This window comes from Pseudonocardia adelaidensis, from assembly GCF_039543345.1.
Classification (GTDB): domain Bacteria; phylum Actinomycetota; class Actinomycetes; order Mycobacteriales; family Pseudonocardiaceae; genus Pseudonocardia; species Pseudonocardia adelaidensis.
Map to the genome: position 1 here is coordinate 171,581 of NZ_BAABJO010000010.1, position 55,343 is coordinate 226,923.

Genomic DNA, 55,343 nt, shown 5'->3' on the forward strand with positions numbered 1-55,343 from the left:
CCGACGAGGTCGGCCGGTTCCTGTCGATCGCGCAGGGCGACCGCAACGCGGTGCTGGAACGGCTGCCCGAGGTCGTCCGGTCGCTGCGGGAGACCGGCGGCGACTCCCTCGCGATCGTCGAGCTGCTGCAGGGGCCGGAGCAGCGGGCCGTGCTCGACCGGCTGCTCGCCCTCACCACACTGCTGGAGGGCCACGCCGACCACGTGATGGACGCCGTCGGCCCGTCCGTCGTGCCCACGGTCGCCACCATCCGCAACCGGTTCACGATGCGCCGTCGCGGCGGCGGTCTCGTCGACCGCCTGCTGCGCGCCCTGCTCGGCGTGGAGGCCAAGGTCCGCCAGTACGCCGTGGGCTCGGCGTTCACCCGGCACGTCGTGCTCGCGGCCGGCATGGAGGGCTTCAACCGGGTGTGGGAGAGCCCCGAGACCCTGCCGACCCGGGAGGAACTGGCCAACCCCGGCGACTGGCTGGCGCGCGTCCACGGCCTCTGACGCCCCGAACGCCGGCATGGTGGCCTTACCGGCGCACTGCGGCAGTATGGCCACCATGCTGCAACGGGGAGCAGCCGCGTGAGGCAGCAGACAGGGCACGACACCGCGGTCCTCGCCGTTCGGCGGGCCGTTCGGGGAGCGGTCGTCGCGCTGCCCCCGCCCCACCGGGACGCCCCGTTGCTCGTCGCCTGCTCCGGCGGTGCCGACTCGCTCGCGCTGGCTGCCGGGGCGCTCGCGGTGCGCGGGGCGGGTGCGGTGCAGGCCGCGGTGGTCGACCACGGTCTGCAGGACGGGTCCGCCGAGCGTGCCGCCGCGACCGCAGCGTTGCTCGACGGCATGGGGGTCGCCGCCACCGTGCACCGGGTCGACGTCACGGGGAAGGGTGGGCTCGAGGCCGCGGCCCGCCGCGCCCGCTACGCCGCCCTGCGGTCCGCCCGCCCGCACCCGGACTCGCCGGTGCTGCTCGGGCACACCCTCGACGACCAGGCCGAGACCGTCCTGCTCGGGCTGGGGCGCGGGTCCGGTGCCCGGTCCCTGTCCGGGATGCGCGAGTGGGACGCCCCGTGGTGCCGTCCGCTGCTCGGGCTGCGCCGCGCGGTGACGCGGGCGGCGTGCGAGGCGGCGGGCCTTCCGGTGTGGGACGACCCGCACAACAGCGACCCCCGGTTCACCCGGGTCCGCCTCCGGCACGAGGTGCTGCCGCTGCTGGAGGAGGTGCTCGCGGGCGGGGTGGCGGAGGCGCTCGCCCGCACGGCGCGCCAGCTGCGCGAGGACGGCGACGCGCTCGACGCCGTCGCGGCCGACCTGCTCGGGCGGGCGAGCGACCCGGATCCGCGGTCCGGCCTGCGTCTCGGCCCGCTCGACGGCGTCCCCGCCGCGCTGCGCCGCCGGGTGCTGCGGGCATGGCTCGCCACCGTCCACGTGACGGCTCTCACCGACGAGCACCTGAGGGCCGCCGACGTCCTCGCAGGTCAGGGCCCTGACCGCGGCGGTGTCGCCCTTCCGGGTGGGTTGGAGCTGGTGCGCGCGCGTGGGAGGCTTTCCGTGCGTCCGATCCGCTGGCCATCCGGCGGCTGATCCCCACCCCACGCAGGAGGCCGCCAGCCGTGTACGACGGTGAGATCGCATCGACGCTGATCACCGAGCAGGCGATCCGGGAGCGGACGGCCGAGCTGGCGGCCCAGATCGCGGCCGACCGCGCGGGGTCGGACTCGGACCTGCTGCTGGTCGGCGTGCTCAAGGGCGCCGTGATGTTCATGACCGACCTGGCGCGGGCGTTGCCGGTACCGGTGCAGCTCGAGTTCATGGCGGTGAGCTCCTACGGCTCCGCCACCTCGTCCTCGGGGGTCGTGCGCATCCTCAAGGACCTCGACCGCGACATCGCCGGCCGCGAGGTGCTCATCGTCGAGGACATCATCGACTCGGGTCTCACGCTGTCCTGGCTGCTGAAGAACCTGGAGTCCCGGCAGCCCGCGTCGCTGTCGGTCTGCACGCTGCTGCGCAAGCCGGACGCGGTGAAGGTCGACGTGCCGGTCAAGTACGTCGGCTTCGACATCCCCAACGAGTTCGTCGTCGGCTACGGCCTCGACTACGCCGAGCGCTACCGCGACCTGCCGTTCATCGGCACGCTCGCCCCCTCCGTCTACGCCTGACGGCGCGAGCTCCTGCATCGCCGCGGTGACCCGTACGCCCAGGGCTCTGATCAGCGTTTCGGCACGTCCTGGGGCTCGGGCGGCGCGTGTGATCAGCGGGAACGGGACGTCGACTGGACCGCCGGCCGGCAAAGTTGCTCAGCGGCGCGGCGTAGACGTCATCGGGGTTCGATCGTGAACCGGGACGCGTCACGTCGATCTCGAGGCTGTGGGCAAGCCCGCAGCGTTCAGCGGAACGCACCCAGCCGGTGAACTCGGCCCCGTGGCGGTTGTCAGCCGCCGAGCGCGGGCAGCGCGGGCAGCGCCGGGAGGGGCGGCACCGGGAGTCCGGCGGCGGGTCCCGCGTTGAACGGCTCGGTGCCCAGCGCGAGCTCGACGTCGCCCACGTCGCCGTTCGCGGCGGCGTAGTCCAGCGCGTGGGCCAGGTCGATCACCCCGTTGCTGGCGGGCAGCGGCGCGAGGTTCAGCGTGGACAGCACGCCGAACGCGGCGCCCGAGTCGTCGACGAAGGCGCTGCCCGAGTCGCCGGGGATGCCCGGGGTGAGCGTGTAGACGTCGTGGTTGCGCCCGCCACCCGTCTCGGAGACGTCGATGCCGACCTTCGGGCCGAGCGCCTCGATCCCCAGCCGCAGCGGCGAGTTGCCGAGGCTGTAGACCAGGTCGCCGGTGCCGAGGCCGTCGGTGTCGAGGCCGGTGGGGCCGCCGAAGACCGGGAGGCTCGGGTTCACGTCGGCCGCGTCCTCGGAGGCGATCTCGACGAGGGCGAAGTCGTTGAACGCGCAGACGTCGGGGTCGCTCTCACCGTTGGCCTGCATCGTGACCCACGAGCTGTAGGCCAGGTGGCCCGTGCGCTCGGTGCCGTCGGCGGCCTTGATGGTCACCGGGGTGCCGATGCCGACGGTGCCGGAGTCGCAGCCGTCGGTCTCGGTGGCGTCACCGGTGCCACCGCAGTGCGCGGCCTGGCCGAGGAAGGTGCGGTCACCGCTGGTGAAGACGAAGTTGCTCGTGCAGGACCCGCCGCCCTCGGTGTCCGTCACGACGCCCGGGCGGATCGCCGCGGAGTCGGCGGGCGCCCACTGGTCGCGGCCGGACTGGGTGGGCGCTGCCGTGGCCGCAGGGGCGAGCACCGTCCCGAGCGCGATCCCACCGAGCACGACCGCCAACGCGACCCCACGGGCCCTCACCGTCATCCCAGATACCCCTCACCGCCGGCCTCGTCGCCGACCTCCGTGATCCGCTTCCGCCACTGGCCCAACGACGCCGGGGCCGTGGGGATATGGCGGGGATACGGCAGGGACATGGCCGGCCGCGGGCCTGCGGGAACTCGGGTGAGCGCCCGTTCGTTGAAAGCGCATGTACCCGTAAGGGGTACCCGGTCGGACATCGACGACGCAGCTGTGCTCGCGGCCCGCTATCCTGGCGGACTCAGGGCCGGTCAGTCCGCTGCGCCGGGTCTCTCCGCCGGAGAATCTCGCCAGGAAGGGTGAAGGCCGCCACGGCCGAAGCTGCATGGACCGCAAGCGCCTGCTCCGAAACCCGCTGATCTGGATCCTCGCCGCGATCCTGGTCTACTTCACGTTCAGCGTGCTGTTCGACGACACGCGCGGATACACGCGGGTCGACACCTCGGTGGCGCTCGTCCAGATCTCCGACGGCAACGTCACGAACGCGCTCATCGAGGACCGGGAGCAGCGGATCCGGCTCACCCTCGCCAAGCCGGTCGAGGGCAGCACGCAGATCATCACGCAGTACCCGGCGCAGACCGCGGGCACCATCGTCGAGACGCTCGAGAACGCGAGCAACAAGCCGGCCTTCAACACCACCGTGCGGCAGGACTCCTTCCTGACCACGATGCTGATCTACCTGATCCCGCTCGGCCTCGTGCTGCTCATCCTGTTCTGGATGATGAACAACGCCCAGGGCGGCGGGAACCGGGTGATGTCCTTCGGCAAGTCGAAGGCGAAGCAGCTCAACAAGGACATGCCGAAGACCACCTTCGGTGACGTCGCGGGCGCCGACGAGGCGGTCGAGGAGCTGCACGAGATCAAGGACTTCCTGCAGAACCCGGCGCGGTACCAGGCACTCGGCGCGAAGATCCCGAAGGGCGTGCTGCTCTACGGCCCGCCCGGCACCGGCAAGACCCTCCTCGCCCGGGCGGTCGCAGGCGAGGCGGGCGTGCCGTTCTACACGATCTCCGGGTCCGACTTCGTCGAGATGTTCGTGGGTGTCGGCGCGTCCCGCGTGCGCGACCTGTTCGAGCAGGCCAAGCAGAACTCGCCGTGCATCATCTTCGTCGACGAGATCGATGCCGTCGGCCGCCAGCGCGGGGCGGGCCTCGGCGGTGGACACGACGAGCGCGAGCAGACGCTCAACCAGCTGCTCGTCGAGATGGACGGCTTCGACGCCCGCGGCGGCATCATCCTGATCGCGGCCACCAACCGGCCCGACATCCTCGACCCCGCCCTGCTGCGCCCCGGCCGGTTCGACCGCCAGATCCCGGTGAGCGCCCCCGACCTGGCGGGCCGCCGCGCGATCCTGCACGTCCACGCGAAGGGCAAGCCGTTCGGGCCGGACGTCGACTTCGAGGGCCTGGCCAAGCGCACGGTCGGCATGTCCGGCGCCGACCTCGCCAACGTCATCAACGAGGCCGCACTGCTCACCGCCCGCGAGAACGGCACGTTGATCACGGCCGCGGCGCTGGAGGAGTCGGTCGACCGGGTCGTCGGTGGGCCGCGGCGCAAGACGAAGATCATCTCCGAGCAGGAGAAGAAGATCACCGCCTACCACGAGGGCGGCCACGCGCTCGCCGCGTGGGCCATGCCCGACCTGGAGCCGGTCTACAAGCTCACGATCCTGCCGCGGGGGCGCACCGGCGGACACGCGCTCGTCGTTCCCGAGGACGACAAGGGCCTCATGACCCGCTCCGAGATGATCGGCCGGCTGGTGTTCGCGATGGGCGGCCGCAGCGCGGAGGAGCTCGTGTTCCACGAGCCCACCACCGGCGCGTCCAGCGACATCGACCAGGCCACCAAGATCGCCAAGGCGATGGTCACCGAGTACGGCATGAGCGCCCGCCTCGGCGCCGTCCGCTACGGCCGCGACCAGGGCGACCCTTTCCTGGGCCGCTCGATGGGCGCGCAGGCCGACTACTCGCTCGAGGTCGCCCACGAGATCGACGAGGAGGTGCGCGCGCTCATCGAGGCCGCGCACACCGAGGCGTGGGAGATCCTCAACACCTACCGGGACGTGCTCGACGACCTGGTGTTCGAGCTGCTCGAGAAGGAGACGCTCACGCGCGCCGACCTGCAGCGCATCTTCAGCCGGGTGGAGAAGCGGCCCCGGATCACGGCGTTCAACGACTTCGGCGACCGCACGCCGTCCGACAAGCCGCCGATCAAGACGCCCGCCGAGCGGGCGCGGGAGCGCGGCGAGCCGTGGCCGCCCCACACCGAGCCGGTGCGCGAGCCTGCGCCCGTCGGCTCCTACCCCGGTGGCGCCAACGGCGTGCCGGCGCCGGGCCCCAACGGTGGCCCGGTTCCCACGCCGCCCGGCGGCTACCCGGGTGGCCCGGGTCAGCCGGGCTTCCCCGGGTCGTACCCGCAGGGACAGCAGGTTCCGCCGCAGCAGGGCTGGGGCGGGCAGCCGCAGCCCAACTCGGTGCCGCACAACTACGGGGCGCCGCCGGACTGGCGCCCCGCCACCACCCCGCACGGCCAGAGCTGGCCGCCACCCGGCCACTGGCAGCCGCAGCCGCCCGGCCCGCAGTGGGGGCCGCCGCAGCACCAGGTTCCGCCGAACCAGGTGCCGCCACAGGCAGGCTCCAACGGTGCCGCCGAACCGGCGGAGCAGCCACCGTCCGAGAAGCCGTCGCCCGAGACGAGGGGCGAGAAGGACGGCTCCGGGTCCGACGAGGGTGGCTCGCGCTGAGTGCAGTTGCGCCCGGTGGTGCGGCGTCCGAGCGGGCGTCGAAGAACGGCCGACCGATGATGGACCAGGCGCGTGCCGAGGCGGCGGTGCGCGAGTTGCTCATCGCGATCGGGGAGGACCCCGACCGCGAGGGCCTGCGGGAGACGCCCGCGCGCGTCGCGCGGTCGTACGCGGAGATCTTTCAGGGTCTCTACGCCGACCCGGACGAGGTGCTGGACCGCACGTTCGACGAGCACCACCAGGAGCTGATCCTGGTCAAGGACATCCCGATGTTCTCGATGTGCGAGCACCACCTGGTGCCCTTCCACGGTGTGGCGCACGTCGGCTACATCCCGAACCCCGACGGCCGGGTCACCGGGCTGTCGAAGCTGGCCCGCCTCGTCGACCTGTACGCGCGGCGGCCGCAGGTGCAGGAGCGGCTCACGGCGCAGGTGGCCGACGCGATGGTTCGCAAGCTCGAACCGAAGGGCGTGATCGTGGTGATCGAGGCCGAGCACCTCTGCATGGGCATGCGGGGGATCCGCAAGCCCGGCTCGCGCACCACCACCTCCGCGGTGCGCGGGATGCTCCGCTCGTCGCCGACGTCCCGCGCCGAGGTCCTCGCGCTGATCCGGAACGGGTGACGCACCTGTGAGCGCGGGGCTGCCGGATCCCGGCCGGTGCGTGGTGATGGGCGTCCTCAACGTCACGCCGGACTCGTTCTCCGACGGTGGCCGGTGGCTCGACCGCGACCAGGCCGTCGCGCACGGGGTGGCGATGCGCGACGCCGGAGCCGACCTGGTGGACGTCGGCGGGGAGTCCACGCGGCCGGGCGCGCCCCGCGTCGAGCCGGATGCCGAGCTCGCGAGGGTGCTCCCGGTGGTGCGCGAGCTCGTCGCAGCAGGCGTGTGCGTCAGCATCGACACCACGCGCGCCACGGTCGCCGAGGCGGCCGTGGAGGCGGGCGCCACCGTGGTCAACGACGTGTCCGGCGGGTTGGCCGATCCCACGATGGGCAAGGCGGTGGCGTCGGCGCAGGTGCCGTGGATCCTCATGCACTGGCGCGGGCACAGCGACCGGATGAACGAGCTCGCGGTGTACGACGACGTGGTCACCGATGTCCGCGCCGAGCTGTCCGCACGCGTGGACGCCGCGGTGGCCGCGGGTGTGGACCCGGCGCGGCTCGTGCTCGACCCCGGGCTGGGGTTCGCGAAGACCGGTGAGCACAACTGGGCGTTGCTGCGCCGGTTGGACGTGCTCGTCGAGCTGGGGTTCCCGGTGCTGGTGGGGGCCTCGCGCAAGCGGTTCCTCGGATCCCTGCTCGCCGACGCTCAGGGCGTGCCGCGCCCGACGTCGGGCCGGGATGTCGCCACGGCCGCGGTGAGCGCGCTCGCGGCCCGCCACGGTGCGTGGGGCGTGCGGGTCCACGATGTGATCGGCACGCTCGACGCCGTGCGGGTGGCGGATGCCTGGTACGGCCGGGTGGAGCAGTAGGAGGTCCGATGTCGGATCGCATCGAGCTGCGGGGTCTGCGGGTGCGCGGCCACCACGGCGTGTTCGAACACGAACGGCGCGACGGCCAGGACTTCGTCCTCGACATCGTCGTGTGGATGGACCTCACGCACGCGGCCCGTTCCGACCGCCTCGAGGACACCCTCGACTACGGCGCCATGGCCGAGCGGGCGGCGGCGATCGTCGGCGGGCCGCCGTGCAACCTCATCGAGGCGGTGGCCGGACGGGTGGCCGACGACGTGTTCTCCGACGTGCGGGTGCAGACCGTCGAGGTCGTTCTCCACAAGCCGCAGGCGCCGATCCCGCTGGAGTTCGCCGACGTCGCGGTCGTCGCGCGGCGCTCGCGGACGGGCGGCCGGGGGCGGGTGGTTCCCGCGTGACGCGGGCGGTGCTCTCCCTCGGCTCGAACCTCGGCGACCGGTTCGTGCACCTGCGGGCGGCCGTTGCGGGCTTCGGCGACGCGGTGCGGGCGGCGTCGCCGGTGTACGAGACCGCGGCGTGGGGCGGCGTCGAGCAGCCCGACTTCCTCAACGCCGTGCTCGTCGTCGAGGACGCCGGGACGGACGAATGGGGCTGGCTGCGCCGCGGCCAGGAGCTCGAGCGGGCCGCGAAGCGGGTGCGGGAGGTGCACTGGGGCCCCCGCACGCTGGACGTCGACGTGGTCACCGTCGACGGGCTGGACGGCCCGGTGCGCAGTGACCACCCGGACCTGCTGCTCCCGCACCCGGGCACGCCGGAGCGCGCCACCGTGCTGCGCCCGTGGCTCGACGTCGACCCCGGGGCGGTGCTGCCGGGCCACGGCCCCGTGGCGGCCCTGCTCGCGGCGCTCGGGCCGAGCGCCGAGGACGGGATGCGCCGCCGCGACGACCTGTCCCTCCTGGCCGACCGGTGACCCCGACCCGGCCGCGGGACCTGTTCGGCGTCGCCCTCGTCACGGCGGTGGTCGTGGCCATCCTCGTCCGACTGAGCTACGGCTCACTCCCCCCGATACCCCTGCTCGCGGGTGCCACGCTCGGCGTGCTCGGCATCGCGGAGGCGATCGGGGGCAACATGCTGCGCGCCCGCATCCGCCGCCGCCCGGGCACGGAGCCGGTGCAACCTCTCGTCGCCGCCCGTGCCGTGCTACTGGCGAAGGCGTCCGCGCTGGCCGGCGCCATCATGACCGGTGTGTGGGGCGGGCTGCTCGTGCACGTCCTCCCGCTGGCGGGGGAGGTCACGGCCGCGGGGAGCGACTCCCTCGCGGGCGCGGTGGGCCTCGTGTGCGCGTTGGGCCTGGTGGGCGGGGCGCTGTGGCTCGAACACTGCTGCCGCACCCCCGACGACCCGGGGGACGAGCAGAACGGGCACGCCCCCGGCGCTGACCGCCCGTAGGCTCCCCGCCCATGACCCAGGCGACGCGCGTCATCCCGATGCCCACCTCGGGCCGGCAGCGCCGTGGGGTGCTCGCCCCGGTCCTGGGGCTGGTCGCGCTGGGGTTCTGCGGGCTCGTGGTGCTCGGGCTGGTGGGCAACAGCGTCGGCGGCACCGGAGTGGTGGTCGGGGCCCTGTGCGCGCTCGTGCCGGTCGGGCCCGTCGTGGCCACCTTCCTCTGGGTCGACCGCTGGGAGCCGGAGCCGCCGCGCACGCTGCTCGCCGCGTTCCTGTGGGGCGCGTGCTTCGCGGCGCTCACCGCACTGCTGATCAACAGCAGCGCGAGCGTGGTCGTCGACCAGGTGCTGGGCCGGGAACGGGCCGACTTCTTCGGGGCCGTGGCGGTCGCACCGGTCGTCGAGGAGGCGGCGAAGGGCGCGTTCCTGGTCGGGATGCTGGTTTTCCGGCGTCGGGAGTTCGACGGCGTGGTCGACGGGATCGTGTACGCCGGCCTGGTGGCCGCCGGGTTCGCGTTCACCGAGAACATCCTCTACCTGGGCCGGGCGTTCACCGAGGACGCGGCCGCCGGCCAGGTCGGCAGCGTGCTCGGCGTCCTCGTGCTCCGTGGCGTGCTCTCGCCGTTCGCCCACCCCCTGTTCACGGCCATGACCGGCATCGGGGCCGGGATCGCGTCGCGCAGGGCGACCGTCGGGGCCCGGGTCGGGGCGGTGGCGATCGGTTACGTGGTGGCGGTGGCGCTGCACTCGCTGTGGAACACCTCGGCCTCCGTGCTGGGCGGTGGCATCTTCCTCGTGGTCTACGGCTTCGTCATGGTGCCGCTGTTCGTCGCGCTGGTGCTCGTCGTGGTCTGGCAGCGCAGGCGCGAGCAGCGGATCGTGGCGGCACAGCTGCCCGGCTTCGCGGCCGCGGGGTGGATCGTGCCGAGCGAGGTGCCGCTGCTGTCCAGCCTGGCCGGCAGGCAGGGCTGGCGCGCGGCCGTGCGCAGGCGGTCCGGGCGGCGGGTGGCCAAGGCCGTGGCGGAGTACCAGTCCGCGGTCACCGACCTCGCGTTCCTGCGCGATCGCATGGCCCGCGGCACCGCGGGCCCCTACGGGCCGCTGTGGCACGCCGAGGCCGTCGAGGCGGTGCGCCAGGCCCGCGCCCGCGCCGTCGGGCACCCCGAGGCCCTCACCGTCGCCCTGCGCCACCACCGCCCGCCCGGCTGGGTGCCGCCGCCTCCCGGCCCGCCCCCACCCCCGCCGGGCGGCCATCACGCGGCGGCGCCGCCGTTCCACCCCGGCTACCGCCCGCCCCCGCCGCCGGGCTACTGGCGCCGCTGAGCCCCTGCGCGATCCAGAGCCGCCGACACGACGCGGTGAAGCCCGTCACCGGGCGCCTTCCCGGGGCCTCGCGGCCGTTAGCCTGTGCGCGCCGTCTGGTACCCGCGTGACGGGACTGGAACGAGGAGTGAGTGCGATGAGCGCTGGCAGGCCCGCACGGCTGGCGATCGGTGTCGTGTCGGCCGGACGCGTCGGTGCCGTCGTCGGGGCGGCCTGGGCGGCCGCCGGGCACCGGATCGTGGCCACGTCGGGCGTCTCGCGGGCGTCGGTCCAGCGGGCCGAGACGCTCCTCCCGGACGTCCCCCTGCGCCCCCCGGACGAGGTCGTGGCCGGCGTCGACCTGGCCCTGCTCGCCGTCCCCGACGACGTCCTGCCCGGCCTCGTGCGCGGGTTGGCCGCGGCCGGCAGCTTCCGGGCAGGCCAGATCGTGGTGCACACGTCGGGGGCGCACGGGGTGTCGGTGCTCGCCCCCGCCGCCGAGCACGGCGTACTGCCGCTCGCGCTGCACCCGGTGATGACGTTCACCGGCCGCACGGAGGACGTGGCCCGGCTGGCCGCGTGCAGCGTCGGGGTGACGGCCACGGCGGGCGACGAGGCGGCGTGGAGCGTGGGGGAGGCGCTCGTGGTCGAGATGGGCGCCGAGCCGGTGCGCGTCGCCGAGGAGGTGCGCCCGCTCTACCACACCGCGCTCGCACACGGCGCCAACCACCTCGTCACGCTCGTGCGCGACTGCGTCGAGACGCTGGAGCGCGCCGGTGTCCGCCCGGCCGAACGGCTCGTCGCGCCGTTGCTCTCCGCGGCGCTCGACAACGCGCTCCGGCACGGTGACCGCGCCCTGACCGGCCCGGTGGCCCGTGGCGACGTCGGAACGGTCCGCGTGCACCTGCGCGAGCTCGACGCTGCCGATCCCGACCTCGCCGAGACCTACCGCGTGCTCGCGGGGCGCACCGCGCACCGCGCCGTCGACGCCGGCATGCTCCCCGACCACGCCGCCCACGAGGTGCTCGAGATCCTCCAGGAGAAGCCGTGATCAGGCCGATGGCCGCCTCCTCGTCCGTCGGCGGCGGGGCCAGGACCCGGGGGGGTTACGCCGCGGGCGCCCTGACCGTGCACCGCTCGCCGCGCGAGATCACCCCGGTCACGCGGGCGCTGCGCGCCGCGGGCCGCAAGATCGCGCTCGTGCCGACGATGGGCGCCCTCCACGAGGGCCACCGGGAGCTGATCCGGCACGCCCGGCGTGCCCCCGGCGCGGTCGTGCCGGTGGTGTCGATCTTCGTGAACCCGCTGCAGTTCGGTGCCGGGGAGGACCTGGAGCGCTACCCGCGGCCCCTCGAGGCCGACCTGGAGGCGTGCCGAGAGGAGGGCGTGGAGCTCGTGTTCCTGCCCGGCGTGCCGGACATGTACCCCGAGGGCGCCGACACCACCGTCGTGCCTGGCCCGCTGGGCGAACGGCTCGAGGGCGCGGTCCGGCAGGGGCACTTCGCCGGGGTGCTCACGGTGGTGGCCAAGCTCTTCCACATCGTCGGGCCCGATCTCGCCTTCTTCGGCGAGAAGGACTACCAGCAGCTCGTCCTCGTCGAGAAGATGGTGCGGGACCTGGACTTCCCGTTGTCGGTGGTCGGCGTGCCGACGGTGCGCGAGCCGGACGGGCTCGCGCTCTCCTCCCGCAACGCCTACCTGTCCCCCGACGACCGGCGCCGCGCGCCCGTGCTGCAGCGGGCGCTGACCGCCGGGGCCGCCGTGTCGGCCCGCGGGCCGCAGGCCGTGCTGGAGACGGCCAGGGCCGTGCTCGCCGAGGAGCCCGCCGTGGCGGTGGACTACCTGGAGCTCACCGACCCCGACCTCGGCCCCGCCCCGCAGGCGGGTAGCGCGCGGCTGCTCGTCGCCGCGCGGGTCGGCGGCACCCGGTTGATCGACAACGTTCCGGTCCAGCTGTAGGAGCCGCCGTGCAGCGCACCATGCTCAAGTCGAAGATCCACCGGGCGACGGTGACGCAGGCCGACCTGCACCACGTCGGCTCGGTCACCGTGGACCGCGACCTGGTGGACGCGGCCGACCTGCTCGAGGGCGAGCAGCTGGCGATCGTCGACATCACGAACGGCGCGCGGCTCGAGACCTGCGTCATCCCCGGCGAGCGGGGCAGCGGGGTGATCGGGCTCAACGGGGCTGCCGCCCACCCCGTGCACCCCGGGGACCTGGTCATCCTGATGTCCTACGCCCACCTCCACGAGGCCGAGCCCGCCGCGTACGCACCGCGCGTGGTGTTCGTGGACGGGGCCAACCGGGTCGTCGAGCTGGGCGCGGACCCGGCGCACGTGCCGGAGGGCTCCGGGCTGCTCTGCGGCGCCGGGTAGGTCCCGTGCTGCTCTGCGTCGACGTCGGGAACACCCAGATCGCGCTCGGCCTCTACCCGGACGAGCCCGGCTCGGCCGAGGAGATCGACCCGCCGCTCGTGCGCGACTGGCGGATGCGCACCGACCCGCGGATGACCTCCGACGAGCTGGACGTCGCGTTCGCGGGCCTGCTCGGCCCGTACGCGGGGCGCGTCACCGGGATCGCGGCGCTCTCGACCGTGCCCACCCTGCTGCGCGAGCTGCGGTTGCTCATCGACCGCAGGGACGTGCCGGCCGTCGTCGTGGGGCCCGGCGTGCGCACCGGCGTGCCGCTGCTCGTGGACAACCCGCGGGAGGTGGGCGCCGACCGCGTGATGAACACCCTCGCCGCGCACCGGCTCTACGGCACGGCGTGCGTGGTGGTCGACTTCGGCACGTCCACCAACATCGACGTCGTCTCCGCGAAGGGCGAGTTCCTCGGCGGTGCGCTCGCGCCGGGCATCGAGATCTCGATGGAGGCACTGGCCACCCGCGCGGCGGCGCTCCGCACGGTGGAGCTGGTGCGGCCGCGCTCCGTGATCGGCAAGAACACCGTCGAGTGCCTGCAGTCCGGCGTGCTCTTCGGCTTCGCCGGGCAGGTGGACGGGCTGGTGCGGCGCATACTCGCCGAGCTCGGCCCGAAGGCGGGGCCCGTCACCGTGCTCGGCACGGGAGGTCTGGCCCCGCTCATGAGCGGCGAGTCGGAGACGATCACGGAGTACGTGCCCGACCTGACGCTGCTGGGCCTGCGCCTGACGTACCAGCGCAACGCCGCCGCCACCCGGGCCGCCACGGGTGCGGCGGGCTAGCCCCGTACGGCATTCGGGCGGGAGGGGCGCGCCCCGAGGCTGCAGCAAGGTGGCCTTACTCCGGGTCGGCCGGAGCAAGGCCACCTTGCTGCGGTTCGCGGAGCAGTGATGCGGCAATCGCCGTCAGGCGCTCGGACCCGCCCGCCGCGAACGGGCCGGGCAAGCCGTAGTAGCGGTGGGCCTCCGCCACCTCGTAGCCGCCGTGGGCGTACTCCTCGGCGGGAGGCAGGTAGCCGGGGTAGCCGTCGCAGTAGCCCGCCACCAGCACCGTGTCCCGGGGGTCGGCGTGCGCGCGGACCTCGTGCGCGGCGGCCGCGAACGGCTCCCCGGGCAGCGCGACGAGCACGGCAGGGCCCCACCGCAGGACGGTCACCGAGCCGGTCCACGACCCCGGTCGGGCGGATCCGGTGAGCTGCCGCCGCCCCCAGCCCGCCCAGCACCGCAGCAGCGCGGCCCGGGCCGGGTCGGCCGGTGCGGCCTCGGTCTCCCACGCCGCGATCTCGCCCGGGTCCTGGTCGCGGACGTCGAGGCCGAGCGGGACCTCCAGGCGCGCGGCCGTCACGTGGGTGGGCCCGGGGGCAGGGGAGGCGGCCAGCGCGGCCGAGGCGACGCGGCGGCCCACCCGCTCGCACTCGGCGAACGTCCGGGAGGCCGTCGCGGCGGTCGAGATCGACGCCGACGCCGCGTGCCCGGTGTTCGCATCCCCCGCGCACCCCGTCACGAACAGGACCGGTGCGCCGAGCCGCTCGGCGAGGACCTGCCGGACGACGCCGGGGTAGTCGGCGGTGAGCAGCGTGTTGTCCGCGCCGAGCACCACGGGGTGGCACGCGTAGGAGACGACGCAGGCCAGCAGCGACCCGCCCGGGCGGCGCAGGTGGACCACCGGGAGCGCGTCGTCGACCGGCCCGTCCGGCCGCCGCCGGTTGCGGGCCACGCCGGGACCCGCGCCGTACCCCGCGTGCACCTCGACCCGCTCCGCGCGGGCGAACGCGGCGTCGACCGCATCGACGCAGGTCGTGATCACGTGCTCGAGCCAGGCCTCGTCGACCGGGCCGCCCAGCCGGCCGCGCATGCTCGCCGGGCCGCCGTGGGTGTGCGTGGCGTGCACGACGACGCGGTCCGCGGGCACGGCGCACCGCTGCCGGATCCGCGTGCAGTCGTCCTCGTGCAGGCCGACGACGTCGACGGTGACCAGCGCGGTGTCCTCCACCACCAGCGCGTGCACCAGCAGCGGGTCGTGCACGCCGGTCGCGGGCGAGGTCCGGGCGACGAAGCCGGACATCGCCGTCCCGAGCGGGGGCGTCACGTCCCGAACCGCGACGCCCGCCCTCATCGCGCGATCTCCGACCCCGCTGCCACGACCTGCCGGATCCGCAGTTCCTGGTCCACGAGCAACAGGTCCGCAGGGGCTCCGGGCACCAGCAGGCCCCGGCCGCCGACGAACCGGCCCGGGTTCGCGGTGGCGAGCCGCACCGCGTCGCCCAGCCCGATCCCGGTCATCCGGACGGCCTGCGCGAGGCCGTCGGCGAGCGACCTGGCGGCGCCCGCGAGGTAGGGGGTCCCGGCCACCGACAGCCTGCCGTCGCCCGAGAGCTCGACCGCGCCGCCCACCGGGCTCGCGTACTCGCCGGGCGGCATCCCGGCCAGCGCCACGGAGTCGGACACCAGTAGCGAGCGCCGGAGGCCCTTCGCCCGCAGCATCGCCGTGAGCGTGTCGGCGGGCAGGTGGTGGCCGTCGGCGATGAACCCGGCCGTGAGGCGGTCGTCGGCGAGCTGGGCCCACAGGTAGTTCGGGTGCCGGGCGAGCACGGCGTGCGCGCCGTTGCCGAGGTGCGTCGACATCCGTGCCCCGGCGTCGGTCACCGCGCGAACCTCGTCGGGTGAGGCGTGCGTGTGGCCGATCGCGACGATCACGCCGGCCCGCGTGAGGTGTTCGGTGTAGGCGACGGCCCCCGGGTGGTGCGGGGAGATCGTGACGATGCCGACGATGCCGCCACCCGCACGCTGCCAGCGGTCGAACTCGGCGGGGTCGGGCGGGCGGACGTGCTCGGCGGGGTGCGCGCCCCGCGGGCCGTCCTCCGCCGAGATGTGCGGGCCCTCCACGTGCACGAACGGCACGGCGTGCCGGGTGATCTCGTCCCGCGCGCGGGCCTCGGCGACCGCGCGCAGCGAGCGCACGATGTCGGCCTCGCTGGCCGTGATGACGGTCGGGACCACAGTGGTCGTGCCCGCCGACGCCACCGCCCTGACGAGTGCGACCACGGTGTCCGCGGTGACGTCCGGCCCGTTGACGTCGTGGCCGCCGAACCCGTTGACCTGCAGGTCGACCAGCCCCGGGAGCAGCCACGGGGCGTCCGGGTCGCCGTCGACGTGCCGCACGTGCGCGATCACGGGGCCGTCGGTGGTGACCTCCAGGAGGCGCCCGGTCGCCGGGTCCCGGCCGCGGAGCCTCACAGCGAGCGCACCCGCCCGCGGAACCGTTCCAGGAACCGGCCGTTGGCCTCGTCACCGCCCGGCGCGTTGCCGCTGCGCCACACCGGCGGCTCGATCCCGCGTGCGGCGAGCGCCTCGACGGTCGCGAGCGTGAGGCAGTTGAGCACCTACGCGTTGGTGAACGTCGACACGGCCGCGACGGGCTCGGCCGATCCGCGCACCTCCATCACCGCGTCGCCGATCGGCACCTTGCTGTCGATGGCGACGTCCACGAGGTCGTGCAGGTTCGCCTTGGACGGGTGCCGTGCCGGGTGGTCCGGCGAGGTGTTCTCCGCGTGCTCGCGCGAGCTGATCCCGATCAACCGCACCCCGCGCTCCCTGGCGGTGAGCGCGGCGTCGATCAGCGCGGCGTTGATCCCGTAGGCGTTGACGAGCACCAGCAGGTCGCCCTCGCCGAGCCCGCGGTCGCTGATCACGACGCGGCCGTAGCCGGGCGTGCGCTCGATCGCCATCGACCGCAGGGCCCCGTTGGACAGCAGCGTGCCCTCGTCGAGGATCGCCGAGATGTGCATCAGCCCGCCGGCGCGGAAGAACACCTCCTGCGCGGCGAGGTTGGAGTGCCCGCCGGGCCCGAACACGTGCACGAGCCGGTCGTTCGCGATCTGGTCGGCGAGCAGCTCCGCGGCCGCGCGGATCGCGCCGGACTCCTCGGCGAGGATCCGCTTCAGGTAGCCGTGGACGGTGTCGAGGTAGCCGCGGAACGTCGCATCAGACACGGGGATCGGCCTCCGCGTCGAGGTAGAGGGTGACGTCGGGGTGGGTGCGCAGCGCCGTCGCCGGGTCGGCCGCGGAGACCGGCGCGTGCAGGGCTCGGTCGACAGCGTGCCGCTTCGCCGCCCCGGGCACCACGCAGAACAGCCTGCGGGCGTCGAGCAGTCGCGGGATCGTCAGCGTGACCGCGTGGGTCGGCACGTCGGCGAATGACGGGAACTGGCCGTCGTCGACCTGCTGCTGCCGGCACGTGTCGTCCAGCTCCACCACCTTGACGGCGAACGGGTCGTCCAGGTCGGCCACGGGTGGGTCGTTGAACGCGAGGTGCCCGTTCTGGCCGATCCCGAGGCAGACCAGGTCGACCGGGGCCTCAGCCAGGAGTTTCGCGTACGTGGCGGGCTCGGCGTCGGGGTCGATGCGGTGCACCCGTTCGAACGGGACCCTGGTGAAGACCGCCCGGTCCAGCCAGTTCGCGAACCGCGCGGGGGCGTCCGGGGGCAGGCCGATGTACTCGTCCATGTGGAACGCGGTGACGCGGGCCCAGTCGATCCCCGGCGCGGCGACGAGGCGGTCGAGCATGTCGCTCTGGCTCGGCGCCGCCGCGAAGATCATCCGGACGGAGTCCTGCCCGGCGAGGCGGGCCCGCAGCTCGGCGGCGACGTCCGCCGCGGCGGCCGCGCCCATCGCCGCCCGGTCCGGGAAGGACCGCACCCTCGGCATGCCCGGGACAACCTGTCTCACGCTTCTCCCTCCAGCTCCACCAGCATGAGGAGCGCACGCGCGATGTGGAACGGGTCCTTCACCGGGAGCGCCACCGTCTTCTCGACGGGCGTGCCGTCGCGGGAGCGGATCTGCGTCCACTCCCGCCCCGCCCCCTCCAGGAACGTCGCGAACACGTAGTCGTGCACCCGGGCGTGGTGGTCCGGCGCCAGCAGCGCCGTGGCGTACAGCGCCTCGGCGTGCGGCCACCACAGCTTCGTGTCCCAGGTGTCCACCACGAGCGCCTCGTACGGGTCGTCGGTGCGGGCGCCGGTGGGCGCCCCGCCGTCCCGGTCCACGTAGCGCAGCAGCCCGCCGTGGCCGCCGTCCCAGCCGAGCCCGAGGGCCCGCACGGCGACCCGGGCGAGCCGGTCCGGATCCGCGAGCGCGGACCCGGCCAGCAGGTCACGGGCGTGGTGCAGGAACCAGGTCGCCTCCAGCACGTGGCCGGGCGTGCGGTGGCGGGACAGCAGGCCGTCCGTGGCCGACGGCATCTCGGCAACGTCGTCGCCGTCCAGGTGGTGCTCCTCGATCTCCCGGGCGGCTCGCCGCACGACGTCCGCGGACGCCGCCGAGCCCGTGGCGCGGTGCACCTGCTCCCCGACGCCGACGAGGATCATCGGCAACCCGAACGACCGGTGCCCCACGGGCACCGGGTACGGGTCGGAGCGGAACCGGCCGTCCTCGATGGCCGCCGCCGAGCGGAGCAGCAGGTCCTCCGCGAAGCCGCCCCAGTCCTCGCCCGGGCGCAGCCGCTCCACGCCGGCGAAGCCGAGCGCGGCGAAGAGGTCGGCGTAGACGCTCGTGTGCGGCCCGGCCTCGGCGCCGGTCCGATCCGTGACGAACGCGGTGGTGCAGTCGGGCAGGAGCGCGTGGTCGCGGACGAACCGCGCCGTGCACAGGGCCTGCTCCGCGTACCAGGCGCCGTCGACTCCGAGCAGCTTCTCCGCGAGCGCCACCCGGGCGGTGAGCCAGGCCCAGCGCCCCTGCGACCAGGTGTACTTGTCGGTCGAGACGAGGCGGGTGCCCGCGTTGTCCCAGCAGGTGAGGACGCCGCCGTGCTCGCGGTCGGGGCCGTTCGCCGACCACCAGGCCAGCACGTCGTCCACGAGGTGGTCGCGGTGGGTCACCGGACCGGCTCGGCAGCGGGCTCGTCGTGGGAGATCGCCTCGACCAGCTCGTCGGACTCGGGGTTCCGCCATGGCGCGACGAGCCCGACCACGACGAACGTGATGATCGCGCACACGACCGGGCCGCCGACCTGTACGGCGGTGGCCTGGTCCGGCGCGAGCCGCGAGACGTCGAACCCGTACCGGGTGAGCGCGAAGACCGCGAGGCCCACCGCCCACGAGGTGATCGCCGCGACCGGCCCGCACCGCTTGAACGCCGGCAGCATGCCCAGGAGCATCGGGATCGCGATGGGCCCGACCAGGCCGCCGAACCACAGGATGATCAGGCCGAGCACGCCGCCGAAGCTGTCGGCGGTCAAGGCGATCACCATGCTCAGCGCGATGAACGTGAACACGCTGATCCGACCGATCAGGAGCTCGGCGCGGGTGTCGAGCGCGCGGCCGCGCTTCCAGACCGCGGGCACGATGTCGCGGGTCACCACCGCGGAGATCGCGTTGGCGTCCGATGCGGTCATCGCCATCGTGTGCGAGAAGAGCCCCGCGATCACCAGCCCGACGAGACCGGCCGGGAGCAGCTGCTGGGTGAGCAGCGCGTAGGACTGGTCCGGCTTCGCCAGCCCGGGCAGCAACACCGGCGCCGCCCACATCGGGAAGAACATCACCAGCGGCCAGACCAGGTAGAGCGCGGCGGAGAACAGCGCCGCCCGCCGGGCCGAGCTGCCGGTGGGGGATGCGATGAACCGCTGCGCCAGGTTCCAGGTGCCGCCGTTGTAGGACAGCGTGTTGATCAGCAGGTAGACCAGCACGAACAGCGCCGTGTACTGGCCGTTGAACGCCGCGGCGTTGCCCTCGGGCAGCTTGTCCCACAGCGTCCACAGGGTGGGGACGCCGTCGAGCGCGCCCAGCACGGCGACGAACATGACGATGCCGGCCACGAGCTGGATCAGGAACTGGCCCATGTCGGTGAGCGCGTCGGCCCACAGCCCGCCGATGGTGGAGTAGACGAGCGTGACCCCGCCGGTGAGCAGGATGCCGACGGCGAGCGGGACGCCCGTGAAGACGTTGAGCAGCAGCGCGGTGGCCGTCCACTTGGCGCCCACGTCGAAGACCTTGAGCGCGGTGCCGCTCCACGCGAGCAGCTGCTGGGTGGGCACGCCGTAGCGGATCCGCAGGTACTCCAGCGGCGAGATGATCCCGAGCCGCTGCCGCAGCCGCGGCCAGCGGGGGACGAACAGGAACGCGCCGACCACCATCGCGAAGGTGATCCCGAGCGCCCACCAGACGTAGAGCACGAACCCCTGGGTGTAGGCGATCGCGGCGTAGCCGACGAACACCGCCGAGCTGTAGCCCGACATGTGGTGCGAGATGCCCGACAGCCACCAGGGCATGCGCCCGCCGGCGGTGAAGAAGTCGCGGGAGTCGTGGATGCGGGCCTTCGCCCACAGCCCGATCAGCACCATCACGACGAAGTAGCCGCCGACCACCAACCAGTCGAGCAGGTCCATCGCTCCTCCGTGTCCCCTTGCCTCCGCTGCGCTCCGGGCGGCTCGCGGTCGTCCGGGCGCCGCCCTGGTCCTCCGGTGCCCGTTGGCCGGGGATGGTCGCGTGCAACCGGTTGCACGTCAAGTCGATCGTACGGATCCGTGGTCCCGCCCACGTCGTACAGTTCGCCTCGTGGCCCGCCTGGACGGGCGCCGGCAGGCGCCCACGATCAAGGTCGTCGCCGCGGCCGCCGGGGTGTCGACGTCCACGGTCTCGCGCGTGTTCTCCCATCCCCACCGGCTGAAGGAGAGCACGGTCGCGCACGTCACGGAGGTCGCCGCGCGCCTGGGCTACAAGCCGAGCCACACGGCGCGGGCGCTCAGCACCGGGCGGCTGGGGATGATCGCCGTGGTGGTGCCCGACATCGCGAACCCGTTCTTTCCGCCGGTGATCCGCGCCGCGCAGGCGCACGCGGCCACCGGCGGCGTCAGCACGGTGGTCGGGGACACCGACGAGGACCCCGCGAAGGAGCTCGACCTGCTCGTCGAGCTCGAGCGACGCACCGACGGCGTGGTGCTCGTCTCCTCGCGGCTCCCGGACGAGACGGTGCGGGAGGTGGCGCGGCGGGGGCACCCGCTCGTGCTGGTCAACCGCGACGTGCCGGGCGTGCCGCGGATCCTGGTCGACTCGGCGCCGGGGATCCGCGAGGCCGTGGACCACCTCGCCGGGCTCGGGCACCGCCACCTCGCGTACGTCAGCGGGCCCGCGGGATCGTGGTCGGACGAGCAGCGGCGCGACGCGGTGCGGGAGCGGTGCGCAGCGCTCGGCGTCACCGCCACCGTGCTGCGTCCGCACCGGCCGGAGCACGACGAGGGACGCGCCGCGGCCGCCGAGGTGCTCGCCACCGGGGCCACCGCGGCGATCGCCTTCGACGACGGCCTCGCCCAGGGCGCGCTCGCCGGGATGGCCGAGCACGGGGTCGCGGTGCCCGCCGAGGTCTCGATCGTCGGCTGCGACGACATCCTCGCGGCCACGACGTACCCGCCGCTCACCACCGTGCACGGCCGTGGTGGCGAGGCGGGGAGGCTGGCGGTCGAGCTGTTGATGGAGCTGGTGGAGGACCCCGAGGGCGAGCGGGACCGGCGCCTGCTGCTGCCCTCGCACCTGGTCACGCGCGCGAGTACGGGACCCGCTCCCGCCGCACCGCCCGCACGACGTCGGTGACGAGCGGCAGCTCGAACTCCCCCGATGCGGTCTCCGGGCGGTTCTCGAGGTAGGCCCGGAGCCGGTCGAACGCCTCCTCCCGCTCGGCCGGTTCGGAGACGAGCGACCACGAGTGGGTGCGCAGCGTCGCGACGAGCCCTTCGATCGTGGTGGGCACGAGGTTGGGGAACTGCGCGAACCCGTCCGTGACGAACGCGGGGTGCACCAGCTGCGGCGGCTCCGCCTCGGGGGCGCGCACCACGTGGGACTCCCACCGGCCTGCTTCGTGGAAGCCGCGCACCCAGTCCACGTTCGCGTCGTCGCCGTTCCACAGCGCCGCGAGCACGCCACCGGGCCGCAGCACCCTGGCCACCTCCGCGTAGGCGCGGTCGGCGTCGAACCAGTGCCACGCCTGCCCCACGAGCACGGCGTCGACGCAGCCGTCCGGCAGCGGGATCGCCTCGGCACTGCCCTCCCGCGCGTCCGTGCCGGGGAATCGGGCGAGCAGCTCGGCGCGCATCGCGGCATCGGGCTCGACGGCGACGACCGTGCCCCTCGGCAGCAGCGCCTCCGTCAGCTTGCCGGTGCCCGCCGCGAGGTCCAGCAGCCGGAGCGCACCCCCGGCCACCGGCGCCAACGCCCAGTCGACGGCCGCCGCCGGGTACCCCGGCCGGTGCTCTGCGTAGGCGGCTGCCGCCGCGCCGAACGAACGTGCTCGCGAAGAGGTGGTCACGTCGACCGACCGTACGGGGGCCCAGTGCCGGGCGAGCGAATTCCGCTCGATCCGGCTCACTACCCTTGACGGCGTGAGCAACGAGCCCCCCACCAGCCCCGACGACGACCTGCCCGAGCAGATGCGGGTCCGCCGGGCCAAGCGGGCGGCCGTGCTCGAACAGGGCCGTGATCCCTACCCGGTCGCGGTGGAGCGCACCCGCACCCTGCGGGAGGTGCGCGACGCCCATCCCGACCTCCCGCCGGACACCGCGACGGGCGACGTCGTCGCCGTCACCGGGCGGGTGATGTTCCTGCGCAACACCGGCAAGCTGTGCTTCGCCACCCTGCGCGAGGGCGACGGCATCGAGCTGCAGGCGATGCTCTCCCTGGCGCTCGTCGGCGAGGAGGAGCTGGCGCGCTGGAAGGCGCAGGTCGACCTCGGCGACCACGTGCAGGTGCACGGCGAGGTGGTCACCTCGCGCCGCGGTGAGCTGTCCGTGATGGCCGACAGCTGGCAGCTCGCCGCGAAGGCGCTGCGGCCGCTTCCCGGGCTGCACCGGGAGCTGTCGGAGGAGACCCGCGTCAGGCAGCGCTACGTCGACCTCATCGTCCGGCCGCAGGCACGGGAGACGGTGCTCCGGCGGGCCACCGTCGTGCGCACGCTGCGCTCGGTGCTGCACGAGCGGTCGTTCGTGGAGGTCGAGACGCCGATGCTGCAGCTGCAGCACGGTGGGGCCACGGCGCGGCCGTTCGTCACGCACTCCAACGCCCTCGACACGGATCTGTACCTGCGGATCGCGCCGGAACTGTTCCTCAAGCGGTGTGTGGTCGGTGGCATCGAGCGTGTCTTCGAGATCAATCGGAACTTCCGGAACGAGGGCATCGACTCGTCGCACTCGCCCGAGTTCGCGATGCTGGAGGCCTACCAGGCCTACGCCACCTACGACGACATGGCCGAGCTCACCCGTGAGTTGGTGCTCGCATCGGCGCGCTCGGTGTTCGGCTCCACCGTTGTGCGCCGTGCCGACGGCACGGAACACGACCTGGGCGGTGAGTGGCGTTCGGTCACACTCCATCAGGCCGTGTCGGAAGCCGTCGGACAGGAGGTGACTCCGGACACCTCCGTGGACGAGCTGCACAAGCTCGCGATCGCTCATGATGTGGAAGTCGACGGTTCGCACACCGCAGGTCAGATCGTACTCGAACTGTTCGAGAAGCTCGTCGAGCACACGCTGATCGAGCCGACGTTCGTCCGCGACTACCCGATCGAGGTGCGCCCGCTCACCAGGCGGCACCGCGCCGACCCGCGGCTCGCCGAAGCGTGGGACCTCGTTGCGTTCGGCACCGAGTTGGCCACCGCATACTCCGAACTCGTCGATCCGGTCGACCAGCGCGAGCGGCTCACCGCCCAGTCGTTGCAGGCGGCGGCGGGTGATCCCGAGGCGATGCAGCTGGACGAGGACTTCCTGCGCGCCATGGAGTACGGATTACCGCCCACCGGGGGCATGGGAATGGGCATCGACCGGCTGCTCATGACGCTCACCGGGCTCGGAATCCGCGAAACCATTCTGTACCCGCTCGTGCGTTCTGAGTAACTATGCCACGACACCGGACAGGGTGACTCGACGAACCGCCGCATTGGGTTTATCGTTCCGCTTGCGGCCATTGCCGCGGTCAGAAGCTGGTGCGAAGTGTGGAGGGTTGCGGCGATGGCGCAGATCCGCGAGGTCCGACTGATCGACGACCTGGACGGAGAGGCTGCCGACGAGACGATCGAGTTCGGTATCGACGGCAAGAACTACGAGATCGACCTGTCGAAGGCGAATGCCGGCAAGTTGCGCGACGCGCTGGCGTCCTACGTTGCGGCCGCTCGCCGGTCGGGCGGTCGGCGCAGCCGCTCCGGCGGCGCGGGCACGGGCCCGGCGCGGCGGCCCTCGATCGACCGGGAGCAGAACCAGGCGATTCGGGAATGGGCGCGCAAGCGTGGCATGAAGGTCTCCGACCGCGGGCGCATCCCGGCCGAGGTGCTCGAGGCGTACCACAAGGAGAACTGACCAGGCCGCCCGCGCCCGGGCCGATGTGTGGTTAGGCTGGCCTCAGGCTCGATCCCCGAGGAGGCCCAGTGGCGCGAAGGACGACCAGCCTGGAGGTGCGCCGCACCGAACGGCTCACACCGCACATGATCCGCGTCGTCGCCGGAGGCGAACAGCTCTCCGCGTTCCCCGAGACGCCGTACACGGACCGTTACGTCAAGATCCTCTTCCCGCGCCCCGGTGTCCGGTACCCCGAGCCCTTCGACATGGACGTCATCCGGGCGGAGTTCCCCCGGGAGCAGTGGCCGGCCATGCGCACCTACACGGTGCGGGCGCTGGACCACGCCGCGGGCGAGCTGACGATCGACTTCGTGCACCACGGTGACGTCGGGCTCGCCGGGCCGTGGGCGGCGGCGGCCCGCCCCGGCGACGTGCTGCGGCTGGCCGGGCCGGGCGGCGCCTATGCGCCGGATGCGGGGGCCGACTGGCACCTGATGGTCGGCGACGAGAGCGCGCTCCCGGCCATCGGCGCGGCCTGCGAGCGCGTGCCGGACGGCGTGCCGGTCGTCGCCGTCCTCGAGGTCGCCGACGCCGCGGAGCAGCAGCAGCTCCGTTGCCCCGGCGCGCTGCGGACGATCTGGCTGCACCGGCGCCGCGACGCGCTGGACCAGCTGCTCGACGCGGTCCGCGGCCTGGAGTTCCCGCCGGGCCGGGTGCACGCGTTCGTGCACGGCGAGGCGGGGTTCGTGCGGGGCGTGCGCAGGCACCTCGTCGACGAGCGGGGCGTGCCGCGCGAGCTGCTGTCGGTGTCGGGCTACTGGCGCCGCGGCGTGGACGAGGACGGCTGGCAGGCCGAGAAGGCCGCGGAGCGGGCGGCGGCCCCCGGCCGCTGAGCGTCCGGCCCGGGCCGGGCAGTGAGGTCGGCGCGGCGATGCGGCGGGCGGTCGGATCCCCTGATCGGTCGATCGACATGCGCCTGACCAGGGCGTCCTGCGCCCGGCGGAATTCGGCCCCGCGCGAACGCGTTGTGGCGGGTACGTGCGACAGGCGCGATCCCCGGCCCCGGGCCGATACAGTGGTAGCCACGGGGCGTACACGGCGCAGGAGTGCGCCGGTGCATGCGCAGCAGGCTAGGAGCGTAAATGTTCGAGAGGTTCACCGACCGAGCGAGGCGGGTTGTCGTCCTGGCCCAAGAAGAGGCCCGGATGCTCAACCACAACTACATCGGCACCGAGCACATCCTCCTGGGCCTGATCCACGAGGGTGAGGGCGTGGCGGCCAAGGCCCTGGAGTCGCTCGGCATCGCGCTCGAGGGTGTCCGCCAGCAGGTCGAGGAGATCATCGGCCAGGGCCAGCAGGCACCCAGCGGGCACATCCCGTTCACGCCGAGGGCCAAGAAGGTGCTGGAGCTGTCCCTGCGCGAGGCGCTGCAGCTCGGCCACAACTACATCGGCACCGAGCACATCCTGCTCGGCCTGATCCGCGAGGGCGAGGGTGTCGCGGCGCAGGTGCTGGTCAAGCTGGGCGCCGACCTGAACCGGGTCCGCCAGCAGGTCCTGCAGCTGCTGTCGGGCTACCAGGGCAAGGAGCCCGCCGAGGGCACCTCCGGTGGCCGCGGCGAGGGCACCCCGAGCTCCTCGCTCGTCCTCGACCAGTTCGGTCGCAACCTCACCCAGTCGGCCCGCGAGGGCAAGCTGGACCCGGTCATCGGCCGGGAGAAGGAGATCGAGCGGGTCATGCAGGTCCTCTCCCGGAGGACCAAGAACAACCCCGTGCTGATCGGCGAGCCCGGCGTCGGCAAGACGGCCGTCGTCGAGGGCCTTGCCCAGGGCATCGTCAAGGGCGAGGTGCCCGAGACGCTCAAGGACAAGCAGCTCTACACGCTCGACCTGGGCTCCCTGGTCGCGGGCTCCCGCTACCGCGGTGACTTCGAGGAGCGCCTGAAGAAGGTGCTCAAGGAGATCCGCACCCGGGGCGACATCATCCTGTTCATCGACGAGCTCCACACGCTGGTCGGCGCCGGCGCCGCGGAGGGCGCCATCGACGCCGCGTCGATCCTCAAGCCGATGCTGGCGCGCGGCGAGCTGCAGACGATCGGCGCCACCACGCTCGACGAGTACCGCAAGTACGTCGAGAAGGACCCGGCACTGGAGCGCCGCTTCCAGCCGATCCAGGTGGGCGAGCCGAGCGTCACGCACACCATCGAGATCCTCAAGGGCCTGCGCGACCGGTACGAGGCGCACCACCGGGTCACCATCACCGACCCGGCGCTCGTCGCCGCGGCCACGCTGGCCGACCGCTACATCTCCGACCGGTTCCTGCCGGACAAGGCGATCGACCTGATCGACGAGGCGGGCGCGCGGATGCGCATCCGCCGGATGACCGCTCCGCCGGACCTGCGCGAGTTCGACGAGAAGATCGCCGGCGTCCGCCGCGACAAGGAGTCGGCGATCGACGCGCAGGACTTCGAGCGGGCCGCGCACCTGCGCGACCAGGAGAAGCAGTTGCTCGCGCAGAAGGGCGAGCGGGAGAAGCAGTGGAAGTCCGGTGACCTGGACGTCGTCGCGGAGGTCGACGACGAGCAGATCGCCGAGGTGCTCGCCAACTGGACCGGGATCCCGGTGTTCAAGCTCACCGAGGAGGAGACCACACGTCTGCTCCGCATGGAGGACGAGCTGCACAAGCGGATCATCGGCCAGGAGGAGGCCGTCAAGTCGGTGTCGCAGGCGATCCGCCGCACGCGGGCCGGCCTGAAGGACCCGAAGCGCCCGTCCGGCTCGTTCATCTTCGCCGGCCCGTCCGGTGTCGGTAAGACCGAGCTGTCCAAGGCGCTGGCGAACTTCCTGTTCGGCGAGGACGACGCCCTCATCCAGATCGACATGGGCGAGTTCCACGACCGCTACACCGCCTCGCGGCTCTTCGGTGCCCCTCCCGGGTACGTGGGCTACGAGGAGGGCGGCCAGCTCACCGAGAAGGTGCGGCGCAAGCCGTTCTCGGTGGTGCTGTTCGACGAGATCGAGAAGGCGCACCAGGAGGTCTACAACACCCTCCTGCAGGTGCTGGAGGACGGCCGCCTGACCGACGGTCAGGGCCGCACGGTGGACTTCAAGAACACCGTGATCATCTTCACCTCGAACCTCGGCACGCAGGACATCTCGAAGGCGGTCGGGCTCGGGTTCGCCCAGAGCAACGACGAGAGGTCGAACTACGACCGGATGAAGAACAAGGTCGAGGACGAGCTGAAGAAGCACTTCCGGCCGGAGTTCCTCAACCGGATCGACGACATCATCGTCTTCCACCAGCTCACCGAGGACCAGATCATCACGATGGTCGACCTCATGATCAGCCGCGTCGAGGCGCAGCTGGCGAGCAAGGACATGGCGATCGAGCTCACGCCCACCGCCAAGAAGCTGCTCGCCCGCCGCGGGTTCGACCCGGTGCTGGGGGCACGGCCGCTGCGCCGCACCATCCAGCGCGAGATCGAGGACCAGCTGTCGGAGAAGATCCTCTTCGGCGAGGTGGAGCCCGGCCAGATCGTCGTCGTCGACGTCGAGGGCTTCGACCCGGACGCCGCCGAGGGCTCCCGCGCCGCCGACGACAAGGCGAAGTTCGTCTTCCGTGGCGAGCCGAAGCCGGTCACGGTGCCGGACTCGCCGCCGGTGGACATGGCCAACCAGGGCGACGAGTAACACCCGCCTCGTAACAGACGGCGCTTTCGCCGGCATCTCGCCGGCGAAAGCGCCGTTTGTCTTTTTCGCCCATTACTTCGATGGGACGATTCACCGGCTCGTGTGATGTGATTCGCGGCGTGTCGACGTCGGGAACCGAGCTCCGGGCCGGTCTCAAGCACCGTCACGTCACCATGATCAGCATCGCCGGCGTGATCGGTGCCGGTCTGTTCGTCGGATCCGCGGGCGCGATCGCCAGTGCGGGTCCCGGCGTCCTGATCTCGTTCGCCCTCGCCGGCCTGCTCGTGGTGCTCGTCATGCGGATGCTCGGCGAGATGGCCGCCGCGCAGCCCGACTCGGGCTCCTTCTCCACCTACGCGGAGCGGGCGATCGGCCGCTGGGCGGGCTTCAGCGTCGGGTGGCTCTACTGGTGGTTCTGGGTGCTGGTGATCCCGGTGGAGGCCACCGCGGCCGCGAAGATCCTCAACTCCTGGCTGCCGGGCGTCGACCAGTGGGTGTGGGCGCTGGTGATCACCGTGCTGCTCACGGTGACCAACCTGTTCAGCGTCGGCAACTACGGCGAGTTCGAGTTCTGGTTCGCGCTCCTCAAGGTCGTCGCGATCGTCGGGTTCATCGGGCTCGGCGTGCTCGCGGTGTTCGGCCTGCTCCCCGGCAGTGAGACCAGCGGTGTGTCGCACCTGTTCGACCAGGGCGGGTTCCTGCCGAACGGTTTCGGCGCGGTCATCGCGGCGGTGCTGGTCACGATGTTCAGCTTCATGGGCACCGAGATCGTGACGATCGCCGCAGCCGAGTCACCCCACCCCGCGGAGCAGATCGGCAGCGCCACCCGCTCGGTGATCTGGCGGATCTCGGTGTTCTACCTCGCCTCGATCCTGCTCGTCGTCGCGCTCGTGCCCTGGAACAACCCGCGGCTGCCCGAGGCCGGGACGTACCAGACGGCGCTGGAGGCGATGGGGATCCCGGGGGCGAAGGCGATCGTCGACGTCGTGGTGCTCGTCGCCGTCGCCAGCTGCCTGAACTCGTCGCTCTACACGGCCTCCCGCATGATCTACTCGCTGGGGAGGCGGGGCGACGCACCGGCCGCCGTGATGCGCACGACGGTGAGCGGCGTGCCGCGGGTCGCCGTGCTCGCCTCCACGGTGGTCGGCTTCCTCGCGGTGATCGCGAACTACGTGTTCCCGGAGGAGGTGTTCTCGGCGCTGCTCGCGACATCGGGCGCGATCGCGCTGCTGGTCTACCTCGTGATCGCCGTGTCGCAGCTCAGGATGCGCAGCAAGCTGGAGCAGGCGGGGGTCGCCATGCCGGTGCGCATGTGGGCGTACCCGTACCTGACCTGGGCGGTCATCATCCTCATCCCGGTGATGCTGATCTACATGGCCACCCGGGAGTCGGCGCGCTTCGACCTCGCGATGACGGCTCTGATCGCCGCTGCGGTCGTGGTGGTCGGCGTCGTCCTCTCGCGACGGCATTCGGAGCGGACCACGGACGTCCAGGTCTGAGCGCGGTCCCACCCGGGGAGGGCTCGGCAGCCGGCCGATGCGCGCGGGCTGGGTGCCTCTCAGCGCTCACGGGACGGCCTGCCCGGCGGTCGCCTGCGACGCTTCGTTCCCTCGGACACGCACCAAATTCAGCAGGCGCTCATTGATTTTGTCACCAGCAGCGGGTCCGGACCGGGTCCGGTGCCCGGCCCGCGGTTCAGGCCATGAGGTGGGCGGCGAGTTCGGTCAGGGTGGCGGCGGCCGGCCCGGCCAGGCCGACACCGCGGCCGTGGCGGACCTCGGGCTCGCGGAGGTTGATCCGCACGAGTGCGCCGCTGGCGGCGCTGGCGAGCTCCGCCTCGCGGCGCACCGTCGGAACCGCGGTCCCGGCGCCGATCTCCACGACGGTGAGCGGGACGTCGGCGGCCCGCAGCTCCCGGCGCCACGAGGTGTGCGCCCGCAGCTGCGGCAGCGACCGGTCCGGGACCCAGTCCGCATCGCCGAACATCAAGATGTTGGGCCGGGCGAGCGACCCGCAGGACGGGCAGGAGGGCAGGGGCGGCCGCGCGCGCATCGTCTCCGGGTCGACCACCACCGCGACGTCGTCGGCGGGCCACGGCGGCCGGCCGCAGTGCGCGGTGCACTGCAGCACGTGGATCGACCCGTGGCACTCGGCCACCGACTCGTCGGCGAAGCCTGCGCGCTGGAACTGCCCGTCGACGTTGGACGTGAACACCCGGGTCGGCCACCGCTTCGCCCACCCGGACAGCACGGCGAACCCGGCGTGCGGCTCGGTGCGCCGGTAGAGCTCCAGCCGGTGGCCGTAGAAGCCCCAGGCGAGCTCCGGGTCGTCGGCGAAGTGCACCGGGTCGGCGAGCTCCTCGAACCGCAGCCCGAGAGCGCGGTAGGGCGGGTAGGCCCGCCAGAAGCCCTCCGGTCCGCGGAAGTCGGGCAGGCCGGAGTCGACACCCATCCCGGCCCCGGCGCACACCAGCAGCGCACCCGCGCCGCGGATCAGCTCGGCGGCGCGCTCGACGTCGCCGGTCAGGATCCCGACGCCCGCGACTGCTGGACGACCTCGAACTCCAGCAGCGACGACCCGGTGCCCACCGGCCGCGCCCGTTCGCCGGAGTGGGCCTGCATGCCCGCGCCCTTCATCCACGCCTGGAACGACTCGTCGTCCTCCCAGTGCGTGACGACGAAGTAGCGGTTGTCGCCGGACACCGGGCGTAGCAGTTCGAACGACAGGAAGCCCGGCTGGCCGTCCACGGCGTGCAGCCGGCTGGCGAACCGCCTCTCCAGCTCGGGACCTGCGCCCTCGGGCACCTCGATCGCGTTGATCTTCACGACGGCCATGGGGCCTAGGCTAATCCTCGTGCGGGCCTCCGACGGGGTCGAGCTCGCCGTCACCGAGTTCGGCGGCTCGGGCCCCCCGATCCTGCTGCTGCACGGCCTGATGGGGCGGGCGAGCACCTGGCGGGCGGTCGCCGGGTGGCTGGTGCAGCACGGCCGGGTCGTCGGCGTGGACGCGCGCGGGCACGGCCGCTCGGGGGCGCGCGGGCCGTGGACCACGGAGCGGATGGCCGCCGACGTCGCCTGCGTGCTGGCCGAGCTCGGGCCCGCGGTCGTGGTCGGGCACTCGATGGGCGGCCTGCACGGGCTGGTGGCCGCGGCCCGCCGCCCCGAGCTGGTGCGGGCGCTCGTGGTGGAGGACATGGGCGTGGACTTCCGGGGCCGCAGCGCCGCGGACGCGCGGGCGTGGTTCGGGGCGGTCCCGCAGCCGTTCCCGTCGCTCGCGGCCGTGCGGCGGGCGTTCGGGCATCCGCGCGCCGAGTTCGGCGAGTACATGACCGAGTGCGTCGAGGAGCGGCCCGACGGCTACCACCTGCTGGCGCGCATGGAGCACGCCACGGCGATCGCGGCGGACTGGGCCGAGCGCGACCACTGGCCGGCGGTGGCGTCCGTCCGGTGCCCGGCACTTCTCGTCGAGGCGGAGGAAAGCGTGGTGCCGGAGGGGCAGATGGCGCTGATGGCGGCCCGCATGCCGGCTGCGACGCACGTCCGCGTGCCCGGCACCGGCCACCTGGTGCATGCCCGTCCGGAGTTCCGGCCGCTCGTGCAGTCGTTTCTGACTACTCATATGTGAGTGGTTCACTGAGGGCGTGAACCCGACCAGGCTCTTCGTGCTGAGCGCGCTCGCCAAGCGCGGGGCGATGTACGGCCACCAGATCCGCCGCGACGCCAGGATCGACCGCGCGGAGCTGTGGTCGGACGTGCGCCCCGGCTCGCTCTACGGGGCGCTGCACCGCCTGGAGGACGAGGGCCTGGTGCGGGCGTTGCGCACCGAGCAGGAGGGTCGGCTGCCAGCACGCACGGTCTACGAGATCACCGACGAGGGCCGCCGCGAGCTCGCCGCGCTGCAGGCGGAAGCGTTCGAGGAGGTCCGCTTCCCGCCCGACCCGGTCGACCTCGCGCTCGCCACGGCGTCGGACGTGGACGAGGCGACCCTGCGCGGCCACCTGGAGGACCGCGTCCGCGACCTCACGGCGCGGCTGTCCCGGCTCGACCGCCTCGCCGACCGCCGCTGGCCGGACCAGACCCCGGCCGACGACCTCGTGCTCGAGCACGCGCGGCTGCGGCTGCGGGCCGAGCTGGAATGGCACGGGCTGGTGCTCGACCAGCTCGGGAAGCGGGGTGCGGCGTGACGGTGCGGGAGCTGCGGCTGATCGGCGATCCGGTCCTGCGCACGCCGTGCGCGCCGGTCACGGCCTTCGACGACGGGCTGGCTGCGCTGGTCACCGACCTGATGGACACCGTCTCGCTGCCCGGGCGCGCCGGGCTCGCGGCCAACCAGATCGGGGTGTCGCTGGCCGCATTCTCCTACGACGTCGAGGGGGCGCGCGGCTACGTCGTCAACCCGCGCCTCGTGGCCACCGACGGCGAGTACGACGGCGAGGAGGCGTGCCTCTCGGTGCCGGGGGTCCACGCGCCGCGGCTGCGGGCGGCGTACGCGCGCGTGGAGGGCGTCGACGCGTTCGGGCGGCCGGTCGCGGTGGAGGGCACCGGCGAGCTCGCCCGTTGCCTCCAGCACGAGACCGACCACCTGCGCGGGGAGCTGTACATCGACGCGCTGACCGGGGAGCGCCGCCGCGCGGCGATGCGGCGGCTGCGGGAGGCGGGGCTCGCCGGGCCGTGATCGACGGTGCCGCCCCGGGGTGGGGAGATCAGCCCGCGTCGACCGCCGCGACGCGGGCGCGGACCGTCGGCACCGGGTGCAGAAGCGCGAACGCATCGGCGGGGCGCTCGGTGGCCAGCACGCAGTGCGGCAGCCAGGTGCCGGGCAGGTAGGCGGCGACCGGGGAGCGCACCCGCCCGGCCAGCGCGTCGTGGACCGCACCGTGCACGGCGAGCAGCTCGGCGTCGACGACGGCGGCGAGCACGAGCTCGTCCGGCCGCCCGGCCACGGTGCCGAGCGTCACCAACCAGATCGAGGGCAGCGCGATCAGCCGCAACTCGGCGGCCAGCGCCTCCTGTGCGACCGGCGGGATCGTCCCGGCCGCGGCGGCGATCACCGACGGCGGCTCGGCTGGCGTCGCGATCCCGTGGGCGGCCAGCCGCGAGCGCAACGCGGTGAGCTCGGCGCACGCGGCGTCGTCGAGGCGGAAGCGAACGGTCCTCGCCATCTCAGGCGGGAAGCGCGAATCGGCCGTCGTCGAGCTGCTCGGCGAGCCCGTCGACGAGCAGCGAGTCGAGGCAGCGGTCGCGCTGGGGTGCGTCGTCCCATGCGGCGTCGAGGGCGGCGCGCTCCACGGGCCCGTCCGCGGCGCGCAGGACGTCGAGGAGCCGGCCGCGGACCTGGCGGTCGGTACCGGCGAAGCCCTGGACCGGCCGGCGCGGACCGGTGTACTCGGGGCGGCCCGCGGCCCGCCAGGCGCACTCCTCCCGCACCGGGCAGACGCCACAGCGGGGGGAACGCGCCGTGCACACCACGGCGCCCAGCTCCATCAGGCCGGCCGAGACCACGGCGGCGGAGCGGTCGCCGGGCGGCAGCAGAGCGTCGACGTCGGCCAGGTCGGCCGTGGTGCGCGCCGGGCCTGCGTCCCCGCGACCGTGCACCGCGCGGGCGACGACGCGGCGGACGTTGGTGTCGACCACCGGGCAGCGCCGCCCGTAGCCGAACGCCGCCACCGCCCGCGCCGTGTACGCGCCGACCCCCGGCAGCGCTTCGAGGGCCTCGACGTCGGACGGGACGGTGTCGCCGTGGCGGCTCGCGATCACGCCTGCCGCCTCGTGCAGGCGCAGCGCGCGGCGGGGATAGCCGAGCTTCCCCCATGCCCGCAGCACATCGGCGCGCGATGCCGCGGCCATGGCCGATGGGGTGGGCCAGCGCGCCATCCACTGCGTCCAGATCGGCTCGACGCGCGCGACCGGCGTCTGCTGCAGCATGAACTCGCTCACGAGCACGCCCCATGGTGTGGTGCCCCGGCGGCGCCACGGCAGGTCGCGCGCGGCGGCGGGGTACCAGTCGAGCACGAGTTCGGCCATCGACACGGCTGACGATCGTGCCACCGCCCCGCGCGCGGGTCGCACCAGCCCGAATGATCGACCGCCGCTCGGGTGCTTCCCGGCGCGTCGCGACGCGCCGTACCACCCCCACGTTCACAACTCGTGGTAGTTGGCGCTATACCCTGCGTGATATGTGGGAGCCGGTGGGTCCGCTACCCGCGACCGTCTACTGGAGACGGCGTTGGGTCGCCATCGCCTCCGCGACCGCGGTGATCGTGCTGCTCGCCTGGGGAATCGCGGCCGCTGCCGCGCCCGACGAGCCCGACACCGCCCGCGCCGCCAGCCGTGCCGCCGTGTCCGCTCCCCAGGAGGCCTCCCCGCCCCCGGCCGCGCCGCCCTTCGCTGCGCTGCCCTCCGCAACTCCCCCCGCCACAGCGCAGCCCTCCGCCGGGCCGTGGCCGGGGGCGGTGGGGTCCACGCCCGCGAGCCCCTCCACGACCGGGACCGAGCCCTTGGCCGCGGCCGGCAGCGAGGTGCTCGTGCCCGAACAGACCCCCACGACGGCGCCGGCCACGGAACCGACACCGGTGCCGACGTCGCCGGCCACGTCGCCACCGACATTGCCACCGACATCGCCACCGACATCGCCGCCCCCGTTGCCGCCGGCGTCGGCGCCACCGGCCGATCCGGTGCCGTGCACGAACGAGATGCTCGACGTGAGGGCCGAGGTGGAGGGCACCGAGCACCGCGTCGGCGAGCGCATGCTGCTCCGGCTCGTCGTCACCAACAACTCGACGCAGCCCTGCGTGCGCGACCTCGACCCGGTGCGTCAGGAGATCGTCGTCTGGAGCGCCGACGGCAGCAGGCGGCTGTGGTCGAGCAACGACTGCTCCTCGGCGAAGGGGGCTGACCCGCGCACGCTCGCGCCGGGTGAGCCGGTGGCGTCCACCGTCCGCTGGGCCGGCCGCACGTCGGAACCGGGGTGTCCGGCGAAGCGCGAGATGGTGCCGGCCGGCGAGTACCGCCTGCTGACGCGGGTGGACGACGTGATCAGCCCGCCGACGCAGTTCGTCCGGGTTCCCTGACTCCGCGCACCTCAGCGGATCGCGTCCAGGACCACGCCCACGTCGCGCACCTCCGTGAGCCGCATGCCCGCCGGGGCGCTGCCGCTGTCCGGCGGGACGAGGGCGTGGGTGAAGCCCAACCGGGCGGCCTCGGCCAGTCTGCGGTCCACGCCCGTCACCCGGCGCACCTCGCCCGCGAGGCCGAGCTCGCCGAGCACCACGACGTCGGTCGGGAGCGCCACGTCCCGGCGGGCCGAGGTGATGGCCAGCGCGAGCGCGAGGTCGGCGGCCGGCTCGACCACGCGCATCCCGCCGACGGTGGCCGCGTAGACCTCGGCGTCGTGCAGCCGCACGCCCGCCCGCTTCTCGAGCACGGCGAGCAGCATCGCGACGCGGGCGCTGTCGAGGCCGCTGACGGCGCGGCGCGGGCTGGGGATGTCCTTGCCCGTCACGAGCGCCTGCAGCTCGGCGGGCAGCGGCCTGCGGCCGTCCATCACCACCGTCACAGCGGTGCCCGGCACGGGGGGACCGCCGAAGCGGGCCAGGAAGAGCCCCGACGGGTCCGGCATGCCGACGATCCCGGCGTCACGCATCTCGAAGCAGCCCACCTCGTCGGCGGGGCCGAACCGGTTCTTGACACCGCGCACCATGCGCAGGGTGGAGTGCTTGTCGCCCTCGAACGCGAGCACGACGTCGACGACGTGCTCCAGCACCCGCGGGCCCGCGATGCCGCCGTCCTTCGTGACGTGCCCCACGAGCAGCACGGGAAGCCCGCGCTCCTTGGCGAGCGCGGTGAGTGCCACCGTGACGGCGCGGGTCTGGGTGACCCCGCCGGGGGCGCCGTCCGCGTCGCCGGTGGACATCGTCTGCACGGAGTCGACGATCAGCAGGGCGGGGCGCAGCTCGTCGATGTGGCCGACGATCGCGCCCAGGTCGGACTCGGCGGCGAGGTACAGCTCGTCGTGCACGGCGCCGGTGCGGTCGGCGCGCAGGCGCACCTGGCCCGCCGACTCCTCACCCGTGACATACAGCACACGCCCGGACCGGGCCGCCTGCGACGCGACCTCGAGCAGCAGCGTCGACTTGCCGACGCCCGGCTCACCTGCCAGCAGGACGACGGCGCCCGGCACGAGGCCGCCGCCCAGCACCCGGTCCAGCTCCGAGACTCCCGTGGGCCGGGCGCGTGCCGAGTCGAGCGCCACATCGGCGATCCGGCGGGCGGGTGCGCTCGGCGCCCCCGCGGCGACGCGCTGCCGGACGCGCGGTGCGGCGACCGGAGCGGTCTCCTCGAGCGTGCCCCACGCCTGGCAAGCGGGGCAGCGGCCGACCCACTGGGCGGCCTGGTGCCCGCACTCCGCGCAGCGGTAGCCGCTGCGGGCCGTGCGGGTTCGTCCGGGCACGCCGTTACTGGTGCGCCGCGTCCTCGCGCAGCGAGTCCGGGTTGGCGACCGGCACGTCGAAGCGCACCTCTCCGGCGCGCTCGAAGGTGAGGACGAGCGGGTAGGTGAGCCCGGCCTGGACGTCCTCGCGCAGCCCGGTGAGCACGATGCTGCCGGTCCCGGTGCCGCCCTCGGGCGCCGGCGCCGCGGCGGGGGGTTCCGGTGTGGTGGGCGCGGGTGTGGTGGGCGCGGGCGTGGCAGCAGGCGTGGCGGGTGCCGCCGGCGCGCCGGTGGCCTGTGCCTCGCCCGGCGCGGCCGCCGGTGCGCCCTCCGCGGGCAGCGGGGCCGGTGCCACCGCCGCCGGGGCACCCTTGATCGTGAGCGCCTGCCCGCCCGGGATCCGCAGGACACCGCTGATCTGCACCGACGAGGCCACCGGGCTGCTCGCGGCCACGAGGCGGTCGAGCTCGGCACCCGTGTTGACGATGACCATCTGCAGCGGCGCGTTGCCACCGACGGGGTGGACCACTGCATCCTCGGCGGGCCCGTCGAACTCGACGGTCGCGTTCCGGATGGCGATCTCGCCCGCTGTGGCGGTCGCACCCTCGACGGCGGCGACCTGGCGGCTGGTCTGCGTGATCTGCCCGGCGCCGCAGCCCGCGACCGCGACGGCCGCGATCAGGGCGCCGATGACGAGTTGTGCTCGGTTGCGGCGGGGGTCGCTCACCAGCGTGACGTCCTTCCTGAATGCCGGGCACCGCGCCGAGCGGGGGGCGGCGCCGCGACGGGTGCGGGCGTCGTGTGCCCGCGGTGATCGCTCGGGTGGTCGCGGGTGCGACCGGGGGAAAGCCTAACGCCACCGGTAGCAGTGCTGGTCGCGGTCCCCTCGCTCGGTCCGCTGCACGCGCACCTGCACGTTTCGTCGCCGTTGTCAATCCCCTGACCTGCGACGACGGTGCACACCGGCGAGCGAACCCAGGTTCGGGCGTGTTAACCTGGAGGCAGCGAAAGGGGCAGAGGACACATGGTTTTCAAGGTCGGAGAGACCGTCGTCTACCCGCACCACGGTGCCGCTCTCATCGAGGCCATCGAGACTCGGACGATCAAGGGCGAGGAGCGCAAGTATCTCGTCCTGAAGGTCGCGCAGGGTGATCTCACGGTGCGTGTTCCCGCGGAGAACGCCGAGGTCGTCGGCGTCCGTGACGTGGTGGGCCAGGAAGGTCTGGATCGGGTGTTCGAGGTGCTCCGCGCCCCGCACACCGAGGAGCCCACCAACTGGTCGCGCCGGTACAAGGCCAACCTCGAGAAGCTCGCATCGGGTGATGTGAACAAGGTGGCCGAGGTCGTCCGCGACCTGTGGCGGCGCGAGAAGGACCGCGGCCTGTCCGCGGGCGAGAAGCGCATGCTGGCGAAGGCCCGGCAGATCCTCGTGAGCGAGCTGGCGCTCGCCGAGGGCACCGACGAGGAGCGGGCCGAGGTCCTGCTCGACGAGGTGCTGGCCACCGCCACCGCCTGAGCGCGGTAGCTCTGCCTCTCTCCGACGGCCGCCAGGTGCACGTCGTCGCGGTGGTCGTAGCCGGGTCCTCGCGCGCCCTCACACCGGTCGCCGACGTCCCGATGGTCGTTCGGGCGGTGCGCGCCCTGCTGAGGAGCGCGCTGGTCGACCGCGTCATCGTCGTGGCGGCCGACGCGTTGCGCCCAGAGATCGATCGCGTCTGCGCGAGCGCGCCCGTCGACGTGCGATCGCCTGAGGCGTTGCACCGTATCGGGGCACACACCGTGCAACGACGGGACGGCGCGGGAAGTGACGACCTCGTCACGGCGAGTGGCGACGACATCGTGGTGCTGCACGACGCCTGCCGGCCGCTGGCCCCCGCAGAGCTCGCCACGGCCGTGGTCGGGGCGGTTCGCGGCGGGCACGGCATCGCGGTACCCATCCTGCCCCTCACCGACACGGTGAAGTCGGTGGACGACCGCGGCGCGGTCATCGGCACCCCCGACCGCACGGCCCTGCGCGTCCTGCAGACCCCGGTCGCGGTGCGGGCCGGGGCGCTCCCGCCCGACGCCTTCGAGAACCCGCTGGCCGCGATCCGCCGGGTCGCCGCAGCCGGCGGCGACGTGGGGACGGTCGCCGGGCACCCGGCGGCGTTCGCCGTGCGGAGCGCGTGGGACCTGGAGCTCGCCGAGCTGATCGCGGACGGGAGGATCCGGCTGTGAGGGTCGGGATCGGCACGGACGTCCACCCGGTGACGCCGGGCCGGGAGTGCTGGATCGCCGGTCTGCTCTGGGACGGTGTGGACGGGTGCGCGGGTCACTCCGACGGCGACGTCGCCGCACACGCGCTGTGCGACGCGCTGCTCTCGGCCGCGGGCCTCGGTGACGTCGGGGCGGTCTTCGGCACCGGGCGGCCGGAGTGGGCGGGCGCGAGCGGTCAGGCCCTGCTCGCCGAGGTGCGCCGCCTCGTGAGCGCAGAGGGGTGGCGGGTCGGCAACGCCGCGGTGCAGGTGATCGGCAACCGGCCGAAGATCGGCACGCGCCGCGCGGAGGCCCAGCGGGTGCTGTCGGAGGCGGTCGGCGGCCCGGTGTCGGTCTCCGGCACCACGACGGACGGCCTCGGGCTCACCGGCCGCGGTGAGGGCATCGCCGCGATCGCGACGGCCCTGCTGGTGCCTGGCCCCTGAACCCGCGCGGACGGTGATCAGCCCACCCGTTCCTGGATCTGCTCGGGCGTGAGGTCCTCGATCCGCTGGCTGATCATCCACTGGTGCCCGAACGGGTCGCGCAGGCGGCCGGCGTAGTCCCCGTAGCCGTGGTCGGCGAGGGGGAAGATCACCGTCGCGCCGCCCCCGAGCATGCGCTCGGCCACGGCATCCGCGTCGGACACGTCGAGCGACATGATCACCGGCACGCCGTCGCCCGTGGGTGCCGGATCGCCGTCGCCCGCGTCCTTGACGGCGAAGCGGATCGGGCCCGCCTCCACCATCGAGTGCACGACGCGGCCGTCGGGGAGGGCGAAGCGTTCGGTGACGGTGCCGCCGAGCGCACGGGCGTAGAAGTCGAGCGCGGCGTCGGCGCCCTCGACGACGAGGCGGGGGTGGAGGGCCGTGATATGACTCATGCCCACCATGGTGGCGGGGTGCCCGACGCCCGTCGTGGACGAAACGGAACACCGGGCGCGATGCACGCCACACCGGCTCCGTACCCTGGTGTCGTGAGCCTTCGCCTGCACGACACCGCCACGAGGATGCAGCGGGACTTCGTCCCGCTGCGGGCCGGGGCTGCGTCGATGTACGTGTGTGGGGCCACCGTGCAGGGTCTGCCGCACATCGGGCACGTGCGTTCCGGCCTGAACTACGACGTCCTCCGCCGCTGGCTCGCCCACGGCGGGCTGGACGTCGCGCTGGTTCGCAACGTCACCGACATCGACGACAAGATCCTCCGCAAGTCCGCGGAGGCCGGGCGTCCGTGGTGGGAGTGGGCCGCCACCCACGAGCGGGCGTTCTCGGCCGCCTACGACGCGCTCGGCTGCCTCCCACCGTCGGCGGAGCCGCGGGCCACCGGGCACATCACGCAGATGGTCGAGCTGATCGACCGGCTTGTCGAGCGGGGCAACGCCTACGCGGCCGGCGGTGATGTGTACTTCGCGGTGCGCTCGTTCCCCTCGTACGGCGACCTGTCGCACCAGAAGGTGGACGACGTCGCGCAGGGCGAGGGCGACATCGGCGCGAAGCGCGACCCGCAGGACTTCACGCTGTGGAAGGCCGCCAAGCCGGGGGAGCCGTCCTGGCCCACGCCATGGGGCCGCGGTCGCCCCGGCTGGCACCTCGAGTGCTCGGCGATGGCGACCTTCTACCTCGGCCCCTCGTTCGACATCCACGGCGGCGGGCTCGACCTGGTGTTCCCGCACCACGAGAACGAGCGCGCGCAGTCCAATGCCGCGGGCGATCCGTTCGCCCGGTACTGGCTGCACAACGCCTGGGTCACCATGGGCGGCGAGAAGATGTCCAAGTCACTGGGCAACACGCTGTCGATCGAGGCCCTGCTGCAGCGCGTGCGGGCCGTGGAGCTGCGCTACTACCTGGTCGGACCGCACTACCGTTCGTCGATCGAGTACTCCGACGCCGCGCTGCAGGAGGCGGTGGCCGCGTACCGGCGCATCGAGTCGTTCGTGCACCGGGTGCGGGAGCGGGTGGGGACGCCAGGGCCGGGTGCCGTGCCGCGGGAGTTCACCGCCGCGATGGACGACGACCTCGGCACCCCGGCCGCGCTCGCCGCCATCCACGGTGCCGTCCGCGTGGGCAACGCCGCGCTCGACGGCGGCGACCGGCCTTCGGCGCTCGCCGCGGCCGGCTCCGTTCGGGCGATGACCGGGCTGCTCGGGCTCGACCCGCTCGACCCGCACTGGGTCGAGGACGACCGCTCGGCCGACACGGCCACCGGCGCGCTCGCGGCGCTCGTCGAGGACCTCCTCGTCCAGCGCCAGGAGGCCCGCGCCCGCCGCGACTTCGCCGCGGCCGACGACGTGCGCAACCGACTCACCGCCGCCGGGATCGCCGTGGAGGACTCCCCCGACGGCCCGACCTGGTCGTTGAAGGATTCGTAGAACATGGCAGGCAACTCCAAGCGCCGCGGTGCGATGCGCAAGGAAGGCACCAAGAAGGGGATGGTCGTCGGCTCCGGCGGCCAACGCCGCCGGGCGCTGCAGGGCAAGGGCCCCACGCCGCCTGCCGAGATGCGGCCGGGACACCCGGCCGCCCGGCGCGCTGCCCGGGCGGCGGGCGCCAAGACCAAGCAGGGCGGGCGCGGCGCCGACCGGCGCAGGCCCGGCGACGGCGAGACGCCGGAGACCGTGCTCGGCCGCAACCCCGTGGTGGAGTGCCTGCGCGCCGGGGTGCCGGCCACGGCGCTGCACGTCGCGCTCGGCACGAACGCCGACGACCGCGTGGCCGAGGCCGTCCAGCTCGCGGCCGATCGCGGCATCTCGATCCTCGAGGTCCCGCGGGGCGACCTCGTCCGGATCACCGGCGGGGCGCTGCACCAGGGCGTCGCGCTGCAGGTGCCGCCGTACTCCTACGCGCATCCCGACGAGCTGCTCGAGGTGGCGAGCGAGTCGCCGGACCCGGGGCTGATCGTCGCGCTCGACGGGGTCACCGACCCGCGCAACCTCGGGGCCGTGGTGCGCTCGGTCGGGGCGTTCGGCGGACACGGGGTGGTCGTGCCGCAGCGGCGGGCCGCAGGCATGACGGCCGTCGCGTGGCGCACCTCGGCCGGCACGGCCGCCCGGGTGCCGGTGGCGCGCGCCACCAACCTCACCCGCACGCTGCGCGAGTACGCCACGGCCGGCTTCATGATCGCCGGTCTCGACGCCGAGGGTTCGGTCTCGCTCGACGACTTCGAGCTGGCCACCGACCCGCTCGTCCTGGTGGTCGGCTCGGAGGGCAAGGGCTTGTCCCGGCTGGTCAAGCAGACCTGTGACGTCACGGTGTCGATCCCGCTGGCCGGGCAGGTCGAGTCGCTGAACGCCTCCGTGGCCGCGGGCGTCGTGCTCGCCGAGGTGGCCCGCCAGCGGCGCGTCCGCCGCAGCTGATTCAGGCGGTGACGACGGCTCGGCGCGTGCGGCCCACGAGCCTGCACCCGACGTAGATGAGGAAGGCGATCGCCGCCACGTAGCCGGAGATCGGCAGGCCAGGGGCGAGGGAGAGCAGGATCCCGCCGAGCAGGGCCGTCTCGGCGAAGAGGACCGCGAGGACCGTCGCCACCACCGGGTTGGCCGTCACGCGCGCGGCCGCGGCGCCCGGCGTGATCATCACCGTGAGCACGAGGATCGCCCCGACGATCGGCACCGCGAGCGCCGTGGTGAGCCCGACCAGCACGGCGAAGACCAGCGACAGCACGCGCACCGGCACGCCGCGGGCGAGTGCGACGTCCGGGTCGGCGCTGGCGAAGAGCAGCGGTCGGTAGAGCACGGCGAGCGCGCCCACCACGAGCACCGCGACGACGCCGAGCACGGCGATGTTGGTCGTGTCGACGGCCACGACGGAACCGGTGAGGAGCCCGAACTTGTTCGACGCGCGGCCGGGGTAGAGCGCGAGCATGAGCACGCCGAGCCCGAGACCGAACGCGAGCACCACCCCGATCACGGAGTCCCGCTCGCGTTGACGCAGGCCGAGCACGCCGAACACCAGCCCGGCGACCACGGCGCCCGCGATGGCGCCGAACTGCACACCGACCCCGGTGAGCAGGGCGGCCGCCCCGCCGGTGAACGACAGCTCCGCCGTGCCGTGCACCGCGAAGGACATGCCCCGGGAGACGATCAGCGGCGCCAGCGTGCCCGCCACCAGCCCCAGCACGCCGCATGCGAGGAACGCCGCCTGCACGAACGGGAGCGCCAGCAGGCCGCCGAGGCCGTCGAACGATATGAGCGTGCTCACGCCGACTCCTCGTGGCAGTGTTCGCCGTGGTCCTCGGCCCCGACGACCACCAGCCGCCCGTGCACCCGCAGCACGTCCACCCGCGTGCGGTAGAGCTCCGACAGCACCTCGGACGTCATGACCTCCTCCGGCGGGCCGATCCGGAACCGGCCGTTCACGAGGTAGAGCACGCGGTCGACCAACGGGAGAACCGGGTTGATCTCGTGCGTGACGAACAGGACGGCGGTGCCGGCCGCCCGGCGCCGCTCGTCGATGAGCCGGGTGACCGTCCGCTGGTGGGACAGGTCGAGCGAGAGCAGCGGCTCGTCGCACAGCAGCACGTCCGGGCCACCGACGAGGGCCTGCGCCACCCGCAGCCGTTGCTGCTCCCCGCCGGAGAGCCTGCCGACGGGCGCGTCCGCGTACGCGGTGCCACCGACGGCGGCGAGCGCGGCGTCCACGCGTTCCCGCCGTTCCCGGCGACCCCGGAACCCGATGCCGAAGCGGTGGCCGTCGAGGCCGAGCCCGACGAGGTCGCGCCCGCGCAGGGGCAGGTCGGGGTCGAGGGCCTTCTGCTGCGGGACGTAACCGATGCTCGGGCTCCCCCGGCGCGGCGGGCGGCCCGCGATCCGCACCTCGCCCGCCGTCAGCGGGAGCAGGCCGAGGAGCACGCGCACGAGCGTGGTCTTGCCCGAGCCGTTGGGGCCGAGCACCGTCACGAACTCACCCGGCGCGACGTCGAGGTCGAGCCCCTCCCACAGCGTGCGCTCGCCGAAGCTGACGCGCGCACCGCGCAGCGACACCGCGGGCGCGGTGACGGGCAGCGTCGGGACGTCCGGAGGTGTGCTGGGAGGGGCGGCCACGGGTCAGCTCCCCGACGGTGTCACGCCGAGGGCGCCGGAGAGGGCGTCGATCTGGCCTCCCATCCAGCCGGCGTAGTCGCTCGCGCCATCGGGGAGGGTCTCGCTCATCTCGACAACGGGCACCCCTGCAGTCTGCGCCGCGTCCCGCACCTGGTCGGTGCTGGGGGTCTCGGTCTGCGCGTTGAGGATGAGCGCGCGCACCGGGTCACCGGAGAACAGGGCGAGCGTCTCCTGCAGCACGGCGGCGGGCGGGTCGGTGTCCTCCTCGATCGCCTCGGTGAACTCCGGCGGGGTGGCGTCGGTGAGCCCCGCGGTCTGCACGAGGTAGCCCGGCACCGGCTCGGTGACGGCGACCCGAACACCCGGCTGCGCCTTGCCGATGGCCTCGGCGCGGGTGATCAGCTCGCCCACGCGGGCGTTGAAGGCGTTCGCGTTGGCCGTGAACTCGGCGGCGTCGGCCGGGTCGGCGGCGCCGAGATCGGCGGCGATCTGCGTTGCGACCTTCTGCACGGTGGGCAGGCTGTACCAGAAGTGCTCGTTGAACTCGCCGTGCTCGTGCGCCTCCCCCTCGGAGTGCTCCTCCTCGGCGGGCGCCAGGCCGGACACGGCCGCCACGTCGACCACGGTCGCGGTCGTGCCCGAGCTCTGGACGAGCTGCGTGAGGAAGTCGTCGTAGCCGCCGCCGTTCACGACCACGAGCCGGGCCTTGGCCACGGCCGCCGCGTCGGCGGGCGTGCTCTCGTACGAGTGGGGGTCGGCGGCGGGATCGTCGATCAGCGAGTCGACGCTGACCCGGTCGCCGCCGACGGCCGCGACGATGCTGCCGTAGACGTTCGTGGAGGCGACGACCGGCACCGTGGAGTCTCCGGCGGGTGGAGCGGCGGGTGCTTCGGCGCCGGAGCCGCAGCCCGCGACGGTGAGCACGGCGATCGCGGCGACTGCTGCGCGGCGGAACGGCATGGCGGGTGCACTCCCGAGATCGAGTCGAAGTGATAACCGTTGTCGATTCACTGTAGCCGTTCGGGTGTCGCCGGTTCGGAGGGCCGTGTCACACGGCTTTCCCGTCGCGTGTCTGAACCGTTACGGTTCGACGATGGCAGGGCCTCCCAACGTCCGCCGTCCCGCGACTCTCGCCTCGTTGGCTGCCGAGCTCGGCGTGTCGCGGACCACGGTCTCGAACGCCTACAACCGTCCTGACCAGCTCTCCGCGCCCCTGCGGGCCCGCGTGCTGGAGGCGGCGCGACGCCTCGGCTACCCGGGGCCGGACCCGGTCGCACGCTCTCTGCGCACCCGCAAGGCGGGCGCGGTCGGCCTGCTGCTCACCGAAGCGCTGTCGTACGCATTCCGCGACCCCGCGGCCACCGGGTTCCTCGAAGGGCTCGCGCTGGCGTGCGAGCAGGCGGGGCAGGGGCTGCTGTTGGTGCCGGTGAGCCCCGAGCAGGCGGACGTCACGGCGGTGCACCAGGCGGGCGTCGACGGGTTCGTCGTCTACTCGGTGCGGGAGGACGACCCGCACTTCCTCGCCGTGCTCGAACGCCCGCTGCCCACCGTCGTGTGCGACCAGCCGATGGGGGTCGAGGGTGTCGACCGGGTCGGTGTCGACGACCGAGCGGGCATGCTCGCGCTCACGCGGCACCTCACCGGCCTCGGCCACCGGCGCGTCGGGGTGCTGTGCATGCGCCTCGCGGCCGGGCACAACGACGGTCCGGTCAGCCCCGAGCGGCAGGCGAACGCCACCTATCCCGTGCAGCGCGACCGGCTCGCCGGTATCCGGGACGGGCTCGCCGAGGTGGGCGTCGACTGGGCCGACGTACCCGTGCACGAGCGGTTCGAGCACAGCGTCGACGCAGGCCAGGACGCGGCCGCGGCGCTGCTCGCCGCCCACCCCGACGTCACCGCCCTGATCTGCACGTCCGACATCCTCGCGCTGGGTGCGCTGCGGCACGCGGCGGATCGGGGGCTGGCGGTGCCCGACCAGCTCACGATCAGCGGCTTCGACGGCGTGCCCGAGGCCGAGCGGGCCGGGCTCACCACCGTCCGCCAGCCCGTGCTGGAGAAGGGGCGGGTGGCGGGCGAACTGCTCCTGGAGCGCGGCGACCGCAACCGGCCGCGCCGGGTGACCCTGCCCACGGAGCTGGTCGTCGGCGCGACGAGTGGCCGCCCGCGCGTCGAGGAGCGCTTCTTCTCCGGTTGGTGAGGCCGGATCAGGTCGGTGGGTGGAGGCGGGAGGTCACCGCCCGGGCCAGCTCCGCCACGTCGGCGTCCGGCTTCAGTGGCACGGCGCCCTCGAGGACGAGGGCGGCCAGGCCGTGCACGAGCGACCACGCGGCGAGCGCCGTGGTGGCCGCGTCGCGCGTGCTGCCGTCCTCGAAGCGCCGCACGCCCGATTCCAGCTGCTCGCGCGCCTGCCCCATGGCAGCCTCCAGCTCGGGGTCGTCCGCACGGGCGAGCCCGGGGGCCCGCATCACCGCGAAGTGGGCCGGGTGGGACGTGGCGAACACCACGTAGGCCACCCCCAGCTCGGCGAAGTCGCCGTCCGCCGCGGCGTCGCGCAGGGAGTCGGCGAGCAGCGCCCATCCCTCGGCCGCGAGGGCGGTGAGCAGGGCGGTCTTGTCGCGGAAGTGGTGGGTCGGAGCGGCGTGGGAGACCCCGGCGCGGCGCGCGACGTCGCGCAGGCTGAGCGCCGCCGGGCCCTGTTCCCCGACGGCCTCGAGCGCGGTGTCGAGCAAGGCGCGGCGGAGGTCGCCGTGGTGGTAGGGCATCTCCACACCCTACCCCAAGTCTTGACATTGACAAGATAGGCCTCGGGCGTCCATTTTGGCATGTCAAGACCGAAGGAGCCTGCCATGCCGACACTGCCCTGGATCCCCGTCTCCCAGGCCGCCCCCGCGAGCGAGGTGGTCGTCATGGCCTCCCGGTTCCGCGTGCGGGGATCCGGCGAGCGGTGATGGCGACGTCGACGTTCCGGTTCTGGACCGCTCCCGCCGCGGCCCTCCCGATCGCATGGGGAGAGGCCGACCAGCGCCTGGCCGCCGACCCCGCCTGATCACGCCTCGCGGCCGTGCCGGCGGGTCTCGACCAGCTGCCGCAGCAACGTGGTGACGTCCGGTGGCGCGTCCACCCGGTGCCGGGCGGCCGTGTCGCCGGGGCCCACCTTCACGCCGACGTCGTCGGGCCGCAGCCGGGAGAACGCCGTCTCGTCGGTGACGTCGTCGCCCGCGAACAGCACCGCGTCGGCCGCCACCCGCTCCCGGAGCAGGTCGAGCGCGGCGCCCTTGTCCATCTTCGCGACGGACAGGTCGAGCACGGCCTTGCCCGGCGTGGCCTCCACCCCGTCCCACGTGGCAGGGCCCGCGCGCACGGCGTCGAGCACGCGGGTGCCCACGTCGGGCGGCGCGTTCCGGACGTGCACGGCCACCCCCGCCGGCTTGCGCTCCAGGGTGACCCCCGGTTCGCCGTCGACGAGCCCTCGCAGCTCGGCGGTCAGCTGCTCGAGGCGCGCACGCTGCTCGTCGTCGAGGAGGGAGGCGCCGTCGTCGAACTCGCTGCCGTGGCTGCCGATCAGCCGGATCGGGTCGCCGAAGCCGGACACGGCGGCCAGGTCGGCCCGGCCGCGCCCGGACAGCAGCGCCACCGTGGTGTCGGGCAGCGTCGCCAGCTCCTCGAGCGCCGCCGCGCTGTCCGGCAGCGGCCGGGCATCCGACGGCACGGAGACGATCGGGGCGAGGACCCCGTCGAAGTCGAGGGCGACGAGCAGTCGAGGCGCCCGGGCGAGTGCCCGCACGGCCGCGTCGAGGTCGGTCATGACGAGGAGCTCCCGGCGGGCGGGAGCCCGAGCGCGTCGAGGAACGTGCGGGCCCAGCGGTCGACGTCGTGCCCCAGGACCTGCCTGCGCAGGGCCCGCATCCGCCTGCGCCCTTCGGCCGGGTCGAGGGTGAGGGCGGCGTGGAGCGCGTTCTTGACGCCGTCGGTGTCGTGCGGGTTGACCAGCAGCGCGTCCTTGAGCTCGATGGCGGCGCCCGCGAACTCCGAGAGCACCAGCACACCGCCGTTGTCGTGCCGGCACGCGACGTACTCCTTGGCGACGAGGTTCATCCCGTCGCGCAGCGGAGTGACGAGCATGACGTCGGCCGCCACGAAGAACGCGACCAGCTCCTCCCTGGGCAGCGACTGGTGCAGGTAGTGCACGGCGGGGTGCCCGACGCGCGAGTACTCGCCGTTGATGCGGCCGACGGCCTGCTCGATGTCGCTGCGCATCCGCTGGTAGTGCTCCACCCGCTCCCGGCTCGGGGTGGCGAGCTGGACCATGACGGTGTCGTCGGCGATGACCCGGCCCTCGGCGAGCAGCTCCTCGAACGCCTGCAGCCGGACGTCGATGCCCTTGGTGTAGTCGAGCCGGTCGACACCGAGGATGACGCGCTCCGGGTCGCCGAGGTCGGAGCGGATCTGCTTGGCCCGCTCCAGCACGCCGGGGCTGCGCGACATGCGGTCGAGGTTGGCGGAGTCGATCGAGATCGGGAACGCCCCGAGCTTGACGGGGCGGTTGCCGACCACGACCTCGGTGCGCCCGTGGCCGGGGGCCGCGCCGGCGAGCCGCGTGGCGAGCCAGCGGAAGTTGCGGGCACCGCCGGGGGTGTGGAAGCCGACGAGGTCGGCCCCGAGGAGACCCTCGACGATCCGCCTGCGCCACGGCAGCTGCATGAACAGCTCGGTGGGTGGGAACGGGATGTGCAGGAAGAACCCGATCCGCAGGTCGGGGCGCAGCTCGCGCAGCGCCGCCGGCAGCAGCTGGAGCTGGTAGTCCTGCACCCAGACCGTGGCGCCCTTCGCTGCGACCTGCGCCACGACCTCGGCGAAGCGCTGGTTGACCCGCACGTAGGCCTGCCACCAGTGCCGGTGGAACGCCGGCGGGGCCACCACGTCGTGGTAGAGCGGCCAGAGGGTGCCGTTCGAGAAACCCTCGTAGTACTCCTCGACCTCCTGCGCGGTGAGCTTCACCGGGTGCAGCTGCAGGCCGTCCTCGACCAGGGGCTCGACGTCGGCATCCGGAAGCCCCGGCCAGCCGACCCACGCGCCGTCGCGGCTGCGCAGCATCGGTTCGAGGGCCGTGACGAGACCTCCCGGGCTGCGCTTCCAGCGCCGGCCGCCGTCGGGCAGCTTCTCCAGGTCGACCGGTAAGCGGTTGGCTACGACCACGAACTCGGCGGACTGTGCGGTGCCGGACGGCATGTTCCTCCTCGTGCGACCTGAGCGACCTAGCGAACGGAGCAATGTCACAGCGCTTCGCGAAGCGCCGGCCGAGCGCAGCGAGGCCGTGCACTGAGGACTCGAGCCTACTGCCGGTCCGGCTCCGTGGGTGCCGATTCCGTCACAACGGGGTCGGGTGGGCGGCGCGGCCGGGCCACGAAGTCACCGAACGCGACGCCCGCCGCGAGCGCCAGCCCGATGCCCAGTGCGATCGTCACGGTGACCAGGCCGTCGGCGAGACCTTCCACGGCGAGCTGGTAGAAGCCGCGGTACGCCGTGAAGCCCGGCAGCAACGGGGTGATTCCGGCGAGCGTGACCACCAGCGGCGAGATGCCCCCGCCGCGGCGCAGCAGGCCGGTGGCGAGCCCCACCACGACCGCCGCCGCGCCGGTGGCCGCCACCACGCCGATGCCGAGGAGCTGGGTGAGCGCGCCGTAGGTGCCCCACCCGGCCGCGCCCGCGAGGCCGGCGGCGAGCAGCGGGCGCCACCGGGCGTACCCGGCCAGGGAGAACGACGCCGCGGCCAGGGCGGCCGCCAGCACGGACAGGCTGAACCGGCCCGCGCTGGTGGGCAGCTCGCCGGCCACCTCGAGCACGATCCCGAACGTGAACCCGATCTTCAGCGCGAGCACGACGCCGGTGAGGAGGCCCGCGGAGAGCAGCGCGATCTCGGCCACCCGGCCCGCCGACGTGACGTAGTAGCTCGAGATCGCGTCCTGCACGGTGCTGACGACCGACAGCCCCGAGAGCAACACCGTGATGCTCGCCGCGACCACCAGGGATGGTCGGGTGCCCGGCGGGATCACACCGGCGGCGAACAGCATGAGCGTGGCGCCCGTGCCGATCAGCCCGCCGACCACCTGCCGGAAGAACGCGGGCAAGCCCCACCGGTTCAGCAGCCGCCCGAGCCGGTCGATGAGCCCCGTCACGAGGAACGCGGCCAACGCGGTGACCGGTGCCGCGCCGAGGAGCAGCGCAATGGACCCGGCGAGCCCCGCCCACCCGGCGGTGGCGACCCACCGCGGGTACGGGTGCGGCGCGCTGACCGCCTCGGAGAGCGCGGCGGACGCGCCCTCGACGTCCAGCTCGGCCCGCTCCACCCGCTCGACGATCCGGGCGACCTCCTCCAGCCGCGTCAGGTCGAGCGCGCGGTAGTGGACCAGCCGCATGGACGTGACCGGCGCCGCCGCCATCCCCCGGTGGCAGGACATGGTGATCGAGCTGAACGTGATGTCGACGTCCACTGCGGACAGACCGGCCGTCGCCGCCAGCCGCAACATCGTCTGCGAGGTCTCGTCCACGCTCTCGCCGCTGGAGAGCAGCACCTCGCCCACTCGCATGCAGAGGTCGAGCACCTGCTGCACCCGCGCGTCGTCCGGCACCCGCGGGCCGAGCGGCCGCATCAGCTGCACCGTGGGCGGGCCGGCGTGCAGCAGCCCGTGCGCCTCGCGGCGGAGCGCGCTGCGGACCCTCCGGGTGAACCGCTCGCCCGGCGTCATCCGGCCCCGCCCACGGGGGCGGCGATCGACTTCCGCATGGCGCCCAGGGTAGGTGCGGGCCATGGGTGCGCCACTAGGATGGCCGCCGATGCCCGCCGGTGTAGCTCAGTGGTAGAGCAACCGCCTTGTAAGCGGTAGGTCGTCGGTTCGATCCCGACCTCCGGCTCCACGTCTGACCAGCGAGTCCTCTCGCCAAATCAGCGCCCGGACGTGCGACGGGCCGGGAAGGGTCGCGCCAAGGGCAACATCGAGCGGTTGGGTACCGGCGCTCTGCGGGTGCGTGTGTACGCCGGCATCGACCCCGTCACCGGCCGGCCGCACTATCCCGCGAGATCATCCCGCCTGGCCAGAAGGCGGAGAGGGAGGCCGAAGCCGGACGTAGCCGATTGCCGGGACAGCGATCAAGCGCCGCACCAGGACACGAGTAGTGACAGGAAGTGTGGTCAACCGGTGCGGTACCGGTGGGCTGCAGCGATGTGTGGCCGACAAGACGTACTCGTCGCGGGCGAACCGGCCCTACCTGCGCCAGCGCAAGATCACCGCGACCATCCCGGTGAAGGCCGACCAGGCCGCCAACGAGGTCAAGAAGGGCTCACGGGGCGGGTGCACGTCGCCACGATCGACATCTGGCTGCGCGCCCTGGCCGCACCACTTCCTGAACACGGCCTGGTCAACGGCCGCGTAGGTACCGGCGGTACCGCGGCGAACGGCGAGGGCGGCTTGGGCTGTGGAGGTGGCGCCGGGACCGGCGCCGGAGCAGGCTCAGCACGCGGGACCGGGGTTGACGACACTCGTACACACCGGAGGGAGGACGACATGCGCGGAGCAAGTGGCAACCCGACCGATGGCGCGCGGATCAGGGGCCTGCTGCTGTCGGTACTCGGCGTCGGCGCGCTCCTCATCGCTCCCGGTGCGGCCGGGCCGGGTGCCCCTCCGACGGCGGCGGCAGTACGCACTTCCTCGGAGCTGCCGGATACCCGCCCCCCGGCGTCGCAGCTGGGCGGCGGCTTCAGCGCGAACGGCGGCAACTGGTCGGGCTATGTCGCGACGGGTAAGGGCCTCCGGTCGGTGTCCGCGCGGTGGGCCGAACCCGTGGTCACCTGCACATCGACCGCCGAGACGTTCTCGCCGTGGGTCGGTATCGACGGCTACGGCAGTGGCACCGTCCAGCAGGCCGGTGTGGCGACCGACTGCTCGTCCGGCAAGCCGGTCTACCGCGCGTGGTACGAGACGGCCCCGGAGCCTCCGGTCTACTATCCGCTCGCTGTCCATGCCGGGGATGAGGTCACGGCCGAGGTGGCCCGCAGCGGCAGCACGTACACGATGAGGATCAGTGACGTCACCCGGAACTGGACGAGGAGCGCGATCAAGTCCTTCCAAGGGAACAACGTCTCCGCCGAGGTCGTGCTGGAAGCGCTGGCAGGCAGGTTCCCGAGGTTCGGAGAGGTCGCCTTCACCCACGCCACCGTCGACGGGAAGCCGCTGGGCTCGGCCAAGCCCATCGCCATCGACGCCACCGACGCCACGGGCTTCTTGACCGCCACCGGCCCGCTGTCCGGGGGTAGTTTCGCCGTCCGCCCTCTCCGCGAGTAGGGCCGGCGCGGGCGCGCGAACCCACCCCGCTCGCGGCCGGCCGGTGCTCTGACGACCATTCGATATCCGGGGCCGCTGGCCGCGAAGCGTCGGCCTCGGCGGTGCGCCGGAGGAGACGGGCCGGATGCGACGGCACGGTGTCACGAAGGCGCCCTTTCCGGCCAGCAGCATCCGGCTTCGCCAGTTCCCCGAGACGGCTCCACGAGACCCGGGTCGAGATCCCGGGGGCGACCTCTGCCATCGGCGAGCCTTCTCCCATGGATCCATTTCTCGCCAGACCGCTCAGATCACCGCCGGCAACAGAGTCCCCGGCTCCGGAGCGGGTCGCGCCGAGTTCCTCGACGCCGCACCAAGGGCATGGCAGGACCTCGACCCCGACGACCACCCGTTCATCCGGGCCATCGCGGAGCAGATGCGCGAGCACGACGAGCGCGAACAGTTCCTCGCCGGCATCGACCTCGTCCTCACGTGCATCACCACCATCCATCCACCCGCCACATCGAAGCCGTCACGTACCCGGACCCCTCGATACGCCGGCCGCCGTCCAGGCGAACAACCTGATTGATCGGTCAGTATCGGGAGCCGGCCCCGGCGAGGCACGCTGGCCGGACTCCGACACCCGGCTCACGACCACTCGGGAGGACTCGAGCGATGCCCACGTTCCCGCCGATCGCCCACATCGCAATCACGGTCGCCGACCTCGACCGAAGCACCCGCTGGTACACGGCGCTGTTCGGCTCCGAGCCGGTGCTCGACGAGGACGAGAGGACGGGGGGCTTCCACCACACCGTCTTCGCCATCGGTGACGGTCAGCTGTTCGGCCTGCACACCCACCCGGGCGGTCCGGCCGGCGACCCGTTCGACGAACGCCGAACCGGGCTCGACCACGTGGCGTTCGCGTGCGCCGACCGCGATGAGCTCGAGTCGTGGCGCAGGAGGCTGGACGAGCTGGGCATCAGCCACGGGGGCATCGTGGATGCCCACTACGGATCCGGGCTGTCGTTCCGCGACCCGGACAACATCGCGCTCGAGTTCTTCGCGCCGCCGGCGGGCTGAGCCGCACAACGCCGGCCCCCGGAGGTGGTCCAACTCGGTCCGGGCCGCTGTGGTGCTCAACCGCACATGATCCGTCCGAGATGGGCGGTAGCGCGCTGCCGAGGGCTGTGGCCCTCATCCCGCGGCGATCACCCGGCCTCCGGAGGGTCATCGGCTCGACCGGAGCGCATCGGCGTTCGGCTCAGCTCACGTCCGGCCCGAGGCGCGTCCGTCCGAACGGCGTTGGGCCGGGTGGTGTCACCTGCTACAGCTTGGCGATGACCGTCTCACCAGACCTTCCCCGGCGCCCTCGTGGGCTCCATCTTCATGGGCTCGGTCGAGGGTTTGCGATGCCGAGGAGGCGTGCGATGGCGGAGTTCGAGAGGGGATCAGTTCGAGCGAACGGCCTGGGGTTCGAGTACCTGGCGATGGGGAAGGGGCCGCTCGCGCTGTGCATGCACGGCTTCCCCGACTCGCCCTACAGCTACCGGTATCTCCTGCCGGCGCTCGCCGACGCGGGTTACCGGGCGGTGGCACCGTTCAACCGGGGCTTCGCCCCCACCGAGCTGCCCGGCGACAGGCACCACGTGCACAGCAGCACGATGGTGGCCGACCAGAACGCCTTGCACGAGGCGCTCGGAGGCGGTGAGGACGCGGTCCTCGTCGCGCACGACTGGGGCGCGGTGGCAGCGTGGGGTGCGGCGGGGAAGGCGCCGGATCGGTGGCGGCGCTGCATCGTCATCAACATCCCGCCGTTCGCCATCTTCGCCGAGAACATCCCCACCTACGACCAGATCAAGCGCTCGTTCTACTTCTGGTACTTCCAGATGCTGCACGTGGCGGCCGACGTGATCGCCGCGGACGACTTCGCGTTCATCGATCGGATCTGGGGGGACTGGTCGCCGGGGTACGACGCGAGCGAGGACCTGCCCCACGTCAAGGACTGCATCCGCGACCCGGCTCACTTCCAGGCCGCGCTCGGCTACTACCGCTGCCAGTTCGACCCGACGCGATTCGGGTCACCGGAATGGGTGGCCGAGCAGTCGGATGCGTGGGGTTCGAACATCACCCAGCCGACGCTGTACCTGCACGGCACCCAGGACGGCTGCCACGGGATGTCGCAGGCGCAGGTGGACCGCGTGCCGACGCTGTGCGGGCCCGGCTCGCGATCCGAACTGATCGAGGGAGTCGGGCACTTCATGATGGTCGAGCGGCCTACCGAGATCAACAAACGGATCATCGGATTCCTGGACGGCAAGGGCTAGGTGAGACTCCGAACGCGACCTGGTGCTACCTGCATCCGCGTGCTCAGGGTGTCGTCGCACCTCGCGGGCAGATCATGACGTCCTGATCGACACTCCCGCGCGTTCCCGTGCCGGATCCGCCCGTCTTCGCGCAGAGACCCTGGTCATGGTCGCGCCACCGACCTCCGGCGCCGCCGGCCGCGGGGTCCGAGCCCCACCGAAGCCTCCCCCGACGGCTCGCCGCCGCATTCGCGTGCTTCGATCACCCTTTCGCGTGATCCTGCGCGACAGCGCTCCCCGACCCGAGAGGTTCGAGATGTTCGAGCGGACCGCATGACCCTGCTGGAGATCGCAGGGCTCGTCGCCGCAGCTCTGGCCGGGACCGGAGGATGCCTGCTCGGCGTCCGCGCGGCCGACGCGCTGAACCGCAAGCTCGGGCGCGATGTTCCCCGGGAGGGAGCGCCGTCCGGCACGCCGGACGAGGGACCCGGGACCGACTGAGGAGTTCGGCGGCGAACTCCTCGGGGTGACCGATCCGTTCACGACCAGCGGCGCACCTCGCTGCTGGTATGGCCGCATGAGCGTTGATGCGACGAGGACGAGGCCCGCGACCTGGGAGCGCCTCCACAGGTCCTTGCGCGGGGACCTCGTGACGCCATCCGATCCCCGCTACGACCGGGCCCGGGTGGGTTACTGGGCACAGTTCGACGGGGTGCGTCCGGCGGCGGTCGCGTTCTGCGAGACACCTGGTGACGTCGCCGCCTGCCTGGCGTTCTGCCAGGACGCCGATGTCCCGGCCGTGCCGCGCAGCGGCGGGCACAGCCTCGGCGGGTACTCGCTCACCGACGGTCTCGTCATCGACGTCTCGCGCATGTCGGGGGTCGGCACCAGGCGGGCCGGTGCCGAGGTCACGGCGGTCGTCGGGGCGGGTGCGCGCCAGGTCGACTCGCTGTCCGCGCTGTGGCGGGACGGCGTCGTCGTTCCCGGCGGGCTGTGCCCGACGGTGTCTGCGGGCGGCTTCGTCAGCGGCGGCGGGTTCGGCTGGACCACCCGTCGCTACGGCATGGCATGCGATCACGTGCTCGCGGCGGAGGTCGTCCTCGCCGACGGGCGGGTGGTGCGGTGCTCCGAGTCCGTGGAGCCCGACCTGTTCTGGGCGCTGCGCGGGGCCGGCGGCGGGAACTTCGGCGTGATCACCCGGTACGAGATGCGCGCGCGGCGCATCCCCACGATCGTCACCTACCACCTCCGCTGGCCGTGGCACGCGGCCGAGGCCGTGATGGCGGCCTGGCAGCGGTGGGTCGTCGAGGCGCCCGACGAGCTGGGTTCGGCGCTCACCGTCACGCTGGCCGGTGCCGAGCCCGCGACCGTCGATCTCG

General features: G+C 73.4%; 60 protein-coding genes and 1 tRNA gene (2 of these 61 running past the window's edge). 37 read left to right on the top strand and 24 right to left on the bottom strand.

From position 1 onward, the window contains the following. From ABEA81_RS15785 to hpt, 3 genes are all read left to right on the top strand, one after another. Positions 1–491, top strand: the final stretch of a protein-coding gene (locus ABEA81_RS15785; protein WP_345605936.1) for a zinc-dependent metalloprotease. The gene continues 580 nt to the left of window position 1, outside the view; the window shows 491 of its 1,071 coding nt (coding positions 581–1,071); its start codon lies beyond the left edge, outside the window; it ends in the stop codon at positions 489–491. A 78-nt stretch (positions 492–569) separates the two neighbouring features. Further along, positions 570–1,568 carry a tRNA lysidine(34) synthetase TilS gene (tilS, locus tag ABEA81_RS15790; protein ID WP_425570569.1) on the top strand — a complete coding sequence of 333 codons (999 nt, stop codon included), beginning with the start codon at positions 570–572 and terminating at the stop codon, positions 1,566–1,568. A gap of 29 nt (positions 1,569–1,597) precedes the next feature. Next, positions 1,598–2,143 carry a hypoxanthine phosphoribosyltransferase gene (gene hpt / locus ABEA81_RS15795; RefSeq protein ID WP_345605841.1) on the top strand — a complete coding sequence of 182 codons (546 nt, stop codon included), beginning with the start codon at positions 1,598–1,600 and terminating at the stop codon, positions 2,141–2,143. 272 nt (positions 2,144–2,415) lie between these two features. Here the strand turns inward: hpt and ABEA81_RS15800 are convergent, their stop codons facing one another. Further along, positions 2,416–3,333 carry a serine protease gene (locus ABEA81_RS15800; RefSeq protein ID WP_345605842.1) on the bottom strand — a complete coding sequence of 306 codons (918 nt, stop codon included), beginning with the start codon at positions 3,331–3,333 and terminating at the stop codon, positions 2,416–2,418. A 319-nt stretch (positions 3,334–3,652) separates the two neighbouring features. Between ABEA81_RS15800 and ftsH the strand changes: the two genes are divergently transcribed. The 11 genes from ftsH (at position 3,653) to ABEA81_RS15855 (ending at position 13,432) form a co-directional block, all read left to right on the top strand. Next, positions 3,653–6,070 (top strand): ATP-dependent zinc metalloprotease FtsH, encoded by a 2,418-nt coding sequence (gene ftsH, locus ABEA81_RS15805; protein WP_345605843.1) that lies wholly within the window; start codon positions 3,653–3,655, stop codon positions 6,068–6,070. 56 nt (positions 6,071–6,126) lie between these two features. Beyond that, positions 6,127–6,693, top strand: coding sequence for a GTP cyclohydrolase I FolE (gene folE, locus ABEA81_RS15810; RefSeq protein WP_345605844.1), 567 nt, complete (start codon positions 6,127–6,129; stop codon positions 6,691–6,693). A gap of 46 nt (positions 6,694–6,739) precedes the next feature. Further along, positions 6,740–7,543, top strand: a complete 804-nt coding sequence (gene folP / locus ABEA81_RS15815; RefSeq protein ID WP_425570575.1) for a dihydropteroate synthase — start codon at positions 6,740–6,742, stop codon at positions 7,541–7,543. An 8-nt stretch (positions 7,544–7,551) separates the two neighbouring features. Then, a complete protein-coding gene (gene folB, locus ABEA81_RS15820; RefSeq protein WP_345605846.1) occupies positions 7,552–7,941 on the top strand; it encodes a dihydroneopterin aldolase in 390 nt (129 codons plus the stop codon). Next, on the top strand, positions 7,938–8,453 hold the full coding sequence (folK, locus tag ABEA81_RS15825; protein WP_345605847.1) for a 2-amino-4-hydroxy-6-hydroxymethyldihydropteridine diphosphokinase: 516 nt from the start codon (positions 7,938–7,940) through the stop codon (positions 8,451–8,453). Before folB ends, folK begins: the two co-directional genes overlap by 4 nt. Continuing rightward, entirely contained in the window at positions 8,450–8,932 is a 483-nt protein-coding gene (locus ABEA81_RS15830; RefSeq protein ID WP_345605848.1) for a DUF3180 domain-containing protein, read from the top strand. The genes folK and ABEA81_RS15830 overlap by 4 nt, the downstream gene beginning before the upstream one ends. Positions 8,933–8,943: 11 nt before the next feature. Continuing rightward, positions 8,944–10,251, top strand: coding sequence for a PrsW family intramembrane metalloprotease (locus ABEA81_RS15835; protein ID WP_345605849.1), 1,308 nt, complete (start codon positions 8,944–8,946; stop codon positions 10,249–10,251). 136 nt (positions 10,252–10,387) lie between these two features. Continuing rightward, positions 10,388–11,281, top strand: a complete 894-nt coding sequence (locus ABEA81_RS15840; protein ID WP_345605850.1) for a Rossmann-like and DUF2520 domain-containing protein — start codon at positions 10,388–10,390, stop codon at positions 11,279–11,281. Between the two features lie 8 nt (positions 11,282–11,289). Continuing rightward, entirely contained in the window at positions 11,290–12,189 is a 900-nt protein-coding gene (gene panC, locus ABEA81_RS15845; RefSeq protein ID WP_345605938.1) for a pantoate--beta-alanine ligase, read from the top strand. A gap of 8 nt (positions 12,190–12,197) precedes the next feature. Then, a complete protein-coding gene (gene panD, locus ABEA81_RS15850) occupies positions 12,198–12,605 on the top strand; it encodes an aspartate 1-decarboxylase (protein WP_345605851.1) in 408 nt (135 codons plus the stop codon). A 5-nt stretch (positions 12,606–12,610) separates the two neighbouring features. Beyond that, positions 12,611–13,432 carry a type III pantothenate kinase gene (locus tag ABEA81_RS15855; protein ID WP_345605852.1) on the top strand — a complete coding sequence of 274 codons (822 nt, stop codon included), beginning with the start codon at positions 12,611–12,613 and terminating at the stop codon, positions 13,430–13,432. Between the two features lie 55 nt (positions 13,433–13,487). On the opposite strand, the gene ABEA81_RS15860 is transcribed toward ABEA81_RS15855, so the two are convergent. The 7 genes from ABEA81_RS15860 to ABEA81_RS15890 are packed head-to-tail and all read right to left on the bottom strand — an operon-like array spanning position 13,488 to position 20,030. Then, entirely contained in the window at positions 13,488–14,738 is a 1,251-nt protein-coding gene (locus tag ABEA81_RS15860; RefSeq protein ID WP_345605854.1) for a hypothetical protein, read from the bottom strand. 23 nt (positions 14,739–14,761) lie between these two features. Continuing rightward, entirely contained in the window at positions 14,762–15,886 is a 1,125-nt protein-coding gene (locus ABEA81_RS15865; protein WP_345605855.1) for an N-acetylglucosamine-6-phosphate deacetylase, read from the bottom strand. Then, positions 15,883–16,032, bottom strand: a complete 150-nt coding sequence (locus tag ABEA81_RS15870; protein ID WP_345605856.1) for a hypothetical protein — start codon at positions 16,030–16,032, stop codon at positions 15,883–15,885. Before ABEA81_RS15870 ends, ABEA81_RS15865 begins: the two co-directional genes overlap by 4 nt. Then, positions 16,033–16,641, bottom strand: coding sequence for a sugar isomerase domain-containing protein (locus tag ABEA81_RS15875; protein ID WP_345605857.1), 609 nt, complete (start codon positions 16,639–16,641; stop codon positions 16,033–16,035). Continuing rightward, positions 16,634–17,377, bottom strand: coding sequence for a 6-phosphogluconolactonase (locus ABEA81_RS15880; RefSeq protein WP_345605858.1), 744 nt, complete (start codon positions 17,375–17,377; stop codon positions 16,634–16,636). The genes ABEA81_RS15875 and ABEA81_RS15880 overlap by 8 nt, the downstream gene beginning before the upstream one ends. Then, the gene (locus tag ABEA81_RS15885) at positions 17,374–18,525 is read right to left on the bottom strand and encodes an AGE family epimerase/isomerase (RefSeq protein WP_345605859.1); all 1,152 of its coding nucleotides are present in this window, start codon (positions 18,523–18,525) and stop codon (positions 17,374–17,376) included. Before ABEA81_RS15885 ends, ABEA81_RS15880 begins: the two co-directional genes overlap by 4 nt. Then, positions 18,522–20,030 (bottom strand): sodium:solute symporter family protein, encoded by a 1,509-nt coding sequence (locus tag ABEA81_RS15890; RefSeq protein ID WP_345605860.1) that lies wholly within the window; start codon positions 20,028–20,030, stop codon positions 18,522–18,524. The genes ABEA81_RS15885 and ABEA81_RS15890 overlap by 4 nt, the downstream gene beginning before the upstream one ends. Before the next feature lie 169 nt (positions 20,031–20,199). Here ABEA81_RS15890 and ABEA81_RS15895 point away from each other — a divergent pair, with 169 nt between their 5' ends. Further along, complete coding sequence (locus ABEA81_RS15895) at positions 20,200–21,231, top strand: LacI family DNA-binding transcriptional regulator (protein WP_345605861.1); 1,032 nt, start codon at positions 20,200–20,202, stop codon at positions 21,229–21,231. On the opposite strand, the gene ABEA81_RS15900 is transcribed toward ABEA81_RS15895, so the two are convergent. After that, positions 21,176–21,943, bottom strand: a complete 768-nt coding sequence (locus tag ABEA81_RS15900; RefSeq protein ID WP_345605862.1) for a class I SAM-dependent methyltransferase — start codon at positions 21,941–21,943, stop codon at positions 21,176–21,178. The two genes, ABEA81_RS15895 and ABEA81_RS15900, sit on opposite strands and share 56 nt — an antisense overlap. 121 nt (positions 21,944–22,064) lie before the next feature. On the opposite strand from ABEA81_RS15900, the gene lysS reads away from it, so the two are divergent. From lysS to ABEA81_RS15925, 5 genes are all read left to right on the top strand, one after another. Continuing rightward, entirely contained in the window at positions 22,065–23,519 is a 1,455-nt protein-coding gene (gene lysS / locus ABEA81_RS15905; protein ID WP_345605939.1) for a lysine--tRNA ligase, read from the top strand. Positions 23,520–23,633: 114 nt separating this feature from the next. Next, positions 23,634–23,978 (top strand): histone-like nucleoid-structuring protein Lsr2, encoded by a 345-nt coding sequence (locus ABEA81_RS15910; RefSeq protein ID WP_147256970.1) that lies wholly within the window; start codon positions 23,634–23,636, stop codon positions 23,976–23,978. A 68-nt stretch (positions 23,979–24,046) separates the two neighbouring features. Further along, positions 24,047–24,850, top strand: coding sequence for a siderophore-interacting protein (locus tag ABEA81_RS15915; protein ID WP_345605863.1), 804 nt, complete (start codon positions 24,047–24,049; stop codon positions 24,848–24,850). Between the two features lie 249 nt (positions 24,851–25,099). Continuing rightward, complete coding sequence (locus ABEA81_RS15920; protein ID WP_345605864.1) at positions 25,100–27,646, top strand: ATP-dependent Clp protease ATP-binding subunit; 2,547 nt, start codon at positions 25,100–25,102, stop codon at positions 27,644–27,646. Positions 27,647–27,819: 173 nt separating this feature from the next. After that, positions 27,820–29,145 (top strand): amino acid permease, encoded by a 1,326-nt coding sequence (locus ABEA81_RS15925; RefSeq protein WP_425570570.1) that lies wholly within the window; start codon positions 27,820–27,822, stop codon positions 29,143–29,145. A gap of 196 nt (positions 29,146–29,341) precedes the next feature. Here the strand turns inward: ABEA81_RS15925 and ABEA81_RS15930 are convergent, their stop codons facing one another. Then, the gene (locus tag ABEA81_RS15930; protein WP_425570576.1) at positions 29,342–30,172 is read right to left on the bottom strand and encodes an SIR2 family NAD-dependent protein deacylase; all 831 of its coding nucleotides are present in this window, start codon (positions 30,170–30,172) and stop codon (positions 29,342–29,344) included. After that, positions 30,169–30,480: an antibiotic biosynthesis monooxygenase family protein gene (locus ABEA81_RS15935; RefSeq protein ID WP_345605866.1), complete on the bottom strand. Its 312-nt coding sequence runs from the start codon at positions 30,478–30,480 to the stop codon at positions 30,169–30,171. The genes ABEA81_RS15930 and ABEA81_RS15935 overlap by 4 nt, the downstream gene beginning before the upstream one ends. Positions 30,481–30,499: 19 nt before the next feature. On the opposite strand from ABEA81_RS15935, the gene ABEA81_RS15940 reads away from it, so the two are divergent. Genes ABEA81_RS15940 through ABEA81_RS15950 form a run of 3 tightly spaced genes read left to right on the top strand, consistent with a single transcriptional unit; the run spans position 30,500 to position 32,320 of the window. Beyond that, positions 30,500–31,270 (top strand): alpha/beta fold hydrolase, encoded by a 771-nt coding sequence (locus ABEA81_RS15940; RefSeq protein WP_425570572.1) that lies wholly within the window; start codon positions 30,500–30,502, stop codon positions 31,268–31,270. A 16-nt stretch (positions 31,271–31,286) separates the two neighbouring features. After that, entirely contained in the window at positions 31,287–31,829 is a 543-nt protein-coding gene (locus ABEA81_RS15945; RefSeq protein ID WP_345605867.1) for a PadR family transcriptional regulator, read from the top strand. Further along, positions 31,826–32,320 carry a peptide deformylase gene (locus tag ABEA81_RS15950; RefSeq protein WP_345605868.1) on the top strand — a complete coding sequence of 165 codons (495 nt, stop codon included), beginning with the start codon at positions 31,826–31,828 and terminating at the stop codon, positions 32,318–32,320. Before ABEA81_RS15945 ends, ABEA81_RS15950 begins: the two co-directional genes overlap by 4 nt. A gap of 28 nt (positions 32,321–32,348) precedes the next feature. On the opposite strand, the gene ABEA81_RS15955 is transcribed toward ABEA81_RS15950, so the two are convergent. From ABEA81_RS15955 to ABEA81_RS15965, 3 genes are all read right to left on the bottom strand, one after another. Then, positions 32,349–32,807 carry a 2'-5' RNA ligase family protein gene (locus ABEA81_RS15955; protein ID WP_345605869.1) on the bottom strand — a complete coding sequence of 153 codons (459 nt, stop codon included), beginning with the start codon at positions 32,805–32,807 and terminating at the stop codon, positions 32,349–32,351. Between the two features lies 1 nt (position 32,808). Further along, a complete protein-coding gene (locus ABEA81_RS15960) occupies positions 32,809–33,669 on the bottom strand; it encodes an A/G-specific adenine glycosylase (protein WP_345605942.1) in 861 nt (286 codons plus the stop codon). A gap of 187 nt (positions 33,670–33,856) precedes the next feature. Then, positions 33,857–34,330, bottom strand: a complete 474-nt coding sequence (locus ABEA81_RS15965) for a hypothetical protein (RefSeq protein WP_345605870.1) — start codon at positions 34,328–34,330, stop codon at positions 33,857–33,859. A 7-nt stretch (positions 34,331–34,337) separates the two neighbouring features. On the opposite strand from ABEA81_RS15965, the gene ABEA81_RS15970 reads away from it, so the two are divergent. Further along, positions 34,338–34,715 (top strand): DUF4232 domain-containing protein, encoded by a 378-nt coding sequence (locus ABEA81_RS15970; protein ID WP_345605871.1) that lies wholly within the window; start codon positions 34,338–34,340, stop codon positions 34,713–34,715. Positions 34,716–34,726: 11 nt separating this feature from the next. On the opposite strand, the gene radA is transcribed toward ABEA81_RS15970, so the two are convergent. Together radA and ABEA81_RS15980 are read right to left on the bottom strand one after the other, a co-directional pair. Next, positions 34,727–36,094, bottom strand: a complete 1,368-nt coding sequence (gene radA / locus ABEA81_RS15975) for a DNA repair protein RadA (RefSeq protein WP_345605872.1) — start codon at positions 36,092–36,094, stop codon at positions 34,727–34,729. A gap of 4 nt (positions 36,095–36,098) precedes the next feature. Then, positions 36,099–36,800 (bottom strand): copper chaperone PCu(A)C, encoded by a 702-nt coding sequence (locus ABEA81_RS15980; RefSeq protein WP_345605873.1) that lies wholly within the window; start codon positions 36,798–36,800, stop codon positions 36,099–36,101. Positions 36,801–37,097: 297 nt separating this feature from the next. Between ABEA81_RS15980 and ABEA81_RS15985 the strand changes: the two genes are divergently transcribed. From ABEA81_RS15985 to ispF, 3 genes are read left to right on the top strand one after another with little or no spacing between them, the layout of a single operon-like run. Next, on the top strand, positions 37,098–37,589 hold the full coding sequence (locus ABEA81_RS15985) for a CarD family transcriptional regulator (protein WP_075953662.1): 492 nt from the start codon (positions 37,098–37,100) through the stop codon (positions 37,587–37,589). A gap of 35 nt (positions 37,590–37,624) precedes the next feature. Further along, positions 37,625–38,290, top strand: coding sequence for an IspD/TarI family cytidylyltransferase (locus ABEA81_RS15990; RefSeq protein WP_345605874.1), 666 nt, complete (start codon positions 37,625–37,627; stop codon positions 38,288–38,290). Continuing rightward, the gene (gene ispF, locus ABEA81_RS15995) at positions 38,287–38,754 is read left to right on the top strand and encodes a 2-C-methyl-D-erythritol 2,4-cyclodiphosphate synthase (RefSeq protein ID WP_345605875.1); all 468 of its coding nucleotides are present in this window, start codon (positions 38,287–38,289) and stop codon (positions 38,752–38,754) included. The genes ABEA81_RS15990 and ispF overlap by 4 nt, the downstream gene beginning before the upstream one ends. A gap of 17 nt (positions 38,755–38,771) precedes the next feature. Here the strand turns inward: ispF and ABEA81_RS16000 are convergent, their stop codons facing one another. After that, positions 38,772–39,191, bottom strand: coding sequence for a VOC family protein (locus ABEA81_RS16000; protein WP_345605876.1), 420 nt, complete (start codon positions 39,189–39,191; stop codon positions 38,772–38,774). Positions 39,192–39,284: 93 nt separating this feature from the next. Between ABEA81_RS16000 and cysS the strand changes: the two genes are divergently transcribed. Further along, positions 39,285–40,676, top strand: coding sequence for a cysteine--tRNA ligase (cysS, locus tag ABEA81_RS16005; protein WP_345605877.1), 1,392 nt, complete (start codon positions 39,285–39,287; stop codon positions 40,674–40,676). Positions 40,677–40,679: 3 nt separating this feature from the next. Beyond that, positions 40,680–41,660, top strand: coding sequence for a 23S rRNA (guanosine(2251)-2'-O)-methyltransferase RlmB (rlmB, locus tag ABEA81_RS16010; RefSeq protein ID WP_345605878.1), 981 nt, complete (start codon positions 40,680–40,682; stop codon positions 41,658–41,660). A gap of 1 nt (position 41,661) precedes the next feature. Here the strand turns inward: rlmB and ABEA81_RS16015 are convergent, their stop codons facing one another. From ABEA81_RS16015 to ABEA81_RS16025, 3 genes are read right to left on the bottom strand one after another with little or no spacing between them, the layout of a single operon-like run. After that, on the bottom strand, positions 41,662–42,504 hold the full coding sequence (locus ABEA81_RS16015) for a metal ABC transporter permease (RefSeq protein WP_345605879.1): 843 nt from the start codon (positions 42,502–42,504) through the stop codon (positions 41,662–41,664). Beyond that, positions 42,501–43,346: a metal ABC transporter ATP-binding protein gene (locus tag ABEA81_RS16020; RefSeq protein ID WP_345605880.1), complete on the bottom strand. Its 846-nt coding sequence runs from the start codon at positions 43,344–43,346 to the stop codon at positions 42,501–42,503. Before ABEA81_RS16020 ends, ABEA81_RS16015 begins: the two co-directional genes overlap by 4 nt. 3 nt (positions 43,347–43,349) lie before the next feature. After that, the gene (locus tag ABEA81_RS16025; protein WP_345605881.1) at positions 43,350–44,306 is read right to left on the bottom strand and encodes a metal ABC transporter solute-binding protein, Zn/Mn family; all 957 of its coding nucleotides are present in this window, start codon (positions 44,304–44,306) and stop codon (positions 43,350–43,352) included. Between the two features lie 133 nt (positions 44,307–44,439). Here ABEA81_RS16025 and ABEA81_RS16030 point away from each other — a divergent pair, with 133 nt between their 5' ends. Beyond that, on the top strand, positions 44,440–45,543 hold the full coding sequence (locus tag ABEA81_RS16030; RefSeq protein ID WP_345605882.1) for a LacI family DNA-binding transcriptional regulator: 1,104 nt from the start codon (positions 44,440–44,442) through the stop codon (positions 45,541–45,543). A gap of 7 nt (positions 45,544–45,550) precedes the next feature. On the opposite strand, the gene ABEA81_RS16035 is transcribed toward ABEA81_RS16030, so the two are convergent. The 4 genes from ABEA81_RS16035 to ABEA81_RS16050 all read right to left on the bottom strand — a co-directional run bounded on the left by ABEA81_RS16035 (position 45,551) and on the right by ABEA81_RS16050 (position 50,092). Continuing rightward, a complete protein-coding gene (locus tag ABEA81_RS16035; protein WP_345605883.1) occupies positions 45,551–46,108 on the bottom strand; it encodes a TetR/AcrR family transcriptional regulator in 558 nt (185 codons plus the stop codon). Positions 46,109–46,392: 284 nt separating this feature from the next. After that, the gene (gene otsB / locus ABEA81_RS16040; RefSeq protein ID WP_345605884.1) at positions 46,393–47,151 is read right to left on the bottom strand and encodes a trehalose-phosphatase; all 759 of its coding nucleotides are present in this window, start codon (positions 47,149–47,151) and stop codon (positions 46,393–46,395) included. Further along, positions 47,148–48,575 carry an alpha,alpha-trehalose-phosphate synthase (UDP-forming) gene (locus ABEA81_RS16045; RefSeq protein ID WP_345605885.1) on the bottom strand — a complete coding sequence of 476 codons (1,428 nt, stop codon included), beginning with the start codon at positions 48,573–48,575 and terminating at the stop codon, positions 47,148–47,150. The genes otsB and ABEA81_RS16045 overlap by 4 nt, the downstream gene beginning before the upstream one ends. Before the next feature lie 104 nt (positions 48,576–48,679). Further along, a complete protein-coding gene (locus tag ABEA81_RS16050) occupies positions 48,680–50,092 on the bottom strand; it encodes a threonine/serine exporter family protein (RefSeq protein WP_345605886.1) in 1,413 nt (470 codons plus the stop codon). A gap of 94 nt (positions 50,093–50,186) precedes the next feature. On the opposite strand from ABEA81_RS16050, the gene ABEA81_RS16055 reads away from it, so the two are divergent. The 7 genes from ABEA81_RS16055 to ABEA81_RS16090 form a co-directional block, all read left to right on the top strand. Further along, positions 50,187–50,261, top strand: a tRNA-Thr gene (locus tag ABEA81_RS16055). Positions 50,262–50,695: 434 nt separating this feature from the next. Continuing rightward, complete coding sequence (locus tag ABEA81_RS16065) at positions 50,696–51,685, top strand: G1 family glutamic endopeptidase (protein WP_345605887.1); 990 nt, start codon at positions 50,696–50,698, stop codon at positions 51,683–51,685. A gap of 124 nt (positions 51,686–51,809) precedes the next feature. Next, the gene (locus ABEA81_RS16070; protein WP_345605888.1) at positions 51,810–52,250 is read left to right on the top strand and encodes a hypothetical protein; all 441 of its coding nucleotides are present in this window, start codon (positions 51,810–51,812) and stop codon (positions 52,248–52,250) included. An 86-nt stretch (positions 52,251–52,336) separates the two neighbouring features. Beyond that, positions 52,337–52,741, top strand: a complete 405-nt coding sequence (locus ABEA81_RS16075; RefSeq protein WP_345605889.1) for a VOC family protein — start codon at positions 52,337–52,339, stop codon at positions 52,739–52,741. 347 nt (positions 52,742–53,088) lie between these two features. Next, positions 53,089–53,985: an alpha/beta fold hydrolase gene (locus tag ABEA81_RS16080; protein WP_345605890.1), complete on the top strand. Its 897-nt coding sequence runs from the start codon at positions 53,089–53,091 to the stop codon at positions 53,983–53,985. A 312-nt stretch (positions 53,986–54,297) separates the two neighbouring features. Further along, positions 54,298–54,465: a hypothetical protein gene (locus tag ABEA81_RS16085; protein WP_345605891.1), complete on the top strand. Its 168-nt coding sequence runs from the start codon at positions 54,298–54,300 to the stop codon at positions 54,463–54,465. Positions 54,466–54,613: 148 nt separating this feature from the next. Further along, positions 54,614–55,343 carry the 5' portion of an FAD-binding oxidoreductase gene (locus ABEA81_RS16090; protein ID WP_345605892.1) on the top strand. Its footprint extends 668 nt past the window's final position, so 730 of the gene's 1,398 nt are visible here — the first part of the coding sequence; it begins with the start codon at positions 54,614–54,616; its stop codon lies off the right edge, out of view.

Bases quoted from the DNA above. Each gene is read 5' to 3' on its own strand.
- ABEA81_RS16025 (WP_345605881.1), bottom strand. From the start codon at position 44,306: ATGCCGTTCCGCCGCGCAGCAGTCGCCGCGATCGCCGTGCTCACCGTC.
- lysS (WP_345605939.1), top strand. From the start codon at position 22,065: ATGCGGGTCCGCCGGGCCAAGCGGGCGGCCGTGCTCGAACAGGGCCGT.
- folE (WP_345605844.1), top strand. From the start codon at position 6,127: ATGATGGACCAGGCGCGTGCCGAGGCGGCGGTGCGCGAGTTGCTCATC.
- ABEA81_RS16045 (WP_345605885.1), bottom strand. From the start codon at position 48,575: ATGCCGTCCGGCACCGCACAGTCCGCCGAGTTCGTGGTCGTAGCCAAC.
- ABEA81_RS15925 (WP_425570570.1), top strand. From the start codon at position 27,820: ATGATCAGCATCGCCGGCGTGATCGGTGCCGGTCTGTTCGTCGGATCC.
- folB (WP_345605846.1), top strand. From the start codon at position 7,552: ATGTCGGATCGCATCGAGCTGCGGGGTCTGCGGGTGCGCGGCCACCAC.
- ABEA81_RS15910 (WP_147256970.1), top strand. From the start codon at position 23,634: ATGGCGCAGATCCGCGAGGTCCGACTGATCGACGACCTGGACGGAGAG.
- ABEA81_RS16075 (WP_345605889.1), top strand. From the start codon at position 52,337: ATGCCCACGTTCCCGCCGATCGCCCACATCGCAATCACGGTCGCCGAC.
- ABEA81_RS15955 (WP_345605869.1), bottom strand. From the start codon at position 32,807: ATGGCGAGGACCGTTCGCTTCCGCCTCGACGACGCCGCGTGCGCCGAG.
- ABEA81_RS16080 (WP_345605890.1), top strand. From the start codon at position 53,089: ATGGCGGAGTTCGAGAGGGGATCAGTTCGAGCGAACGGCCTGGGGTTC.
- ABEA81_RS15840 (WP_345605850.1), top strand. From the start codon at position 10,388: ATGAGCGCTGGCAGGCCCGCACGGCTGGCGATCGGTGTCGTGTCGGCC.
- ABEA81_RS15890 (WP_345605860.1), bottom strand. From the start codon at position 20,030: ATGGACCTGCTCGACTGGTTGGTGGTCGGCGGCTACTTCGTCGTGATG.
- ABEA81_RS16070 (WP_345605888.1), top strand. From the start codon at position 51,810: ATGCGACGGCACGGTGTCACGAAGGCGCCCTTTCCGGCCAGCAGCATC.
- ABEA81_RS16030 (WP_345605882.1), top strand. From the start codon at position 44,440: ATGGCAGGGCCTCCCAACGTCCGCCGTCCCGCGACTCTCGCCTCGTTG.
- ABEA81_RS16000 (WP_345605876.1), bottom strand. From the start codon at position 39,191: ATGAGTCATATCACGGCCCTCCACCCCCGCCTCGTCGTCGAGGGCGCC.
- folP (WP_425570575.1), top strand. From the start codon at position 6,740: ATGGGCGTCCTCAACGTCACGCCGGACTCGTTCTCCGACGGTGGCCGG.
- ABEA81_RS16050 (WP_345605886.1), bottom strand. From the start codon at position 50,092: ATGACGCCGGGCGAGCGGTTCACCCGGAGGGTCCGCAGCGCGCTCCGC.
- ABEA81_RS15835 (WP_345605849.1), top strand. From the start codon at position 8,944: ATGACCCAGGCGACGCGCGTCATCCCGATGCCCACCTCGGGCCGGCAG.
- panC (WP_345605938.1), top strand. From the start codon at position 11,290: ATGGCCGCCTCCTCGTCCGTCGGCGGCGGGGCCAGGACCCGGGGGGGT.
- rlmB (WP_345605878.1), top strand. From the start codon at position 40,680: ATGGCAGGCAACTCCAAGCGCCGCGGTGCGATGCGCAAGGAAGGCACC.
- otsB (WP_345605884.1), bottom strand. From the start codon at position 47,151: ATGACCGACCTCGACGCGGCCGTGCGGGCACTCGCCCGGGCGCCTCGA.
- ABEA81_RS16035 (WP_345605883.1), bottom strand. From the start codon at position 46,108: ATGCCCTACCACCACGGCGACCTCCGCCGCGCCTTGCTCGACACCGCG.
- ABEA81_RS15985 (WP_075953662.1), top strand. From the start codon at position 37,098: ATGGTTTTCAAGGTCGGAGAGACCGTCGTCTACCCGCACCACGGTGCC.
- ABEA81_RS15920 (WP_345605864.1), top strand. From the start codon at position 25,100: ATGTTCGAGAGGTTCACCGACCGAGCGAGGCGGGTTGTCGTCCTGGCC.
- ABEA81_RS15935 (WP_345605866.1), bottom strand. From the start codon at position 30,480: ATGGCCGTCGTGAAGATCAACGCGATCGAGGTGCCCGAGGGCGCAGGT.
- ABEA81_RS15960 (WP_345605942.1), bottom strand. From the start codon at position 33,669: ATGGCCGAACTCGTGCTCGACTGGTACCCCGCCGCCGCGCGCGACCTG.
- ABEA81_RS15970 (WP_345605871.1), top strand. From the start codon at position 34,338: ATGCTCGACGTGAGGGCCGAGGTGGAGGGCACCGAGCACCGCGTCGGC.
- ABEA81_RS15800 (WP_345605842.1), bottom strand. From the start codon at position 3,333: ATGACGGTGAGGGCCCGTGGGGTCGCGTTGGCGGTCGTGCTCGGTGGG.
- ABEA81_RS16085 (WP_345605891.1), top strand. From the start codon at position 54,298: ATGACCCTGCTGGAGATCGCAGGGCTCGTCGCCGCAGCTCTGGCCGGG.
- ftsH (WP_345605843.1), top strand. From the start codon at position 3,653: ATGGACCGCAAGCGCCTGCTCCGAAACCCGCTGATCTGGATCCTCGCC.